The organism is Haloferula sp. (genome assembly GCF_049672945.1).
Classification (GTDB): Bacteria; Verrucomicrobiota; Verrucomicrobiia; order Verrucomicrobiales; family Akkermansiaceae; genus Haloferula.
This window is the reverse complement of sequence record NZ_JBATWY010000056.1, coordinates 1-47,120: the sequence shown is the minus strand read 5'-3', so window position 1 is coordinate 47,120 and position 47,120 is coordinate 1. Positions and strand designations below refer to the sequence as shown.

Sequence of the window (47,120 nt, the reverse complement as noted above, 5' to 3'; positions counted from 1 at the left end):
GGCTTCCGAAAAGGACGGCCGCTTGCGCCGACGAGTGTTCGCCGTCTTCGATCCCAAAGTGACCTTTTTCCTCTTCACCGCCATGCGCGGAGAAGGAAATACTTAGGATTTCTTAAGGAATCAAGATAGAAGACGGGGGTGACAGTGTTTATTTGACCACCTTTTTTCCCGCCTTTTCCCAAGCGAGAATCCCGCCCTTGAGGTCCTTGATCTCGGCAAATCCGAGTTTTTCCATGACCTTGGAAGCCTTACCGCTACGACCGCTACTCCGACAGTAGACCAGGACGGGCTTCTTCGGGTCGAGCGCCTTCACCACCTTTTCCGCAAATCCCTTCTCCAGGTAGTCCACCCGGATCGCGCCTTCGATGTGGCCGCCATTCCACTCCTCCTCCGTCCGCACATCGAGCAGTTGAATTTTCTCCGAGATCAGCTTCTCCGCCTCTTCGACCTTCACCACCGATACCTCGGCAAAAGCGAATCCCATCAGTGCCAGCCATGTGGAAATGATTTTCATGAACGTGACCCTACACTCAGCAGCCGCTCATGGCAAACGCCGTCGAGGGTCGAACTCAACGCCACTCCCCGCGCCGCTCACGTTCCCACTCGATCCGCTCATTCAAAATTGGGCATCACCCCTCGCTTGATCATCGCTTGAAGTCTTCCGTCCCAACGGGACACCCATCCCAAAGCCTGGGGTTGCGAGGCACGAGCTACCCCAGGTGGGCCATCAGAAGAATCCCTGCGCCAAAGGCGTTGCATCCCGGCCCACTCCCGATGCCCCAATCGCTCGCAGCCGTCTACCTCCATCTGGTTTTCTCCACCAAGGATCGCCGACCTTTTCCAAAGAACCCGGACCTCCGTCGCAAGACCCCGCTTTGGAGAGCTTTGCCTGGCAGGCGGGTTACGGAGTCCTCCCGGTGAGCCCGTCCAATCTCGGCACTGTCGAAGAATCCATTGCCAATCAGGAAACTCATCACCGCAAGCTCAGCTTCCAAGACGAATTTCGCATCATGCTTCGGAAGCACCGGATCGACGACGACGAGCGATACGTTTGGGACTAGCCCTTTAGGGACACAACTCCTTCGGAGTAGAAAAACCACGGCACACCCATCCCGGGGTAGCCCTGCAACCCCGGGCTTCGGGATTTTGTCCCTTTGGGACATGAGATTGCCATTCAGATCCATTCAGATTCTCTTCACCTTTAGCCAGAATTCACCGCCACTCCCCACGCTGCTCGCGCTCCCACTCAATCCGATCATTGAGGTTCCGCGCCTTGATCCTCGTATTCCGCTTCGCCCGACGCTCGGTCGTCATCTGACGTTTCTTCGCGCGGCGAGCAAGCTCCTCGATCTCGTCATCGAGCTTCAGAAAACTCTCCAGTCTCTCGACATCCAGTTCCCCATCCTCCACCGCCGCACGAATCGCACAGCCCTTGTCGGTGCCGTGCTTGCAGTCGTGGAACTTGCAGCGTGAGGCGATCTCCTCAACGTCTGAAAAGCTGTCGCGCAGGGTCTTCTCATCGGTCCACATCTGGATCTCCCGCATGCCCGGGTTGTCAATCAGCATCCCGCCACCTGTCAGGGGCACCAGCTCACGGGTCGTCGTCGTGTGCCGCCCCTTGCCGGTGACGTCGTTCACCTCACTCACCCATTGCCAGTCGTCGCCGTAGAGCTTGTTGACCAATGTCGATTTCCCGACACCACTTGAACCTACGATACACATCGTAGTTCCCGGAGTGAGATAGGACTTGAGAATCTCAAGTCCATCACCCTTCAACGCGCTGGTGATGTGGATATCCGCTTCCGGACAAAGCTCTCTCAAATCCTGCGCCGCATCTTTGCACTGCTGCTCCGGGAACGCGTCGCTCTTGTTCATCAGCACCACCGCCTTCGCGCCGCTTCGTCCGATCAAGGTGAAATAGCGCTCCATCCGGCGCGGATTGTGATCCGGTCCGGGGTCGGTCACCACCGTCACCACATCCACATTCGTCCCGATCACCTGCTCCTCGGTCGTCTTTCCCGGCATCTTCCGCGAAAAGCACGAACGCCGCGAAAGCCGCGCACGGATGACGTGATCAACGTCTTCATTTCCATATTCGATCGCCACCCAGTCCCCGACCGCCGGCAGCTCGGCATCATTCACCGCATCGTGCCAGACCTTCCCGCCGAGGACCAGATCAAGCTCCTCCAGCTCACCCTCCTCATCGATGATGAAAGCGCTGTAATTGATCGGCGTTTCGCGGATCAGGCGCGCTGGCACCCAGCCACGCGCCCGATGCGGTTCAAATTCCCGCTCGAAATCGTCATTCCATCCGAGCTCGGCCAACGTCATTCGGCCCGGAGTGTAGGTCGATGCGGGCAATCTGTCGACCCAGCACTCATTCCTCCGCCTCCCGGGCTTGCCCCGGGCGAAAAGCACCGCTAAACGTCCGGCCGACATGGCCTCGATCAACGCAAACTTCCTCAAACTCAAAGCCGGCTACCTTTTCCCTGAAATCGGTCGCCGGGTGAAAGCCTTTACCGATGCCAATCCCGACGGCGCCGCCAAGTTGATCCGCTGCGGCATCGGCGATGTCACCGAGCCGCTCCCCGAAGCCGTCCGCCAGGCGATGCACGACGGCGTCGACGAACAAGGCGACCGCGCCACTTTCAAAGGCTACGGCCCGGAACAAGGATACGAATTCCTCCGCACCGCCATCGTCGAAAACCAGTTCGCCGATCTCGGCATTTCCGCCGATGAGGTTTTTATCTCCGATGGCTCCAAGTGCGACTCCGGCAACATCCTCGATATCTTTGGCGAAGGAAACACCATCGCCGTGACCGACCCCGTCTACCCCGTCTACGTCGACACCAACGTCATGGCCGGCAACACCGGCGAAGGCGATGCCAACGGTGCCTACGAAGGCCTCGTCTACCTCCCCTGCACCGCCGAGAACGGCTTCGTCGCCGATCTTCCCAAGGAAAAGGTCGACCTCATCTACCTCTGTTTCCCGAACAACCCGACCGGCACCGTCGCCACCCGCGAACAGCTCAAGGCCTGGGTCGACTACGCCAAGGCCAACGACTCGATCATCCTCTTCGACGCCGCCTACGAAGCCTTTATCCAGGACCCGGAGATCCCGCACTCCATTTTCGAGATCGAAGGTGCCCACGACTGCTGCATTGAATTCCGATCCTTCTCGAAAAATGGTGGCTTCACCGGCGTGCGTTGCGCCTACACCGTGATCCCGAAGACCGTCACCGGCAGCACGCCCGACGGCACCCGCGTCCCGCTTCATCAACTCTGGAGCCGCCGTCATTCGACCAAGTTCAACGGCGCCTCCTACCCCGTCCAAAAGGGTGCCGCCGCCGTCTTTTCCCCGGAAGGAAAAGCCCAGGTCGCCGCCCTGATCGAAGGCTACATGGCCAACGCCAAACTCCTCCGCGAAGCCTGCCAAAACGCCGGCCTGACCGTCTTCGGCGGCGAGAACGCCCCCTACGTCTGGGTTGCTTGCCCGGCAGGCGTCAGCTCATGGGACATGTTCGACAAAATGCTCACCGAAGCGAACGTCGTCATCACCCCCGGTGCCGGCTTCGGCTCCGCCGGCGAAGGCTACTTTCGCATCTCCGCCTTCAACTCCCTCGCCAACGTCGAGGAAGTCTGCAAGCGGATCGCAGCAGCGTTCGCGTAAGGAGCTCAGACACTCCAGTCGGACGCGGAGTCTTGAGGTGGCTTCGTCAGACAAGAGTGTCTGACCTCCCTACTCCGCCGCTCGCACCCCCTGAATGATCACCTGCAGACTCGTCCGACCGCGGAAGTGGTTCCGATCGATCGTAAACGCGATGTCCCACGGCGGGTCCGGCAAAGCCACTTCGCCCCCTCCAAAGTAAACCGCATCCTGCTCGTGATAGCCCTGCCGCAAGTGCAGACGCAGATGCTGGTTCTTCATGTGCACCGGCGGACGACTTAAATTCACCTCGCGCGACATGAAAATCGGCTGCGGGTTGCTGTTCCCGAAAGGTTGCAGCAACTCGTACTCCTTGAGGAACTCCAGCGACAGATCCGAGAAGGGAATCTCCGCATCCACATACAAACGCGGCTGCCGCTGCTCCTCGTCGGTCGCCTTCAGCACAAACTCGCCAAACTCTTTCCGGAAAACATCCAGCTTGTCCTCCTCCACGGAAATGCCTGCCGCCATGTCGTGACCACCGCCCGCAAGCAGATGTTGCCGGGAAGCGTTGATTGCTTCGACCAGCGACACCCCTTCGATACTCCGACCACTGCCTTTACCGACACCGTTCTCATCGATCGCGATGATGAAAGTCGGCTTGTTAAATTGGCGCATCAGGCGTGAAGCCACAATTCCGACCACTCCGGGATGCCAGCTCCGCGAACCAAGCACGATCACCGGATCTCGCTTGGGATCAAAGGTTTCATTCAACATCGCCAAAGCTTCCTTGCGAATTTGCACTTCGTGAGCCTGACGACGGCGGTTGTAGCCCTCGAGACGCTCGGCGAGCTCGTGCGCCTTGCGCCGGCAATCGGTCAGCAGGGTCGCCAGGGCATCCTCGGGCACGTCCATCCGACCCGCGGCATTCAGACGCGGGCCCAGTCGGAATCCCACATCCATCGAGGTCGCCCGACCATTCATGCCGGCCACTTCCTGAAGCGCTTTCAGCCCCGGATTCAAAGTATTCGGCAGGCGCTTGAGTCCGTGCCTCACCAGCAGCCGGTTCTCGCCCAACATCGGAACGATGTCGGCAATTGTCGCCACCGAGACCAATTCAAGCAACTCCTTGAGATCAAAACCCTCCCGCGGCCGCGTCTTGAGCAAGGCATGCCCCAGCTTGAAGCAGACTCCAGCCGCGCAGAGATAAGCCGGGCCGCCCCCGCACTTCGGATTGACCAGCGCCACCACGTCCGGCCGTCCCTTCGGCCCGGGTTCATGGTGGTCCACTACGATCACATCGATGCCATCCTTCCTCAGCGCCGCAATCTCATCGACCGAGGCCGTGCCACAGTCCACCGCGATCAAAAGGTCCGGCTTCTCGCCTTCACTCGTCATCCGCGCGATGGCCGCGCTACTCAACCCGTAACCTTCTGAACTTCGCTTGGGAATGAACGACCGAGGCTCCAAACCATACGCCCGAAGCACCTGGCGGGTCACCGCAATCGAACTGACGCCATCCACATCGTAGTCGCCATAGATCACCACTTTCTCGCCGCGATCAGCCGCCAGAAGAATTCGATCGACCGCTTCCTTCATCTCCCCGATTTCAAAAGGATCTCCCAGGTCTTTCAGGCGCGGCCGCAAAAAAGTCTCAAGCTCATCACCCGCCGGAAGCCCCCGCTGAAGGATCAAATGCTTCAAAATCGCAGGGAAATCCCCACTTTCGCCGTTTCCGTCGGATTGGAAAGGCGCGCCGCGGAGAATCCAACGAGTCGGCAGGGATCGCATCAGTTGAGACACCCTAGTCGAGCTGATGACACCGACAAGCCCGCAACTCGCGGACCTTCTTTCCATGACCTCAAATCGCCAAAGCCCTCCCAGACACCGCGCGCGAAGCGACCACTCTCGACAAGTCCAAGGGCCATCGAGTTCGGGAAGAATCGGACCAGAATGGATAGGATAGATTGGATGAAGACCCTGAAAATCCGAAGATCATCACCTTCAGCATCGGAATTGGGTTCCAAACTTCGCCATGGTCTGAGGACAATGACTCCAAAATCCTAACCCTCTTGGTCCAAAAACACTCCGCAGCAGCCGATTTCTCCCCAGCTTGATGGCCCTGCGACAAGCATCTGAATTTCACCGTTGAGCATCTCGGCCTTCCGCACGATCATCGTCCAATGCCTGATCTCGTCCGTGTCGAACCCGTCGCCCTGCTGCCCACGCCTGCAGGCTGCGCGGTCTTCCTCGGCGATGGTAAAAAAGTCATCGTCTTCTACATCGATATCGCGATCGGCGCTTCCATCAACGCTTCCATGGCCGGCCAGACGCCACCCCGCCCCCTGACTCACGACTTGTTTCTCAGTGCAATGGAGGGCTTCGGCGCCAAGCTTTCCCGGGCGGTCATCATCGCCGTCGAAGAGGAAGTTTACTACGCCCGCCTGATTCTCGAGGCCGAGAACGAGATCATGGAGCGTAAAATCGTCGAACTCGACGCCCGCCCCTCCGACTGCATCGCCCTCGCCGTCCGCGCGAAGTGCCCGATCTACGCGGTCAAGGACCTGTGGGAAAGCCTTCAGGACATGTCCCCCGTCCTCGAAGAAATGCGGGACAAAGGAATGGAGCTCGGCGGGGAATAATCACCCATGCGAATTCTCCCAGCCACCAATTACAAAAAGGCCCCTTGCGCCTTCGGCACTCCTTCATACGGTCGACTGTTCCAAATACCATGATCACATCCCAGCTGCCCACCTACCTTTCGGAGGAAGTCCTTCTCAACCCCGAGAAACGCGACTTCCCAAAATTCGATCTCGTTCGTCTTCTTGGCAACGTCTTCGAACCCACCAGAGGTTGCCGAATCTGTATTCTTACGGATTTCGACGAGCCGGCCGAGCTCATCAAGGACTTCAATTACCTCACGGAAAGCGGATTCCCCGTTCAGAAGAAAGCACATGAAGCCTTCTACCAGACGCTTCACCAAGGCGCCATGGAAGCCCTCGGCATGAGTGGCGGTGAAATGTTCGCCTACAAAACGACCCGGGGCTCCAATCTCGATCTCGAAGATGAGGTCTGGGATACCAACGGCAAACAACTTTCGCTCGATGCGGACATCTATCCGAACTACGACATCATCCTCTGCATCTCGACCTTTTCCGCCACCGCTCCGCTGACCGCCAAATGCAAGGAATTCGGGTTCCGCGGAGCAACCATGCATGGCGTCAATGACGTCATTCTCAACTCAGGCCTGACCGTCGATTACAACGAAGTCTCTGCCGATGCCGAGCGCATCCGCCTCGCCATGACCAAGGCCGATGAGGTTGAAATCGACTTCGCCCTCGAAGACGGACGCATCCTCACCGCCTGGCTCGGACTCGACGCCCAGGAAGCGCAGAAGTCCCATGGCCTGTGCAAGGGCGAGAAACCCGACATCGCCAATCTACCCGCAGGAGAAGTCTACTTCGTCCCAAGCGACGCCCGTGGCCACTTCCCGATGAAGTATGAAGACGGCACTCTCGGCGTCCTCACCGTGGAAAATCGCAACATCATCAAGTCCGAATTGATCGAAGGCAGTCAGGCCACGATCGACACCCACAACGCGCGTCTTCAGGACGACCCGATGACCGGCACCCTTGGCGAACTCGGATTCGGCACTCAGGTGCTTCCCGTTTCCTACTCGGATATCCAGGACGAAAAAGTCCTCGGAACCTGCCACCTCGCCACCGGACGCGACGACCATCTCGGAGGCGACATCGTTCCCGACATGTTCAAGAAGCACGAGAATTCGACCCACGACGACATCCTCTTCGCGCCTCACAAGACTCCCAACTTCAACGTCAAGGAAGTCCGCATGAAGCGTGGTGACCAACAGGAAGTGATCATCGAGAATTTCCGTCCATCCCGCTACATCATGGACGCCCTCGCCTCCGCTCGGGATTGACATCCAGCCTTCACTCCAATTTTTTCGCTCAGAGAAACCCGATCAAATCCTTGATCGGGTTTCGCTTTTTCCGGTGTAATGGAGACTCATGAAACGCTACCACCACGTCGACTTCACCGACCTTCCGCCGATTGACTGCTGCTGCGGAACCACCCGCCGGGCCTTCGTCGATCAAGCGGATGCCCCTGCCTCCGCACACTATCTCGAAGTCCGTGACGAACCCACCACCCACTATCACAAGAAAACCACCGAGATCTATCTGGTCCTCGAAGGCGAAGGCCATCTTGAACTCGACGGCGAATTGGTCCCGGTGAAACCCCTTAGCGCCGTCATGATCAAGCCCGGCTGCCGCCACCGCGCCATCGGCAAGCTGAAGGTCATCAACCTCCCGATTCCCAAACACGACGACAACGACTTCTTCTACGACGCGTAGCTGCGGCGGCCCGCCGCAGGCCGTGCGCGGACCGGCCCGGTCCGCCAACCCTTCTAACCATGCCCGACAACCTCTACGAAACCGACAAGCTCGTTTCCGAATACCTGCTCTTCCACTACGGCAGCGCCGAAGAAATCCTCCCTCCCGGCGCCCCACCGGGCATGCGCGAAGCACTCGACTTCGCCGTCCGCACCCAAACTCATTTTTCCAGCACGTCCGAACGCGCCCTCGACCTCGGCTGCGCGGTCGGGCGATCGAGCTACGAAATGTCTCGTACTTGCCGCGAAGTCGTCGGCATCGATTACTCGCACGCTTTCGTCAATGCCGCTGCCGCCATCGCCAAGGGCCCGCTTGACTACACCCGCCTCGACGAGGCTCACCTCAGCACCAAGCTGAAAGCCCACCTCCCCGATGGCGTCGACCCATCAGGAGTATCTTTCGAGCAGGGCGACGCCATGCACCTGCGCGCCGACCTCGGTCAGTTCGACCGGGTCCACGCTGCCAATCTCCTCTGCCGCCTGCCCGAGCCCGAAAAGCTCCTCAAGCGCCTGCCCGTACTCGTTTCTCCCGGCGGCGAGCTCATCATCGCCACCCCCTGCACCTGGCTCGGCGAGTTCACCCCTCCGGAGAACTGGCCGAAAGCTGCCACAATTGACTGGTTGAAAGACCACCTCTCTTCAGACTTCGATCTGGTCCTCACCAAGGACGAACCCTTCCTCATCCGCGAAACCGCGAGGAAGTTCCAATGGACCAGCTCCCAACTCAGCCAATGGAAACGCCGATGAAAAGCTTCTACCTACTTCTACTTCTCTGCTCCCTGAAGGTCACCACAGCAGCGCCCGTTCTCATCAATGACCCCGCACTCGAGGATGCCTTCAGCGTCAATGTCGGAGCGCTCTCGGAACATGAGAACCACCGCAGCGGCGAATACCTCGCCAAGGCCGTCAACGATTGCCCGACTCACTGCGAAGCGCCCCCACTCGTAAGCGCCGCCCCGGAGGACCCAGCGGATGCCGTCTTCCTCATTGGTGCCGTCTACAAATGCGACAAATGCGACAAGTGGCACATCTCCGGCATTGCCACCGCCTGGTGCCTCTCCGCCGACGGCCTGATGGTCACCAACCACCACGTGCTCGAGAAAGCCAAAGGCACGGTCATGGGAGTGACCGACCGCCGCGGCAAGGCATGGCCGATCACCGAAGTCGTCGCTGCCGACCCGGCCCAGGACATCGCCATTTTCCGCGTCGATGGAGAAGGCTTCAGCCCGCTCCCCCTCGGCAAACCAGCCGATGTCGGCACGCCGGTTCGGGTCATCAGTCACCCCGCCCGCATGTTCTACACCCAGACTTTCGGGGAAGTCGCCCGCTACCACGTCGGAGCTCACAAAAAGAAAAAGATCATCAACATGATGATCACCGCCGACTACGCGAAAGGTTCATCAGGCGGCCCGGTCCTTAATCCAGACAACGAGGTCGTCGGCATCGTGTCCTCCACCAAACCGATCTACTACAGCACTGAAAAGGGCAAGCCCACCGGACCCCTTCAAATGGTCGTCAAAAACTGCATGCCCGTCTCCGCGATCCACAAGATGTTCAAGAAGGAGACCGCAGCGAAGGAAGAGCCTGCTCCCGTCAAAGCCCTGCTCGTCACCGGAGGATGCTGCCATGACTACCAATTTCAAGCCGCCTCCCTCACCTCCCACGCATTCGCAGACGCCAAGATCGATTGGACCGTGGTGCTTGAAGGCGGCGAGAAAAAGGACTTCCAAAATCCGCTCTACAACGACCCCGACTGGGCCAAGCCCTACGACGTCGTGGTCCACAACGCATGCTTCGCAAACACCACCGACGCGGATTACATCCGAAAGATCACCGCAGCGCACAAAGGAGGCACCCCGGCCGTCGTCGTCCACTGCGCGATGCATACCTACCGCGGTGCCAAGATCGATGACTGGCGTGAATTGCTCGGCGTCACCAGCCGCAAGCACGAGCACCAGAGCCGCTATCCGGTGAAGACCGTGAAGCCCGAGCACCCGATCATGAAAGGGGTTCCCGCCGACTGGGTGACACCCATGGATGAACTCTACATCATTGAGAAAACCTGGCCAAGCGCCACCGTCCTCGCCACCTCGGCCAGCGAAAAGACCGGGAAGGAATTCCCCGTCATCTGGACCAACGACTTTCACGGTGCCCGCGTCTTCGGAACCACCTACGGCCACACCAACGAGGCTTTTGAAAACAAGATCTTCCTCGACCTCCTGACCCGCGGGATCCTCTGGTCCGCCGGCACGCTCGATTAACCATTGGCCCGATCTCCTTCTCTCGGCGCGGACCAGCCAAAGAGGCCCGATCCCTGCGGATCAGCGTGCCTTTTCCAAGAGTCAGTTCGGGTATTCAAATCATCTCCGGGATTGCACCCTGAGCTTTCTGGTAAATAATACTCCCCAGATTACGACCGGATCTTCCATGAACAAACCACTCCGCATTCTCGCCACCATCGCCCTTGGCGGTGCCGCCATTCTCTTCAGCTCCTGCAGCAACGTCAGTTCGGGCGGCACCTCCGGTACCGCCTTCTCATTTGATCCACCTGCCAAAAAACCGAGTAATCCTTCCGCCGTCAAAGTCCACATCAGCACCGGCGCCGGGAAGCTCTACGTCACTGAAGGGAACGAGGTGCTGCTCGCAACACCCGTCGGCGTCGGCACCAGTGCCAATCCGACCCCAAAGGGAACTCACCGGATCACCTCGAAGACCCGCCACCGCCGCCGCCAAAGCAATCCCGGCGCCGGCTATCCCATGACTTACTGGATGTCCTTCTACAGCCCGGCCTACGGCATGCACTGGGGCTTTGTGAAACCTTACCCCTCCACCCACGGCTGCGTGCGCATGCCGCTGAAATCCGCCCGCAAGGTCTTCGACATGACACGTGTCGGCACTCCCGTGATCGTCGCCAGCTCGCAGCCATGGGACTCCACCATCGGCGCCAAACTGCCCCGCCTCGACGATAGTCCGCTTCCCAATCCTCCCGACAGCTACATGAAGAGCAGCAAGGTCTTCGCGGACCAGGAGCAGGGCAAAATGTGGAACTTCAATTAGGAATGCGCTGATTACAGAAGCGGGCCGCCGCTGCGAGTCATTTTGTCTGCTGGCAAGGCGTGACGAAGGAGTTGGTCGGGACCAACGACTGAGGAACCACGCAGTCAGAGGGCAAAAGCGCCGGAGTTCGCCCCACGCGGTGCGAGGAGGAGAAGGTGTTCAGACCCAAAAAGCCTTCGACGGCTTGCGGATTGAATCGGCGTTTGTCTGGGGTTCCGAACCTGATTCACGACCCCCTTGGGGGGATTTCATGGCCATGGATCGTTTCTCATGAAACGATGGCCACCCATGAAACCCTTGCTTGATAAGGACGAGGTCGAGCAGCTCGATGAGCAGCAACTGGAAGCCTACGCACAGACCGTTCTCGCCACGGAAAGAGATCGCAAGTTGCTTCTCGATCACGCCTCAGGCTATCGTGGCCGATGGCTCTCGGGATTCCTGTTCCTCGCAGTCTTCATCGCCGTCAGCCTGTTGGATCTCTCTCCAACGATGAGCAATACCATCCTCTGCGTGACGGTTTTCGCAGTGGTTCAGTGGCATGCCACCGGGATCAATCGCCGCATCGACGCCGTCATCAGGCTCGGACGAAAGATCGAGGACTAGCCGCAACCCCCTCACCGGGGGTCCGAACCAACCCATGGGTAACACATTGACCGGAGACATGGGTGACACTTGGTAGTTGCGGAACAGCGACCGGAAGGCGTCTTGTGTCCAGCGCACTCTCAGGTCCGGCATCGCCTCGGCCTTAAGCAGGAAGCGGCTGAAAAGATCGCTCCCCGTCAGCGGATCGCAACGCTCCCCGTCGCCCAGCGGGAAGCTGTCAGCGTGCCCCGCTCGACGGCAAACAGCCCTCCCCGCCGCTTCCGCGCCTTGACCAGTCCATTCCGCTTGAGAACCTCACCCACGGTGCTCACCGCAGGCTGCCTTTCCAGGCCGTACTTCGTCTCAAGAACCCATCTGAGCTTCTTCGGCCCCCAGCTCGGATGAAGCCGCTTATGGCTGACAATCAACCGTTCGACTTCCGCCCCGGTCCGGTTCGCCACGCACTTCGGCGCGCTGCTCCGATCCGCCAATCCCTTCGACCCTTCAGCCCGGTATCGCGCCAACCACTTGTGGCCCGTCTTTCGTGAAATCCCAAAGCTCGCACACAGCTCCTTGACTTCAAACCGCCCGCTCTCCGCAAGGCTCGCAAATCGTATTCTCTGTTCCATTGGTGACTCGGTTTCCCAGGGCATTCACCTCCCTGACGTGTCACCCATGCCTCCGGTCAATGGGTTACCGATGTGCTCGGTTCATACCATCCGCCCCACGTTCGTCATTTCCTAGTGGGTAAACCCGACCACTCCAACAGCGTTTAGGGCGTCAACTCTTCCACGATGAGGAAGAGGCTTCCGTCGCGCTCGGGATTTTCCGGAGTGAGGAGTGGGTCGGGAATCGTGACGGTGAACCGCCCGCCCTCGGCCGGCCGCTCGTCGTCCTCGGAGGAAATGGCATCGAACCCGGGCAGCAGGACAAAGCCGGAGAGACCGGTGCTATAGCGGATGGCGTACACCTGATCCGCTCGGGACTCCCAGGTCAGGATGATGTTCGGACCCTTGGGTTCAATCTCGGTGACTCTGAGGGACGAAACTCCAGCCGGCTGCTTGGTCAATCGGACGTCATCGAAGTCCACCTCATAGCTGCGGGTGTCCGGATGATCGACCGCTACCAGGCGGATCGCGAGCGGTTCGCCGAGCGCGGTGTGAGCGGGTACGGAGACGAAACGCACCTCCTTTTCCTCCCAGCCGCCGGGAGCCGGAGCTTCTCCGGTCGATTGGACCAGAAGCTCGGATCCCGGCCGCAGCTCAATTCGGAAGCCGGCTCCGGGAAGCGGATTGGTGCGCGGATACCCAACCCGCACCTTTAAGGCGTATTCCGTCGAGGGCTCGAGAACGCTGGAAAGCACTTGCTCAATACCGGCGTCGTATTGTGGTCTCGTGAGGGCATAGCCGGCGTTGTTTCCATCCGGCACCAAGCCGCTGGGGTAACCGTCGAAGCTGTCCGGATTCCAAGTGCCGGTCGCCCCGATTCGCGGTTCAACGACCCATGTATCCGGATCTTCCGGGAGGTATCTGCCCTCGGTCCAGGCCGGTTGAACTGATTCAGAGTCATCGTCAACAAGCGGCGGTTCCTCGAAGCTTCCGTTGCCAATCGGCAGATCGGTCCGAGGATCCGGAGATGGAGTGGCCTCGAGCGACACTTCGTCGAAATCGACCTCGTATCCGCTCCTGCCCAATCCATCGGAGAAAGCGGTCGCGATCAGCCGGATCTCCATAGCTTCGCCCAGCTGACCCGGAGAGGATCCGGAATGATAGACCAACTGATGCTCCGCCCATGCCCCCGCCGACGGTGAGGACCGGGACTTCGCCGCAAGCAGGATTCCTCCCGCCAGGAGTTCAAGCCGCGCGGCAGCAGTCAGGTCGGATTCGTTGTAGAAGGAGTTGCCGACGCGGACCCGCAGCTCGTAGCGGGTGTTCGGTGCCAGAGTCTCATTCATTACCTGCGCCAGACCCACATCCTCATTCCGGGTTGACAGGGCATAGCCGGTGTTTTCCCCGGCGAAGGCTCCGGCGGTAAATCCGTCCACGGCGTCCGGATTCCACACCCCGGTGTCGGAGGCCGACAGCGCTTGGTCGATCCAGACGCCGGGTTGGAGCGGGTCGTAATATCCACCGGTCCAGCCAGGTTGAGAGGTGACAAACACCCCATCGGCCAGGGCGGGCTGTTCGAAGCCGGAGTTTGCGACGCTCACGGGCTGGCCTTCCGCATGATCACCTGTGGCAGGCAAAAACAAGAGCACGGCCAACCGGGGAGTGAGAAGACGAACCATGATGCTCGCAAGCCAAGAGCGGAAACGGGCGCATGGCAAGCAGGGAAATGGGGTGGGTCCCACTGCTACCCAAGACAGTCGGCAGTCATCGGTTTGACTTCTGATTTAAAAAAGGTAAAAAAGGGGTCAGTCAAGGTTTTCATTACCAAAAAGCAGCGCTGCAAGGCTTGTGCGTATGGACAGGATGTCCACTGCCGAAGCGTTCAGGATGAACGCGCTCCGTTGACGAGGTTGGGAGGAGGCCAAACCCTGAGGGGGGCTTCGGCAGGGCGGGAACCCTTCCTTCGCATGAAGCGCGCCGGCGGACAGGCTGCCCTTTCTCCGCAGGGCGTGGACAGCAGGCTGTCCCACGGAAACAGCGGCAGCAGGGCTGCCGCAGTCCACAGCCTTCAGCCCTTAAAAGCCCTCTCCACTTCGTCCCCAATCGCCGCTATCCCCTCTCTCACCGTACGCTCGTCCATGGTGAAGGTCATGCGCAGGCACTCGTGACGGTGCGCCCAGCCATCATCTTCGAGACCGAAAAAGAAATAGTGGCCAGAAATGATCAGCACACCGCGCTTTTTCAGGCGTTCGTAAAGCTCCTTCGAAGTGATGGGCAGGCCGGGAAACCACAGCCACAGGAAAAGCGCTCCTTCACTACGGTGAATGTAGTATTCAAATTTTTTCCCAAAACTCTCCTTCACCCATTCCTGCGCCAGCCGCGACTTCTCGACGTAGAACGGCTGCACCGTTTCCCTGGCCAGACGCAGGATTTCTCCACTCTCGATCAGCGGTGTCGCGATCGCCTGACCGATATTCGGATTTGAAAGACCCACCACCGAACTCATCTCCGCCACCGCTTTGGCGATCTTCGGATGCGCCACCACGATGCCCGTCCGCGTACCGGGCAGGCCGATTTTTGAAAGACTCAGTGTCAGGATGATGTGCTCGTCCCAAACCGGATTCGCTTCCGTGAAGATGATATTCGGAAACGGCGCGCCGTAGGCGTTGTCGATGATCAAGGGAATCCCATGCTTCTTCGCCAGGGCCGACAGCTTGGCGATCTCTCCATCCGTCAGCACATTGCCGGTCGGGTTCGTCGGGCGCGAGACGCAGATCGCTGCGATGTCATCCGTGATTTTCAGTTCGTCAAAATTGACCCGGTACTTGAACTCATGCTCGCCGGTCTTCTCGATCCGCGGCGGCACGGCCCGGAACAGGTCACCGCAAGTCCCTTGATTGGCGTAGCCGATGTATTCCGGCACCAGCGGCAGCAGGATCTTCTTCCTCCGGCCATCCGCCATGTCGCCGGCCAGCAGATTGAAGAGGAAAAAGAAGGCCGTCTGACCGCCGGCCGTGACGGCAAAATGCTCATCGCCGACGTCCCAACCAAACTCATCCCGGCACATTCCGGCCAGCGCCCGAATGAAGCCGGGGTTCCCCTGGGGTGGGTCGTAGTTGGCCAGCATCCGCTCCAAGGCACCGGGCTCTTCGAGAATCTCCTCCATTCTCCGACGCCACAGGGCATTGACTTCGGGAATGTGGGCCGGCTGCCCGCCACCCAGCATCCGGATCTCGTCGCCGCCACTGGCCAAGGCATTACCAAGGTCCTCCATCAGTTCGCCAATGCCGCTGCCACAGGCCAATTCCTGGCCGAGTTTGGAAAATTCGAAGTCCATCATCACAGGTGCCGTTGACCTCCGGGGTCAGGTGCCTATGTTGAACAGCGAATCCCCAACCACGACCTCAAAAATCATTATGGCTATCAATACTGGCGACAAAGCTCCCGACTTCACCCTTGTAACCAAAGGCGCTGAGGGCCCGGAACTCGTGAAACTTTCCGACCTGGTCGGCAAATCGAATCTCGTCCTGCTCTTCGTGCCAATGGCCTTCACCGGCGTCTGCACCACCGAGTTCTGCGACATTTCCTCCGGCATCTCCGACTACGAAGCGCTCGACGCCAAGGTCATCGGAATTTCTGGCGACAATCCTTTCGCACAAGCGGCCTGGGCCGAGAAGGAAGGCATCAGCATCACGCTTCTCAGCGACTACGAACACGAGGTCGCCAAGGCCTACGGAGTTGCCTACGAGCAGTTCCTCCCCGAGGCCAACCTAATCATGGGTGGCGTGGCGAAGCGCTCCGCCTTCGTGATTGATAAGGAAGGCATCGTCCGCTACGCCGAAGTCCAGGACCACCCGAAGGACCTGCCCGATTTCGACAAGGTGAAGGAAACCCTCAAGGGCCTCGCCTGAATCCTTCAATGAAAACGCCCCGCCGGAAGGCGAGGCATTTCGGATCGCACGCCATCCCGGCGTGCGATTTTTTTGTGCGGATTACTCGGCGGCGTCCTCTTCCTCCCCCTCTTCCCCTAGTGCCTCTGGCACGGGCGGAAGGGCAGGCTCGGCGCCAAGCCCCGGAGTCGGCGCATCATCCGGCAGCGCTGGAATTTCTGGCATGACCGGTTCCGGTGCGTCAGGATCGATATCCGATGGAATCACCGGCGCATCCGACGTGGTCGGATCCACCAACGGATACCCCCCATCCACCGGAGGCCAGACCTGAACGGCAGAATCGTCCAGAGGGGCGACCCCAGCCGCACTCGCATTCTGGTCGATCACCTGCACGGAGAGAATGTAACCCACTTCACCGCTGTCGAGTTCGCCCTTCACATAGCTCCCTTCGACGGAAATCACCTTCATCGGGGTATTCGCTGGGAGCGTCTTGTCAGCAATCGTATCGCCATCGGGCTTTCTCTTAAAGAACGCCGCGTTGTTCATCGAGGTCTTAACAAAGGTACCAGGTCGGATGCCGGTGTCGACCAGCCCGACATTCGGGCCGCCTCCTCCAGCGGCATCGAGCGGGTCATAGCCACCCGTGTTGAATGAGCCTCCCCCACCGCAAGCAGCGAAAATCAGGGAAACAGCAGGGAGATACAATAAGTGCCTGTTCATGGAAACGCTAACAGCGTGCCACGCGTCCCGGTGGGGGTCAACGGCTTATCAAGCACTCGAAGACGTACTCCCGCAAGGCCTCCCGCCAATTCCTCGGCTGGCTCCCGATCAGGTCCGACAGCTTCCCCGTGGCCATCGCCGTGTGCCGTGGACGAGCGGCACGAAAAGCCGAAATCTCATCCAGTTTCTGCGTTTCGACTACCGGTCGAACTTTCAATCGACCTTCCTCAAGCAGGCATTCCACCACCTCCAGAGCCATCCCGTGCCAGCTGACCGGCTCACCTCCATTGCAGGCATGTAGGACGTCGTTCGGGAATCCCGTTTCCAGCCCCGCTCCCACCCACTCCGCCAGATCCCGGGTAAAAGTCGGCAGAGAGGTCTTGTCCGCCACCGCCATCAAGGGCTCACCGGCAAGCGCCCGCGTGATCACCTGATCAGGAAAGGCTGGCCTCTCCGGGCCAAAGACCCACGACACCCGCATCACACAGCCGCCCTCATCCAGCACCCGCCGCTCGCCCCCGAGCTTCGATTCTCCATAAACCGAAATCGGCTCCACGCGGAAATCCTCGTCATGAAGACCGGGCACGTCGCCCGCCAGCACATAGTCGGTGCTGAAATGCACCATCCCACGTCCGCTCAAACGGCAGACCTTCGCCAATTCACCCGGTGCTTCGGCATTGATGCGCCGCGCCAGCTCCGGATCATCCTCGCAGGCTTCCAGCGACGTCATCGCTGCGGGATGCAGCAGCAGGTCGAAATCCAGACGACTCAACCGTTTGCCGAGATCCGGCGCCGAGAGGTCAAAATTTCCCCGGTCCAACTCGTGGACCTCAAAAGTTTTGCCGAGCCGATCTGCCAATGCGCGTCCGACCCGGCCTTGGGTCCCGGTGATTGCCAGCCTCACACCACGCCGCTCTCGCGCAGCTCGTTTTCAACGAAACCGTTACCTCCCGCCCTGCGGATCCCTTCCAGACGGCGACGAGCACCGCGGCGGGTCTGCGGAGCATTGACCTTGTTGACGATGCCTCCAACCGTCAGTGGCACCAGCGCCACCACACCAAGGGCCGCGAGACCAATCGCAAAGCCGCGCCGGGCATTGGAATTCATGACTTCACCGAGAATCAGACCCGCCGCCGCACCAAGCAACGCCGGAGCTGCCAACGCCGTGTTCTCCGTCCAGTCACGATCATCCTCTTCAATCATCTCTCTCATGCCTCCACCCTAGCCGAAGCGAAGGATTCGACAATACCGGAAACAGGTACCCCGCCGCCGAGACTTCAGACTTTTCGCTAACAGAACATTCGCTACATTGCCGCCGACTTTCCTCAGACAATCATGGCATCCACCTACGCACTCATTCTCGCCGGCGGCTCAGGCACTCGATTCTGGCCTCTCAGCCGCAATGCCCGCCCCAAGCAACTCCTCGACCTCTTCGGCGATGACACCCTGCTCGAGCAGACCATCGCCCGCCTCGAAGGCCTCGTCCCCAGGGAAAACGTCCTGATTCTCACCAATTCCCTGCAGGAAGCCGCCGTCCGCGAGGCCGCCTCCATGCTCCCAGCAGAAAATATCTTTGCCGAACCCGCCAAACGCGACACCGCCCCCGCCGTCGCCCTTGGCATCGGCCTCGTCGCCGCACGCGATCCCGATGCCACCATGATCGTCCTGCCGGCCGACCAGCTGATCAAGGACACCGAGGCCTACCAATCGGTCATGCGGGACGCGATCAACACCGCCGAAAAATCCGACGGCCTCGTCACTATTGGTATCAAGCCCACCTGGCCCTGCCCTTCCTACGGCTACATTGAGCGCGGCAACCGCGCCTCGATCCCGGGGCTCGATTGCGAGAACCCTCCCGCCGAAGTGAAACGCTTCCGCGAAAAACCCAGCACCGATCTCGCCGAAACCTTCCTCGCCAGGGGTGGCTTCTGCTGGAACGCCGGCATGTTCGTCTGGTCACTGCCAACCGTCATTCGCGAACTCTCCACCCACGCACCCGAACTCGCCAATTTCGTCTCCGAACTGCTCCACAGCAAAGACCTGAATGCCACGGTCAACGCCCAGTTCCCGAAACTCACCCCAATCTCGATCGACTACGCCCTCATGGAGCAAGCCAGCCGCGTCTACAACATCGAGGCCACCTTTGATTGGGACGACGTCGGCTCATGGCTGTCCGTCGCCAAGTATCTCGATACCGTCGGCGACCACAACAACGTCAATTGCCCGATCACCGAAGTCGATTCAGAGAACAATATCGTCTTCAACGCGAAAAAGGGCACCCACATCGCGCTACTCGGCGTCGATGACCTCATCGTCGTCCAAACAGAAGACGCCATCCTCATCGCCAACCGCCATCAGGCCGACGCGATCAAGAAACTCGGCGACAAACTTCCCAAGGAGCTGCTCTAACGACCGCATCCTCACAAAAAATCGCGCGAAATCATGTCCCATAAGAAGCCGCCCACCGTCTCCCTCTCCCTCACCGTCAGGTGTGCCGATGTCGCGAGCGCCCTTGATTTCTACGCGAAGGCGTTCGGAGCCGTCGAGTCGTTCCGCCTCTCGGCTCCAGACGGTTCCATCGCCCATGCCGAGTTCGACATCGGCGACACCCACCTCTTCATCTCCGGCGAATCTCCTGAGTGGCTGGCACACGCCATGCCCGAAGGCACCACGGCTTCCTGCCTGTTCGCCATCGACAGCGAGGACTGCGACCGGGCCTACGCCCAAGCCATCGCCGCCGGTGCCACCTCCGTCGCCGCACCCGAAGACCATTTCTGGGGTTCTCGAGATGCCATCGTCCGCGATCCTTTCGGCTACCGCTGGTGCTTCGGTCAGAAGACTGAAGACATCACCCCGGAAGAGATCGCCAGACGCGCCAAGGAACTCTTTGGCGCTTGAACCAACTGCCTTTCACTGATCACTGCCAACTGATCACTCGGCACTTCCCATGCACCCCGCCCTCGGCATCGATCATGGCGACGCCCGCATCGGCATCGCCGCCACCGACCCCGTCGGCATCATGGCCCACCCGGTCGAAACGATCGACGTCCGCAAGACCGACGCCATTGAACGGATCGCAGCCCTCTGCGATTCGCGTGGCATCCAGACCCTCGTCGTCGGCATCCCCTACCGCCTCGATGGCTCGGAAGGCACTTCCGCCGAAAAGGTGCGCCGCTTCGCCAAAAAACTCGCCGCCCGCCTGCCTGAGCTCCCCCTCGAGTTCATCGACGAGTCCTACACCACCATTTCCGCCGCCGAAAAACTCCACGATGCCGGCCGCAACGCCAAAAAACAAAAAGCCGTCATCGACCAGGCCGCTGCTGTCGAAATTCTCAATCTGTGGCTCGAAACTCTAGCCTGAGAATTCCCGGCTTTCGGTTTTGCCAAGCCCAAGATCACGCTTAGCCATCTAGCCGAATGCTTCACCGCCTTTTCCTCCTCTTGCTGGTCCCACCGGTCTTTGCAATCCCCGCGAGCACCACGCTCACGCTGGTCGAGGGGGAACCCGGCTTCAACACGCTCACCATCAGGGTGGATCCCGACACCCCCATCTCGCTCGCTGACACGGAAACGACCATCCTCTCCGGCTCGGTCATCGCGGATTTCGATGTCGATCCCGCCACCGGCAAAACCAGTGAATTCACCCTCCGCGAAGGCAGGGCGACCACCTCGCCCTTGAACTTCAGCCGGAGCTTTCTCGGCCTAGGCTACAATGTCAGCGGAAACCAGCTCTCTGCCGCCATCGTCACTCCCGATCCTCCCGGTACTGTCGAACCCGAGACTGGTGAGTTCGATGCCTCCCAGCATAGCTTCGAAATTGATCAGGGCTCGATCACCGGAACCGCCCTTGGCAGTCCAGTAGACCTTACGCTTTCCCCCGAAGATCCCTTCATCGGTTCCGGCAGCGGCACGGGCACGATCACTCTGACTCCCGACGGAAACTCCGGGATCTTTCTGAAATTTTCGGTCGCCGTCACCCTGCCAATTGCGATCGACGACAATTTCGACGGCGGGGGTGTCAATGTCGCCATCACCGCCGCGGGCACCCTGAAAGCCACCGGCACTCTTGAAGTCCCCAAAAGCGAATACCTCGCCTGGACTCTTGCCGAAGGCATCACTGGAGCCGATGGCCAAGCCGATGCCAATGGCGACGGCGTGCCCAATGCCATTGTCTGGGCCCTCGGTCTCGGAGCTCTCGATGATGCCCGGAACTTCGTTCTCAAAACAGCAAACGGCGCTTACGAAATCCAATTGCCGCCCACCGGAACCATTGCTCCGATCACGATCCAAGGCTCGGATCTCTTCTCCGCCTGGACCCCCGTTTCAGCGAACCGTATCTCCTCCTCCCTCAACCCGATTCCTCCTGCAAGCACCGGTCTGATCACCATCAGCCGCATTGCCGACGAATTTCTTCGGCTCAAGGTCGACGAGTAAATTCGGCCGCAACCTTTTCGATCCTGACCAAGGTGACATAGCGTTACCGATCCAATCCCTTGAGGATCCTCGCCCGCGCCTCATCTGAAATATCCGCATTTCTGACAGCCGACCTCGCCGCTTCGGGGTCAGCCGCCTTCCACTGATTCGCCGCCTGCTGGACCAGTTGCTGCCTCTTCGATTCATCGCCGACGCTCACCGCCCACTGGAAGGCTGCTTCGGGATCAGAACGACTCAGATCACCCACCAGTCGTTCGACCGCGATATTCCGCTCCTTGCCTTCGGCCAGAGTGATCACAAATTCGGCCGCCCCGCCAATGTCGTAGTCCCCCCAATTGTCGACCAGCTGACTCACCGATTGGGTTCGCTGATCCCCTTCAGGCAGCCTCATCAACCATTCGCTCGCAGCGCTCGGGTCGTGCCGGGACCACGAACTGGTGATGTTGGAAGTCACATTCCCGAAATGCTTCTCGCGATCCTCTGCAGACAAACCCGCAGTCGCTTCGTCATACATCGTCACCGCGGTCTCAATATCCTGATACGCGAGATTCTGGATGAGAGAGCCAAGCGCTCCATTCTTGGAATCGCCTTCAAGATGCGATTCCACCCAATCGCGGGCACCCTGCGGATCTTGTCCCGCCCATCCACGCACCAGGGAGTCGATCGCCGCCTTTCGATCCTTCTCATTCTCGAAACTCAGCGCATACTTTGCGGCGGCTTCGGAGTCCGTCTGAACCCACTGTGAGAAGGCGCTGCTCACGGCGCTGCTCCGCTCGTTTTCGCGCAGATCAAGGCCTTCCATCCAGGCCATCGCCGCAGCGCCGTCTTCCATCGCCCAACTGCCCGCAATCGTTCCAACCTGGTGGGAACTGTTTTGATCGATGCCCATCTGTTCCAGCATGCTTGCCGCCTTCCTTGGGTCGGATTCGGCAATCTTGTTGATGATGCCGCTTGTCGCCTGATTCTTTCGCTGCCCCGCAGGAAGCCCCTCCACCCAGCGCAAGGCGGCGTCCGGATCCGTCTGCGCCCACTGAGAAGCCACATTCGAATAGTAATGGCTAAGGCTCTGACCCGAAGGCATGGACTCCAGTAACTTCGCAGCCCCCTCGATATCACTCTGAATGATCTGCCACATTCCCTGCTCAAGCGCCGTGGCACGATCATGCGAGGGCAGCGACTCGATCCAAAGCATCGCCTCTTTCGGTGCATTCTGAAACCAGCTACCAGTAATACCGGAAAGAACCCCGTTCCGCTGCGGCCCGCTTGGCAACTCATCCAGCATCTTCAAGGCGCGTTGGGGATCGCTCGCCGCCAAAACTCGGGCAATCTGGGACATCATGCCGTTCTGTTCCGCGCTGTTTTTCACTCCGAGGGCAAATTGGAGCGCCCGTTCGGGGTCTTGACTTGCCAAAGCAGCGGCGAGTCCACTCATTGCCTGCTGCCTCGCCTGAGGACCTTCCAGCGTGTCCAAACCGGCAATCGCCGCCTCCGGGTCTTCGCTGGCCCAGGACGAGAACAATTGATGATACTGGTAGCTATTTCGAGAGCTTCGATCCTTGTTGAGCCACTCCAAGGCCATGCCTGGATCCTGCACCGAGGCATTCGCAATGAACGCCTGCAGCGCCGCCTGCCTCTCAGGGCCCTCATCCAATTCACTGAGCATCACTTGGGCATCGGCCAAGCTTGTTAGACTAACTTCACCAATGATCGCCGCACATGCCTGCTGCCGAAGCCATGGCTTGTCGATGTCCTTTACTGCGGCCCAGGCTCCCTGCGGATCTGATTTCGCCCAGCGGCCGTAGAGAGCGTTCCACACTTTGTGAGTCCTTACATCCTGATGGCTCGATCCCTCAAGTTCGCTGAGCATCGCCTGGACCTCGCCTTCGCTGAGAGCATCGATCGCCTTGTAAAACTCCACACTGGGTGCTGTCCCATGGTAGGAGTTTGTCAGGTCCAAAATAGCTTGGAGACCCCTGCTCGACTGCCCGCCACCACCACTCGCCACCTTCCGTTTCGAGGCCTTCTCTCCTGATCCTTCCCGCCTTGGAATGCCTGCATGTTCCTCATGCTCCGCACCGGAGTCCTCCTTGTTTCCGCCCAAGTCATCGACGCCTCGGGTGATGAGAAATCCAAGAACGACTCCGAGAACGAGAGTCATCAGCGAGGCAGGAGGGCTTTTCATGAAGTTAACACGAAGCATGAGTCCCGCTCTCGACTTGTCGAGATCACGATTTACGAAAATGGCATCCCATTGGAGTCAATCGCTCCGAGCGAAGCGCCAAGCCCCCGGAAAGCTCGACCTACAAACCCGGCCGCGGCACCTCCGACGGCACCTGCCATGCCGGAGCGGCCTTGAACTTCGTCTTCCGCTTGTAAATGCGGTGCCGCGTCGCGATGTAGAGCGTGTCGCCGTGAAGCGCGCAGTAGTTGATACGACCATCCTCGTACTTCGGCTTCGGCAGGATCAGGTTCACCCGCCCGGGCTGATCAAAAACCTGCAACCCCGCCTCGGTCCCGACGAGAAGATGACCGGAAGCCGTCGCACATTGACCGTCCAAGGCATAGGTCCCTGAGTTCGTCGGACCATGAGCGTAATGATAGGCCTGTTGATTCGATAACGAGCCATCTTCACCAATCGTGTAAGAGTGCACAAAGGGACCCGCAAACTGGCAGACCAGCAACTGACTCTGATCCGCACTCAAGCCAATCCCGTTCGGTCCCTTGAAGCGATACGACTTCCGCTTCCCCGACTTGAGATCCACATGCCATACCTTGTCCGCCTTCGGTGCTGTAAAATAGAGCTGACCGCTCGAGGAAACCACCACGTCATTCGCCCCAGCTTCATCAAACACCACCTCAAACCCTCCGGCCTCCGTATCGTAGGCCCGCACCTGCTCACCCGCCACATAGAGCGTCTTGCCATCCGGTCCCATTGCGATGCCGTTCCCTCTATCTGTTCCGTAAAAAATACGCATCTCCTTTCCATCCGGAGTAATCCTGAAAATCTCGCCATCCGGCACGTCGGTGAAAAAAAGCGTGCCGTCTTCTGTTAGAGCAAGACCCTCGGACCAGTTGTGACCTTCGCTCACCACTTCCCAGTCCTCACCCGCGATCAACCACTCAGACGCCCGTGACCTGCTCTTTTCCGGGTGCGTCTTCACCGGCACCTTGCCGTGATCCTTCCACAGCCATCGCAGCGCCTCCGGCATGATCGCATTTCCGTGCTTCCGGTTGTGCTCGCCCTTGCCCCACCGGAAGTCCTGTTCGTAGCCCGCGAACTCCAGCGCCCGCTGCATCGCCTGATTCGCCATCCACCAGTCGCCACCATAGATGTTCAGGTCATTCTCTCCATCTTGAAGAAAGACCCGCAGCGGCTTTGGCTCGGTCTTGCGGATCAGGGTCGGATAGTCATTTCCCCCGCGGAGTCCGACGAAAGTGCCGTTCATCGAAAAGACCCGGCGAAACTGATCCGGCCGCTCCCACGCCACGGTGAAGGCCGCGATCGCTCCCGATGAAGCGCCACATATCGCACGATCATCCGGATTGTTAGAAATTTTCAATCCAAGCTCGCGCTCGACCTTCGGCATCAGCTCATCGACCAGGAAGCGCGAGTAATCCGGGCCCATGCCATCGTATTCCAGGGAACGGTTGAATCTCGGCTGCGCGCCCTTCCGCCTCGGCGGCACCACCCCAGGATCGACGAACAAGCCAATCGTCACCGGCATCTCACCGCTCCCGATCAGGTTGTCGAAGACCATCGGCACGTAGCCTTCCTTTCCGGGATTCCTGACAAAGCTCCCGCCGTCCTGAAAGACCATCAAACACGCCGGCTGCTTCCCATGATACTGCGCCGGCACATAAACCCAGTAATCGCGCTCGGTTCCCGGAAATACCTTCGAATCCGAGAACTGGTGCTTGCTCAGCGTCCCAACCGGCACATCAACCTGCATCTGCGAGGCAACATCCAGCGGGTAGCGTTCCTCCTGCCCCACAAGCGGCAACACCAACAGAATCCCAGCAAGCATGCGAATCATGCATCGCATACTTCACCTCGTGCCAAAGCCTGTCAAAGGACCTCCCGGGCATTACGCCACGAAAGACTAGCTCTCCGCGTCCGCCCTCTGCGTGCCTTCCTTCTTCAAGCCATACCGCGACACCAGGGTTTCGTGCGAGTGATTCACGAAAACCGAGCTCGTTTCGAAAGGATGCTCACCCACCACCTTCTTCACCCCACGACTGATCGCTCCCACCAATTTCGCGCTTGCCTCGGCCGCCATCACCACCGTCGAGGGATTGCCCTGATGAAGGAAAGCCGCCTCATGTTCGACCGAGGATTCCTCGCGTTCGATGTGCCGCAGCAAGGTTTCGATTTTCTCCATCTTCGCCGCGTTGGTCAATTGACCGACTCGTGCTTCCTCGAAGTTCCGTTTAAGCGCCCGCTCTTCCACCTTCAAGGCCTCAAGCCGCCGCTTCAATTCGCTCGCTGCTGGCTGGCCGATCTCATCAATCGCCAACTCCAGCTTCTCGAGCTTCTGCTCTGCTTCCTCAATCTTGGTCGCCAAGAGGACTTCGTGGGATGCGTCATTCGTGTCCATACAACTCCGTATCATAGCGTGAAGAAGGCTTTGCGCCATCCATTTCTCCAGATCGCCCAATTCCCTAGCCTCCCGGCAACTTGCCTGCTATCCCGGCGCACGCATGTTTGAGATCAAGGAAAAGCCGGAGATGGTCGAGCGCGCACTGCTGGTGCGGCTCTACTTCGACCCCCGCGAAGCCGACGAGTCCGAAGCCCTCCTCGAGGAGCTCGAAGAACTCGTCAACACCCTCGGCATCGGCATCGTCGACAAGGTCCTCGCCAAATCGCGCGCGATGCACCGCAAGTTCCTCTGCGGCACCGGCAAGGCCGCCGAGATCGTCGAACTCGCCCGCGCCCATGACTGCGACTGCATCGTCTTCGACAACCAGCTCGCCCCCTCCCAGCAGCGCGAGTGGGAAGCCGCTTCGGACCTCTGCGTGATCGACCGCGAAGAAGTCATCCTCGACATCTTCGCCAAGCGCGCAAAAACCCGCGAAGCCCGGCTTCAAGTCGAGCTCGCCCGCATGCAGTACGCGCTCCCGCGCCTCGCCCGGATGTGGGGCCACCTCGACCGCGAAGGCGGTGGGGGTTCCGGTGGCTCCGCAGCCGCCCGTGGCATGGGGGAAAAGCAGATCGAAGTCGACCGCCGCATGGCCAATGTCCGTATCGATCGAGCCAAACGCGAACTCGAGGAAGTGCGCAAGCAGCGCGCCACCCAGCGCCACGCCCGCGAGAAGCTCGAGACCCCGCACGCCGCCATCGTCGGCTACACCAATGCCGGAAAGTCAACCCTCCTCAACCGACTCTCCGGTTCCGAAGTCATGGCAAAGGACATGCTCTTCGCCACCCTCGACACCACCACCCGCAAGATCGACCTCCCCGACGGCCAGCCGCTGCTCATCACCGACACCGTTGGATTTGTAAGAAACCTCCCCCACCGCCTCGTCGAAGCCTTCAAGGCCACGCTTGAAGAAGCCGTGCTCGCCGATTTCTGCATCCATGTGCTCGATGCCTCATCGCCCGAAGTCGAACGCTTTCACGACACCACCCTCGAAGTCCTCGCAGAACTTGGCGCCGGTGAAAAGACCATCATCACCTTCCTCAACAAGATCGATCGTGTCACCGATCCCGAGCAACTCGCTTTCCTCAAACGCACCTACCCCGAGGCCCTCCACGGCTCGGCCCTGAACAAGCTCGGGATGGAGGAACTGCTCCAAGCCTGCTCACGTGTCCTCGCCGACCGCGTCCACCGTGAACGTTACCGCATTCCCCAGGCCCGCGCCGACCTCATCGGCCTGCTCCACAGCCACGCCAAAATCCTTTCCACCGACTACGAAGGGAACGACATCCTCGTCCACGCCGTGGTCCCAGCGGCAATCGCCGGAAAGCTGGAGCAATATCTCCAAGAGACCCCCGCCTAATGCGCGGCAGGCTTTGGACTGCGGTGGCTTCAAAGCGGTATCGCCGCTCGAAGACTCGCTCTGCCACCGCCCTCCAAATTTGGAGCCCGACCCTTGAATCCCGCCGGGTTTCCGCTGGCACGGTCCTCCAGTATCGATAGCGTTCACCTGCCGATGCCCGACAACGCCTTCAGCTTGAAAAGCCTCCGCAAGGTGCTAGGATTGCCCCATGCCTCCGAAAAACCAGCGCAGGGTCACGATCGAGGAAATGCTCGAACAGACCCGCCGCAACCGTCGCCGCTCGGCGATTCTCGAATCACGGAGTGGGCCGGTGCTGCCGGAAGATGCCTTGAAGGAAGTGACTTCGCCCAAAGCCTCGACGGCTATCAGGTCGAAAGCGAACTAAGCGAGATCTTCCGCGAGACCCCCGAATTCGGGCGCTCCCTCGCCCTGCGTCTCGCCGATTTTCACCAAAGCGATTCCGAGGGAAATCTGTCTCTTATCGGTGGTGGAGGAGAAGCCGTGGTTTTCGGTGATCCCGCAAACCAACAGGTCATCAAACTGCTCGGCGGCGCGGGAAAGGCTGGCTTCGGCTGGACCGTCGACATCGATGCCGAAGGCATGTGGATTCTCCGTCCTGGCGGGCTGACGGAATCATTGATCCGCTTCATGCTCGCCGAGGAAAATTTTCCCACCGGCCTCGATCTCCACGCTCTCGGTTCCGATGGCAGTTTCCTGCTTCTTCAGCAGCCCTTCATCGTCGGCACGAACCCCTCCGAAAACGACCTCGCCGACTGGATGCGTCAGCAAGGCTGGCAAGCCTACACCCCCCCGACCCGCCTCGATATGCTCGCGCAGCTCACCTGGCGGCGCGACGGGATCATCGCCACCGATGTCCGCCCGGAAAACGCCATCCTTGCTGAATCCGACGGCGAAATCTATCCCTTCGACATCATTCTCATCCGCGAGCAAGCCTGAGTAGGGACAGACGCAAGTCCCCCCTCCAAAACTTTGCGCCTTTGCGCCTTGGCGGTTCCACTTCCCTTCCCGATTATCTCGACCAGCCCTCATGAAGGAAACCCTCGCCGAGCTCGAACGCTGGGGCGCCGACGTCATCTTCGGCCGCGCCAAAGGTTTCCGCGCCGGCATGACCCGGCTCGCCATGAGTGCGCTCTCGGTGCTTTTCCTCCAAATCGTCAAAGCCCGCCTGATGGTCTTCCGCCGCCGCTGGAAACAGCAGTCCCACCTCGGCACCCAGGTCATCTCGATCGGCAACATCACTGTCGGCGGCACCGGCAAGACCCCGGTCACCGAAATGCTCTCCAGAACCCTGCGCGACCGCGGCCGCAGCGTCGCCATCCTCAGCCGTGGCTACAAAAGCCGCCGACTCAAGCAGCCCCAGAAGTGGGAAAGCCGCGACGGGCATCCCATCGACCCCGACCACATGCCGAAGGTCGTTTCAGCAGGAGACAAGCTGCTGCTCGACTCCAAGTTCGCCGGTGACGAGCCCTACATGCTCGCCCAGAATCTCAAAGGCGTCTCCGTGGTCGTCGACAAGGACCGCATCAAGGGCGGGCGCTTCGCCGTGCGCCATCTTGGAGCCGACACCCTCGTGCTCGACGACGGACTCCAGTACCTCCGCCTCGCTCACGGAACCGACATCGTGCTCGTCGACCGCACCGCACCCTACGGCACCGGCCACCTGCTCCCTCGCGGCACCCTGCGCGAGCCACCCGCCAATCTACGGCGCGCATCGTACATCCTGATCACCAAGTGCGACGGCTCACCGAACGACGCCCTGATCGAACAACTCCGGCGTCACAACCCCTACGCCCCGATCATCGAGTGCGCCCACGGGCCGCGCTATCTCGAGGAAGTCTTCACCGGCAAGCGCAAGCCGCTGGATTACCTCCAGGACAAATGGGTCGCCGCCATCTCAGGCATCGCCGTGCCGGAAAGCTTCGAGAAATCGCTCGAAAACCTCGGGGCACGTGTCGAGATCCGCCGCCATTTCCCCGACCACTACCGCTTCAACATCCGCGAGATCAATGCCTTCATGGAACGCTGCATCGAGCGCGACATGCAGCTCGTCGTGACGACCGAGAAGGATGCCGTCCGTTTCCCAAGGCCGAAGGAGATCACCGTCCCGATCTGGTTCCTGCGCATCGAGGTCGAGATCCTCAAAGGTCACGACGACTGGGAGGAAATGATCGACCGCCTCTGCCACCCCCACGCCCCCGGCGACCCGATCCTGCGCTTCCGCGACGCCTACGCCATCTGACCGTGGACTGCTGCAGCCTGCTGCCGCTGTATCGCGAGACAGCCTGCTGTCGAGGCACCGGCAGCAGCAGGGCTGCATGGCCGAACAGCGGCAGCAGGCTGCGCGCAGTCCACAAATACTCGCCAAACCCGCACCGTTTTCCCTAAAAACCTCTCATGGATCCCCTCCCAACTGACGAGCAATCCGCCAAAGGCACTCGCGATTGACCGCACGCTCCCCCTCACCGCCTCGGAGTCGCCGGAGTTTACATGATCACCGCCCGCAGTACCGACGCAGTCCACCTCCTATCCGACGACACCCTCAAAGACTGGTTTCAACAAACCCTCTTCAGTATCGCCGACGAGCTCTCTTGGAAAATAGAAGCTTGGGCGATCCTCTCAAACCACTACCACTTCATCGCCCACATCGGCGAAGGTGAAGATAACGCAAAGTCCCTAACAGCGGGACTACGAAAACTCCATAGCCTCACAACCAAAGAACTCAACATCCGGGACGGCACACCCGGTCGCAACCGACTGTGGCAAAACTTCCGTGACACCCATCTTACCTTGCAGCGCGGCTACCTCGCTCGACTGAATTACGTGCATCGCAATCCCGTGCATCACGGGATTGTCCGAGTCGCCACCGACTACCAATGGTGCAGTGCCCGCCATTTCAAAAACGCCGTAAGCCCCGCATGGCTCGCCACGGTCGCCTCATTCAAGTTCGACGAAATCGCCCAAAAAGACGGCGAGTAGTCCGTGGAAACACCGTGGACTGCTGCAGCCTGCTGCCGCTGTTTCGCGAGACAGCCTGCTGTCGAGGCACCGGCAGCAGCAGGGCTGCATGGCCGGACAGCGGCAGCAGGCTGCACGCAGTCCACAGCCATCACTTCGGCAGAAAGAAACCCTGCTGCTTCTCCGAAATCGGCAACCCGAGCTTTGCCATCACCTCCAGCATGTCCTCCCAGATCATGCGCTTGTCCTTCAAGCCGGCATTGCCGTGGAGCAGGTAAGCCGGATGATAGGTGACCCGCGCCGGAATCCCTTCAAACGCATGCCACTCATTCCGCATCTTCCCCACCGCACCTGTTAGACCGAGCAATCCCTCCGCGGCGCTTGCCCCGAGCGCGACGATGCACTTCGGCTTCACGATCCGCACTTCCTCGCGCACGAAGGCCAGGCAGCTCGCCATTTCCTCCGGCGTCGGCTTGCGGTTGTTCGTCGTCTGCTTCGGCATTGCCGGCCTGAACTTGACGATATTCGAAATGTAGACCGCCTCACGCTCGAGACCCATCGCCTTTAAAATTCCATCGAGCTTCTGACCCGCCGGACCAACGAATGGCGTTTCCTGCTTTTCCTCCTGATAGCCCGGTGCTTCGCCCACCAGCATCAACTCCGCCTCCGGATTCCCGGTCGAAAAAACCATCGTCTCGCGCAGCGTTCCCAAAGCCTTTGCCGGTGCCCAGTTGGCAGCCTGCAGTTTGAGCGACTCGATCCGCTCCGCACTCGAATCACCACTGACCGTGATCGTCGCGACGGGAGTCAGCGACTTCTCCCTCTCGGGCTCCTCGTGCAGCGACACCGAAGCCACCACCGCAGGCTTCCTGGCCGGAGCCTTCGGCCCATGCGCCCGCCGATGCAGCTCACGCAGCAGCTCCTTGGCCTGCTCATCCAAAAATACACTCTCCGTCCCGCGCGCCTCCTCGGCACGCAAGTAATCCAGCAAAGTATCCACCGGTCGACTCACAATTCCAGACTCGGACCTCAATTCTCACATTACAAATCTCAAATTCCGCGTCACACTGTCCCCATGGACCCTGAACTCCCCAGCCAACTCAAAGCCGAGCGCTGGTACTCGGCCCCACGCCTTTGGGAAAAACTTCGCCGGACCTCCAAGGTGCTCGGAAAAAACGCCGTGCTGACCATTTTGACCCTCTACCACTGCCTCCGGGACTCCGATACGCCGACCTGGGCCAAAGGCGTCATCGTCGGTGCCCTTGGCTACCTGATCTTCCCTGCCGACCTCGTGCCCGACATCATTCCCGGTGCCGGCTACGGCGACGACTGGGCCGCGATCGTCGGCGCCCTGGGAACCGTCGCCGCCTACGTCAAAGACATCCACAAGGTCAAAGCCGCCGCCCAGACCGAAAAGCTCTTTGGACGAGTGGGTCGCTGATTGCCGGGACATTTCGGTTCAGGTGTTAACGATCATTCGAAGACATCGAGCGCAACCACCTGAAAGTCGTTCAAGGTTCGACCTCGCCCTCCCGATGCTCCACCCTCCCCCCATGCTTCCCGCCCTCACCGGCTACTCGAAAGACTCCCTCACCGAGCTGATGGCCGAGTGGGGCGAGCCGAAGTTCCGTGCGACCCAGCTTCTCGATTGGATCTGGAAAAAGAAAGCCGCGTCCTTCGAAGACATGACCAACCTCCCCGCGGCCCTGCGGGAAAAGCTCACGGAAACCCACTGCCTCCACGCCCTCGAATCCACCACCGTCCAGGGCAGCGCCGATACCACCCGCAAGTTCCTCTTCAAACTCGGTGACGGCCGCTATGTCGAATCCGTCCTCATCCCCGCCAACCCCGCGCTCTACGGCGAAAAATCCGACCGCCGCACTCTCTGCGTTTCCTCCCAAGTCGGCTGTGCCTACGGCTGCAAATTCTGCGCCTCCGGCCTCGCCGGCTTTTCCCGCAACCTCGACGCCGCTGAAATCGCCGGCCAGGTCCTAATGGCCGAACGGCTCTCCGGCGAACGCGTCGACAACCTCGTCTTCATGGGCATGGGCGAACCTTTCGCGAACTTCGACAAGCTCATGGCTGCGATCGAGATCATCACCGCCGATTGGGGCCTGCATCTCGGCGCACGACACCTCACCATTTCCACTTCCGGCCTCGTCCCGCAGATCAAAAGACTCGCCGATCACCCGCAGCAGATCCGCCTCGCGATTTCCCTCCACGGCGCCACCGACGACGTCCGCGACCTGATCATGCCGGTGAACAAGAAGTGGAAGACCGCCGACCTCTTCGAAGCCCTCGACTACTGGAACTCCCGTAAAAAACAGCACCTCACCCTCGAATACATCCTCATCGAGAATGTGAACGACGACCTCGAGCAAGCGCGCATCCTCGCCACCCACGCCAAGCGTCTCACCGCCAAGGTCAACCTGATCCCCTACAACACCGTAGAAGGCCTCGAATGGGTCCGCCCCTCCGAAACCCGCTGCCGCGCCTTCCGCGACATCCTCAAGAATGCCGGCGTCTCCGCCACCCTGCGGCTCGAGAAAGGCCACGACATCGACGCCGCCTGCGGTCAACTCCGGCTCAAGCAGGAAACCGAAGAAGGCATCATCGAGGCCCCAGTGAAGAGCTGATCGCCCCCCATGGGAAGTGGGACGCCACCGTCCCCCAAAGGGAGCGCCCACTCGTCGCCAATCCCCACTCGATCCTGCCTGAACAACGCTCTCAGCTTTGCTCTGCTCCTATCTGGCCAAATCCGCCACAATCTTCTCCGCCGTCTGACTCCCCGAAATGATCGCCCCTTCGATCGAGGCGCTGCTGGTATGGTCGCCACAAATCCACACGTCGCCCATTTTGAGAACAGTCTCTTTCTTCAATTCACCCGCCTCAGGGAGCTGCTCCGGCAGCGCATGCTTGATCAGATCCGTCCGCAGATGGATCCACTCCTCGACCTGCTCGCCAAACCACGCGCCCAGCTCCTCCCTCACCTGATCAGGAAGACCGGCATCCGGATGCAAACCCAGCACCGACACCGAAATCAAAGCCCGCCCCGGGGGCGCATAGCTTGGAGCCACATCCGAGAGCACACAGACATTGTTCACCAAACCTTCACCACCCGCATTCAGCGCGATGATCGGCTCCGCGAGCGGTGATTTACTAGAACTGTAGTATAAATTCGTCACCGAGCGCCACTCGGGAGCCTGCCTCTCGAATTCAGGGATCAGCTTGCCCGTCTGGCTCGCCTGCGTCGCCACCACTACCCGCGATCCACGGACCTCCTCACCGCCGACAAGACGACATCCCTCGCCACTGACCGAAGCAACCACCGCATCAACACGGATCGTCTCCGCAGGAAGTTGCCGGGCCAGCTGCAGCGCGATCTCCCCCATCCCCTTGGCGGGAAGGGTGGCACTTCCCTGACTGAACATCTTGAAGGTGAACTCAAACATCCGACTGGAAGTCCGGAGCTCTCTCTCGAGAAAAATGCCTCCATAAAACGCACGGAAAAAGCCGTCGATCATCCCACCACTGAATCCCCGGCGTTTCAGAAAATCCTCGGTGCGCTGATCGGGTCGGCCCGCAATCTCCTCATCAGCACTCCCCAAGGCGCGGAACCTGAGCAGCGCGACCCGGAGCTTGTCCATCACCGAACCCACCGGAGCGAAGGCACTTTCAAGAAGCGCCGACGGCTTGCGGAAGACGTCCATGACCCGATGCAGCTTCTTTCCATCGAAGACCATCGCCCCCGGCTCGAAGGGGTGGAGATCGAGTTCCTCCAGGTTGAGCAAACGCCCCGCTTCCGGGTAGGCACTGAGGTAGACCTGAAATCCGCGATCCAGAAGATAGCCATCGACATGATCCGTCCGCACCCGTCCACCGACCCCATCACTCGCTTCCAGCACCCGCACCGGAATGCCAGCCCGATGGAGCTTCAAGGCACAGCTGAGACCCGCCAGCCCAGCTCCGATGATCAGCACCGGCAAGGACTCGGCTTCTTCTCCCTTCATGCGCCCGAAGGTGCCGGAGATCGGGAAGTTTTCATCCATAAAAATGGATCGCCGCCATGTAATCCTTCAAAAGCTCCCAATTCGCATGGCCGCCAGCGGCCCCATTAGATTCTCTTTGCGCTTCATCGGTCTTGGGGATTCAATCCTCCCGAGATGCGCCTTCTCCTTTTTCTGCTCCCCGTCCTGCTCTTCGCCTCCTGCTCTTCACCCTCCTGCTGGTCCGGCGGCATCGACCTCCGCCCTACGGAAACCGACTCCCTCGCCGGCGTCACCTACGACATCGGCAACCCGACCAACGTCAAAGTCTACAAAGGCCTCGCCCACCCGACCGGCGACACCGCGAAGTACGAAAAGCAGGTCGCCAAAGGCGGATGGATCGAAATCGAGGGCTTCAAGTTCTTCAAGGAGCCGCTCGATGTCTCCGACGAAACGATCAACAAGGTGCTCGACCTTTACCGCGACAAGAAATCCCACCAAGCATGGGGACCGAAAGACAAATGCGACGGTTTCCACCCCGACTACGTTCTCGTCTGGCAGGGCCACGACGGACAACGCGCCATCCAGCTCTGCTACGGATGCCACGAATGGAAGTTCTTCGGACCCGGCGGTGTCTTCCTTTCCGACATCTCCGAGAAAGCCTACTTCGGCCCGCTCACCCGCAGATGGCTGAAGAAAGACAAGGACTGAACTTCGAGGACGCCTTGCTTCATCCTCAAGCTTGGCGTCCTTGACGACTTGGCGTTTCAAATTCAAGCAGTGCCCATCCAGCCATCACCTCCCCGCGCCTGGGCCGAGATCGATCTCGAAGCCCTCCGCCACAACCTCAGAGTCTCACGGGAATCCTCCGGCGGCTCGGTCATGGCCGTGGTCAAAGCCGGTGCCTACGGGCACGGACTTGAGGAGATCGCCCGCATCCTCGCCGAGGAAAACATCGCCTTTTTCGGGGTCGCCAACGTCGGTGAAGCGAGGCGCATCGCTGACAGCGGCGTTGCCACACCCATCTATCTCCTCGGTGCAACCTGGTCCGAAGAACGGGCCGAAATCGTCGCGCGCGGCTGGACCCCCTGCATTTCATCGCTCGACGAAGCCCGCCACTTTTCCGAACTCGCTCAAGCCTCTAACAAGTGCCTCAGGGTGCATCTCGCGATTGACACCGGCATGGGCCGCGGCGGCTTCGTAGCCCGAGGCCTGCCCGAGATCCTCAGCGAACTCGAAGCCCTCCCCGGTATCGAAGTCGAAGGCATCGGCTCCCACCTGCCCTCGGCCGACGAGGACGAAGCCTTCACCTGCTCGCAGTTTGCCAGCTTTCGCGAAACCATCAACTCCCTTGGCGGCCCCGCTCGCTTCAAATGGATCCATCTCTCTAACAGCGCCGGGCTCCTTGGTTACGACAACCATCCCTGCAACCTCGTCCGTCCCGGCCTGATGCTCTACGGCATCTCGCCAATCCCCGGATTCCAGGATAAATTGCAGAATGTGATGACCCTCAAATCACGCGTCACCCTCGTCCGCACCCTGCCCGCCGGTCACGGCATCTCCTACGGCCGCGCCTTCGTCACCACACGCGAGACCCGGGTCGCCACGGTCGGCATCGGCTACGGCGACGGCTATCCGCGCCATCTTTCCGGAAACGGGGCCGAAGTCGTCATTCGCGACCAACGCTTTCCCCTCCTCGGCCGTGTCACGATGGATCAGATCATGATCGACGTCACCGGCTCCGAAGTCACCGCCGGAGATGAAGTCGAACTCTTCGGCCCCCGCATCCGCGTCGACGAAGTCGCCGCCAAAGCCGGCACGATTGCCTGGGAAATCCTTACCGGCATCACACCACGGGTCGTTCGGATCCATCTCTAACTAAAAAGACCTCGCGCACTTGGCGTCTTGGCGTTTCACCTTCTCTACAAGTCATGGACCAGCCCGTTCCCGCCACCGACGCCGACGGAAACCCCAAGACCGAACATGTCGTCGTCGAGGAACCCCTCCAGATCACTCTCGACGGCCATCCCATTTCCGTCGTCATGCGCACACCCGGCCATGATGAGGATCTGGTCCGAGGTTTCCTCATTACCGAAGGCATTCTTCCGTCTCTCAATGCCATCCGCCGGATCGATTTGGAGTCGAAAGCCAACCACGCCCTCGTCTTCCTCAGCGACGACATCAAAGTCGATCTCGGCCAACTGACTCGTCATGTTTTCAGTGCCTCTTCCTGTGGCATTTGCGGCAAGGCCAGCATTGACGCCATCATCAGTGGCTTCCCGCCACTCGAAGACCCTCCACGTTTCCCAAAAGAAGCCCTTTTAGCAGCCCCCGACATCCTGCGCACCGCCCAGGCAACCTTTGACACCACCGGCGGTCTGCATGCCGCGGCGCTCTTCGATACCACCGGAAAAATGCTCGCTGTTCGAGAAGACATCGGCCGCCATAACGCCGTCGACAAGCTCATCGGCCACGCTCTATCGAACAATATTGATCCCGCCACCGCCTTCCTGCTCGTTTCCGGCCGCGTCTCCTTCGAGATCATGCAGAAGTCCCTCGCTGCGCGTATCCCGCTCGTCGCCGCCATCAGCGCCCCCTCCTCCCTCGCCATCGATTTCGCGACCAAGGCCAAGCAAACCCTCGTCGCCTTCCTCCGCCCGCCGAAGTTCAACGTCTACGCCGGAGCACCATGGAGAAGGAGTTTGTAACTCCTTCCGCCAAAACCCAGCGCCATCCTACCCCTCATCCACCGCAAAGGACTTAAAAAGTCCTTCTCCATATTCGAACCCTACGCCGGAGCACTATGGAGAAGGAGTTTGTAACTCCTTCCGCCAAAGCCCAGCGCCATCCTACCCCTCATCCACCGCAAAGGACTTAAAAAGTCCTTCTCCATATTATCCCTTCTTCCTCACGCTGATTTCCACGCTCTTGCTTGTCGGCGTATTACTACCTTCGGCGTAGCTGCCCACAGGCACCAGGGCATTCGCCTCTGGAAAATACGCGGCGGCCATGCCTCTCGGCATGTCGTAAGGGATCGCCCGAAAGTTCGCTGCTTCCCGCTCCCCATCTTCCCAGTGACTGACGAGATCGATCGCTTCCAGGGGATCGATCTCAAGCTCACTCAAGTCCTGCGGGTTCATGAAGACGATGCGGCGACCGTTCGAAATCCCGCGATAGCGATCATTCGGGCCGTAGACCGTCGTGTTGAACTGATCGTGGCTGCGCAGCGTCTGAAGAATGAAACGCCCCGGCTTCACCATGAAGGCATCCAACTCCATCGCAGAAAAATTCGCCTTTCCTGTCGCCGTCTTCCAGACCCGTTCCTTGGCAGCATTCGGCAAATAGAATCCTCCCGGCTCCATCACCCGCTGATTGTAGTTTTCGAAGCCCGGCACCACCGCTTCGATCCAGTCGCGGATCCGGCCGTAGTCCTCCGCCAACCAACGCCAGCGTATCTTGCCCACATCACCAAGCACCGCCTCACCCAAGCGAGCGACGATCTCCGGCTCCGAGAGCATCTGATCGGACATCGGCTTCAGCTTGCCGCGCGAAGCCTGCACCACCCCCATCGAATTCTCACAAGTCACCGGGCGCCCCTGGTCATCGTCGCTACGGCCGAGGCAGGGTAGGATCAGCGCGCGCTTGCCGGTCACCAGATGGCTGCGGTTGAGTTTGGTCGAAACATGGCAGGTGAGCCGGCACTTGCGGAGCGCGGCAGAGGTCAGCTCGGTATCCGGTGTGGCTTGAACGAAATTCCCTCCCAAGCCGAAGAACACCTTCCCCTCACCCCGCTGCATCGCCAGGATCGAAGCCACCGTATCCCAGCCGTGCTTGCGCGGCGAAGTGATCCCCGCCTGCTTGTCGAGTGCCTCAAGAAAACTCTCCGGCATCATTTCCCAGACGCCTACGGTGCGGTCGCCCTGCACGTTGCTGTGGCCGCGGACCGGACAGAGTCCGGCGCCCGGACGACCAATCGCCCCGAGCATCAGATGGAGATTCACCACCTCGCGAATCGTCGCCACCGCATTGCGATGCTGGGTAAGCCCCATCGCCCAGCAGGTGATCAAGCGCTTCTTCCCCGAGGAAACAAGCTTCGCGAGAGCTTCGATCTCATCCCGCGAAACTCCCGATAGTTTTTCAATCTCCTCCCATGAGGTCTTCTCCAACAAACTACGATAATCCTCGTAGCCACGGGTATGCTGCGAAACGAAGGTCCCGTCGGCGTCCAGGCACTTGGCGATGCCGCGAAAAAGAGCCATGTCGCCATTCACGCGGACCTGAAGGTAGGTCGAAGCCAGCGGCGTCGCCTTGCCGAGCATCCCGGACACTTTTTGTGGATGGGCGAAGGCGATCAGCCCGGCCTCCTTCAAGGGATTGATCGCCACCACTTTCGCGCCCCGCTCGACGGCTTCCTCCAGCGTGGCCAACATCCGCGGATGGTTCGTGCCCGGATTCTGACCCGCGCAGATGATGACGTCGGCATCGAGGAAATCATCCAGCGTCACCGTTCCCTTGCCCACCCCGACCGCTTCGTTCAGCGCCTTGCCGCTGGATTCATGGCACATGTTCGAGCAGTCCGGCAGGTTGTTGGTGCCGTAGGCGCGGGCGAACATCTGGTAAAGGAAGGCCGCCTCGTTGCTGGCCCGACCGGAGGTGTAGAAGACCGCCTCATCCGGCGAATCCAGACCCTTGAGTTCTTCCGCCAAAATCTCGAAGGCCTTGTCCCAGGATACCGGCTCATAGTGGGACCCGCCCTCTTTGAAAAGCATCGGTTCCGCGAGTCGACCTTGCCGGTCGTGCCAGCCGTCATCCTTCGCCATTAGATCAGCGATCGAGTGCTTGGCAAAAAACTCACGTCCGATCGCCATACGCATCGCTTCCGAAGCCACCGCCTTCGCTCCGTTCTCACAAAATTCCGCCGCCGCCCGTTTACCATCGGGATCCGGCCACGCGCAGCTCGGACAATCGAAGCCCCCCTTCTGATTCAGCTCAAGCAGCGCCTTGGTGCCACGCACGACCCCATCACGAGTCATGACCTGCTTCATCGACGAGGCCACCGCTGGCGCTCCCCCCGCTTGCTCTTTCGGCGAACCAACATGCGGGTTCTCTGATGAATCATCTGACATCGGTAATAAGCCTATCGCCGCAATCCGATTAGGCCAAAGGTTCAATCGCTAATCATTGTGAAAAGCATTCACTCATCGCGCTCCGCTTCCCCAATTCGTTCGCGACGCCAAGCATCGGTGAAAACCGCTACTCCTCGACAGCCGCCTCTCTTGCCGCAGCCTCTCGCTCTTTCTTCCGCTGGGCCCTTCCTTCGAAGATGGTGGGCAATTTGAGATACTCCGCGGCCTCGATCAAGTTGCTCTGTTCCTCCGGAGTTTCCGCAAGGACTGCCGCCTGCTCAAGGTAGGGGATCGCATCCCGGGAACCCAGGTTGATCACGGCTTCAAGAGCCGCCACCCGCAACTCGGGTTCGGGGCTTCGCAGGCTGGCCATGACTTCCTGAAGAATGGCCGGGTCATCCGGGTAATGCGACTTCTCCAGGAGTTCGGCTCGCTGTTCATCGATCCACTCGATGTGTTCTTCGCTGCTTGTCGAATAGGGTGAAACCCGGGGGTTCGGCAAACCCCACGCTTGAAGAGCCGCCGCTCGCTCGGGTGAAACGCCCGACTTCGATAGACTCGGTCCGGGGCGGCTAGCCCGCTCGAGCTTCTGACTCGAATCCACTGCAGGCGCCTCCACGACTTCGGATGGCCTCGTCATCAGGAAGATCGCCAAGGCCACCAGAAGAACTGCGACAGGAATGACGAATCTTGGCTTCACGGGTGGAAACACACCAAGCCCGCGAACTGTTCGCAACTTCAGAGTCGAAAATCTGAGGACGAAAAAGGCACCGCAACGGATCCCTCCACTGCGGTGCCTTGAGAATGCTTGAAGGTCTTCTCAGACCTCGCCAAGTCAACGGTTGGCGTCGACCACGGAATTCTCCCTGCCGCTGATGTCGAGACGACCCGTCACGGTTGCCGGCCTGGTGTCAATCCGACCCGAACCTTGAAGCTGCGTTGCACTCGTTCGACTGGACTCAGAAACCCGAACCGAATTACGGCTTTCACGAGCCGTGTATTTGTAACGGTTTTTCGCGATGCCTGCGACATCGATAAAGTCGACAAGCCTTTCTGGTCCAACAATCGGCTCGACCACAAGATCTTCGTCAGGGAGCTGCACTCGCAGCGCCGTCACGAAATCGGTCTCGGAGTTCTCGCTGATTGAGGTCGAATTCTCACTGTAGTTGCCAGCGACGACTCCTTCGGAAACCACTTCGGAGGTAAGATACTCGGAAACGTTGTAGACGGGTATGTTCTGATTATTGGCGATATAAACTCCTGGCAAATAGATATCGTCTCCCTCGGGGATGAAGACAAGGCGCGCCCCAAGCGGCAGCTTGAAATTTTCCCGGTCGGCGACGTAAATCATGAGATCTCTCTGGTTGAAACGCTCGCGCGCGCCACGCACGACGACCCGGCCATTGCTTTCACGGATCGAACCAATCCTGGTGATCGTAAAGTTAAAAGTAAGCGTCGAAGTCACTTCCCCTCCGTAGTGAGGTTCTCCCACCCCCAACTGCGCAGAGGCAAGCGAAGGAAGCGAGACAGCGGCAGCCGCAAGCAGCGATAGGTAGTTTCTAGTTCTCATTTCAATTAGCTTAGTGCTTCGTTACTTTAGGATTCTTAAGTATTATGTCAAACCCTCGCCACGGTGGATTTGCGATTCCTTGAGAAATAAGGGTGGCGAGGCGATCAAACGCCCGTCTTGGACGGATTTCTCATCGATGACTGCTCATTGTGAGCTAGGGATAATCTCGACTCCATCGGCCCGACAGCCGATTCTCCCGCCATGGAATTTCTCACCGTCGCCGCGCTCAAGCAGCAGGCTGGCGAGCAGCCGCAGCGACTTGCTGTCGACGCGGAACTGCAGGGCCGCAGCGAACGCCAGACCAAGGCCGGCAAGCCCTACCTCGTCCTTTCCTTTGCCGATGCCACCGGCAGCTTCAATCTCAACGCTTGGTCGGACGCCCCGCTCTTCGACGCCGCTTCGCGCTTCACCGATGGCACCGTGCTGCGCCTCGATGCCGACTGGACCCAGAACAAATACGGGCTGAACGCCGGCAACCTCGCCTGGGAGCGACTCGATGGCGATGCGCTCGAAAGCTTCTACGCGGGCGACGCCGAAACCGCCGAACGCCAGCGGGTCGCATGGAAAACCATCAGCGACTTCTGCGCCACCATCAACGACCCCCGCCTGGCCGCCCTGACCGCCCACTTTCTTGAAGAATACGGCGCGCGTTTCCGTCGGGCCGCCGCTGCTCGGAAAAACCACCATGCCCGCCGTGGCGGCCTCGCCGAACACGTCGCCCAGATGATGCGCTCCGCCGATGCCATCTGCGGCGTCTACCCGGAACTCAATCGCGACCTGATGCTCGCCGGCGTGCTCTTTCACGACTGTGGCAAGCTTTGGGAAAACCAATACGCCGAGAAAGGCTTCGCCCAAGGCCACTCGATCTACGGCGAGATGCTCGGCCACATCCCGCTCGGCATCGAACTCGCCAACAAGCTCTGGCACGAGGTCGCCGACAGCCCTGCCGCCAAAGGATGGCTCACCGAGGAACCGCCCAGCGAACACGTCCGCATCCATCTTCTCCACCTGATCGCCGCCCACCACGGCCAGTATGAATTCGGCTCGCCGACCTTGCCGCGGACCCCGGAAGCCGTCGCGCTGCACCACATCGACAATATCGACGCCAAGCTCGAAATGATGAAGGACGCCTATCAGGAATCCGCCGAACTCGCGGATGGCATTTACGAAAAGCGCTTCCCGCTGCCCGCCAATCAAGTCGCCCCCTTGCCATCCCATCCCGGAAAGGGTGACGCCCCGCAAACCGACGCCACCCCGCCCCGCAGCGAACTCTTCTAGATCATGGAACGCTCGGCGGCGATTCTCACCCGGCTGACAAAGCTGACCGATACCAGCCTGATCGTGCACTGGTTCACCGCCGACGCCGGTCTGATCAAAACCGTCGCGAAGGGCGCGCGCCGACCGAAAAGCCCCTTCGCCGGCAAGCTCGACCTGTTCTTTTCCGCCGAAATCAACTGGACGGCTTCACGCTCCAGCGACTTGCACAGCTTGAGAGAGGTCTCTCCGGAAAACTGCCGTCCGGGCATCCGCCGCGACTACGATGCCACCCTGCTGGCAGCCTACTTTTGCCGCTTGCTCGAGAACGCCGTCGAACGGGATCATCCCGAGCCCGGACTCCACGATTTGCTTGGCCGGGCGCTGGACCACGTCGAACTGCAAGGCGCCTCGACCCGGGCTCTGCGGCATTTCGAACATGAGCTCGCACATGGCTTGGGACTTGCTCACGAGAAGCGTCACGCCGCTCCAGCCTTGCGCGAAGCACTCGGCGGACTCCCGCCATTGAGAGAGCAACTATTTGACCGACTTGAGGTTGGTAAGAATTTCCGCTTCCCTCATCCCGATTCCGAGGTTTAAGTATTTACAAATCATGGACTCCTCCACTGTCACCCTCATCCAGATTCTACGTAAGCGTGTTGATGATCTGGTCGCCCAAGGCAACTACGAAGAAGCCGTCCACGCGGCGACTGCTGCTGTCGAGAAAACTCAGCAGGCTCTTTCGGAAGACCTGGATAGCATCGACGAATTCGCCGACGCCCTTGAACTCCGCGGTGAGCTGTATCGCTCGCTCGGCCGCTATGAGGATGCCCGCGAGGACTACTCACAGGCTCTCGACCAGTTGGAAAATCGTCCTGACCGGGTCATTCAGATTGGCCGACTCTGTGCCGATCAAGGGGCCGTCTACGATGCCCTTGAGAACAACGAACGCGCGGTCGAGTATTGGGAAAAGGCACTCGAAATTTTCTCGGAAGCCGAACCAGTCCAGTTGCTGGATGTCGCCGCGATGTCGAACAATCTGGCCTACATGAAGAAGGCCGCCGGCGATATCGATGCCGCCGAGACCCACTTTCTCAAAGCGCTTGAGATCCTTCACAACGAACTCGGTGCGGAACATGAGGAAACGGCCATCGTATCCAATAACCTCGGTGCCCTCTATCTCGCTTCCGGATTCCACGAACAGGCGCGGGAAATGCACATGATGGCGCTCGAAGCCCGTCGTAAAAACTTCGGTGACGATCACCCGGACACCGCGCAGTCGCACAACAACCTGGCACTCGCCTTACTCAATACCGGCGACCGTGCCTGGGCTCGACGTCACTTCGAGAAAGCGCTCCACGCCTTCGAAGTGCTCGGAAATGAATTCCACTCGGATCTGGAGGCGGTGGCCTCAAACTACTGCGATTTTTTGCGCACCGAGGGCGAAACGGTTCTTGCAGACCGCATCGAAAGCAAGGTCGGGAGCATGATCTGACATCGACTGAACCGTCTTTCAGGAAGAAGTCCTCACCTCGATCTTCTCGCCTTCCAACCAACGGCGAATCACTTCGCGGTTGTCGGTTAGAGAGCCATGAACTCGGTAATTTGAGCGCTTGAGCACCTCGGCATCCCCTTCACTTTCATCGACCACGCTCCACGGGCTCGACCCGGAAGAATGGATGAAGCGGAACCCTTCCGGCCCACTCACGATAAAGCCGACATGGGTATCCAAGCCCACAATCCTCACCCCGGACTGGTACTGGCGGAGACTGTCGGCATAATCCTGATAGGGAGCTCCCACGCGTCGCTCAAGTTCGCTGCGAGGCAAGAAAGTGCGTAGAATGTTTTCAGATGGTTCCCGCGCCAGCTTGTAGCGATTCACGCGGAATCCCGCGTCGCGCAGGACCGTTGCCACGAAATAGCCGCAGGCGACCTTTCCCTCTCCGGGGATCTCCGAGGTGCCATTGAAGTCCCACGGCGTCCCCAGCCAGCAGAGCATAAGATCCGGTAAAGCCGCTTCGAGAAAACCCTGGGCTTCTGAGATCACCGTATCCTGAGCAGCCTTGCCTTCCGCCGCACGGTATCGCTTGCCAAGGTCCAATCGCCAGCGCTCGGCTTCCTCCTTGAGGACTCCGTAGCGGACCGGGTCGGGAGTCGGTGACTTCCGGCCGATCACCAGCAGGGGCTTTCCGATCTTCTCCCAAGTACGCAGCACATCGTCACGAAACCACCAACCAAGCGCGGCGAGGCAGACCACACACAGCAGCAGTAGACGGAAAAAAAAACGAATCATCCTGATCGGGAGGCGCCGAGATCATCTCGAAATCGGTGGTAGTGAAAGCCTTAGACGTCAAGTTTCCCAAAAAAATCCCCGAGATGCGAATCTTTCGCCTCCGAGGACTCAAGACCCATTTATCATCCTGATCGGCTAAGACACTTGTCACCGAATTGCAAGCATGGCAAAAGCAGTCGATGAATTCGGGACTCCGCCTTGCCCTCATCGGCGCCATCTTCCAACTGGCCCTTGGGATTTCTCAAGCGGCGGAAATCCCGGATGGTTCGTGGAATGGCAAGAGTTGGGAGCGTGAAAGACTGGATGCTGGGGTGAAAAATGGAGATCCCGAAGCGCTGGCCGAGTGGGCCTACTGCGCCAGAATCGGGCAACTGGGGATCCCATATGACGAAGAACTCATCTTCAGCTACGCCAAGCAGTCCTCCGATGCTGGCAACTCATACGGGATGGCGATCCTTTCCAAATGTCACTTGGCCGGGACCGGAACGGAAAAGAATACCGAACTCGGTTTCAAACTGGCCCAAGCATCTGCCGATGCCGGTCATCCGCTTGGCCTGAAGAACGTAGCGACTTGCTACCTGCAAGGCGAGGGTGTCCCGAGAGACTATGACCAAGGGAACCAAATGACTAAGAAGTCGATGGACCAAGGCTGCGTGATCGCAGCCCAGAACCGAGCACTCCAGCTCTATCAGGGAATTTGTGGCAACCCCCGTAATCGGGAGAAAGGATTGCAGATCCTTACTCAAAGCTTCCGAGACTTCCGTGATTCCAACACGGCGAGGATTATCATCAGCTTTGTGCCCGAGGATCCTACGGGGAAAAAGGTGCCTCTCGATATTCAGGATGGCCTGGTCGAATGCCTACGCACTGCCCACCAGTGTGGCGTCCCCGGCGTCACGGCGATACTAGGCCAGTATCTCTGCCTGAACGGCCGGGGAAACGAAGGCATTCCCCTCGTCATTGAAGCCTGCGAAGCACCCGATGACATCGCTCATGAAGTCGCAGTGATCTTTTCCAATGGCCTAAAGGCATCCGAGAAGGCAGGGGCCGTCGGCCATTACGCGACCTTGTTTCGCTTGTCACGCGAGGCCGCAGAACTCGGATCGGAGTCCATCAACATCCTCCGATTCGCATCGGATTCCTATCTTTACAAATGGGGTGGCACAAAACCCAATCCTGAAAAAGCCGTCCCTTATGTTCTGAAACTCGCCGAACGAGGCTACTATCAGGCTCACGGATCACTCGGACGAATCTACTTCTCCAATACCGACAGCAAGATTCGCGACAATCGCCGGGGCATCGCCCATCTCGTCTATGGATCAAGCTTCGACCCAGGCGCCCTTCACTATCTAGCCGAAGCCTTCATCATCGGCCGACCGGAAGATCACGACTTCGTCCGCGGATACGCAGCAGCGGCCGCAACCGTCGGGAGACGGCAGGGAACTCCACGCGAAAAGGCAGACCGCATCCTCAATCTCGCGCGAAAGGAATTGAATGATGAGCAAATGGAGGAAGCACAGGAACTCATCGACCAAGGTTACCCGACCGCCGAAAAATTTCGCCGGCCCGCATTCGAAACCCTGAAGGAATACGGAGACCTCCCAAAGAGCGCGAAGTTCAAGAAGGCTCCCCGGTAACTTCCGCGATCCACCTCTTCACATCGGCATTGTCGACGGCTTCGAGCTGACCGCCGGGCGGCCGCACCACAGGCACCACAACGCAGTTTTTCTTCTTATGCTTGTTGTAAATTTCGAATGCCCCCTTCGCTCCGCTGAAACGGACTTTCAGGTTCAGCTTCTCGCCCGGCCGCTTTTTCGCCACCTTCTCGACGAACTCATTGCGTGAGTGCTTTGATCGTAGCGATTCTCTTCCCAGGTGGGTAATCACGTCGCCCGGCACCAGCCCCGCCTTGTCCGCGGGTCCACCTTCGACGACCTCCAGAACCATCGGCATCGAACTCAGGTTCTTCCCATTGTGGTCCAGAAACCACCCAAGCTTCCAACCGCAGTCCACGTCGCCGATGCCCAGCTTGTGCCGACGGTACATCGCCCGAATCACCTCCTTCGTCTGCCGATCAACCTCAGGATTGGAGGAACTCCTCATCACCTCGAGTACTTGTTGAAGAACTTCCTGCAAATTCGTCTCGGCTTCATTCACAAGCGCCTGCGAGGCTTCCGTCCGCTTCGTGAAATCCTCGGAGGACAACTCGTCGATCAACGTGCTCCGCTCCTCAACAGTCATTGCCGGACTCCACCCGGACAGGGACAGACTGAGAACGAAACATGCCGCAAGGGATGATCTCATTCGCCGATCCTCCACCAACGAAGAGTTCTTCGACAAGCCATAAAGACGAGACCAAGGGATGCATTCGGAAGCTGATGGGGCAAAGCATCCCCCGTTGAACAAAAAAGCCGCGACCCTCTCGGATCGCGGCTTGGGAAATATTCCTCGGAGCGGGTGTTACCAGCCTTGGTCGTCGTAGCCACCGCTACGCTTGCCGCCTTGGCCACCGCGACGACTTCCGCCACCGCCACCGCCACGACGTTCGCCGCCACCACCACCGCCGTAGC

At 59.7% G+C, this 47,120-nt stretch carries 46 protein-coding genes; 27 read left to right on the top strand and 19 right to left on the bottom strand.

Translation table 11 applies throughout. From position 1 onward, the window contains the following. Positions 1-148 precede the first annotated feature (148 nt). Positions 149-514, bottom strand: coding sequence for a rhodanese-like domain-containing protein (locus tag WBG04_RS05115; protein ID WP_424313304.1), 366 nt, complete (start codon positions 512-514; stop codon positions 149-151). A gap of 403 nt (positions 515-917) precedes the next feature. Between WBG04_RS05115 and WBG04_RS05110 the strand changes: the two genes are divergently transcribed. Beyond that, positions 918-1,061, top strand: a complete 144-nt coding sequence (locus WBG04_RS05110; RefSeq protein WP_424313303.1) for a hypothetical protein — start codon at positions 918-920, stop codon at positions 1,059-1,061. Between the two features lie 151 nt (positions 1,062-1,212). Here the strand turns inward: WBG04_RS05110 and rsgA are convergent, their stop codons facing one another. Continuing rightward, positions 1,213-2,331: a ribosome small subunit-dependent GTPase A gene (gene rsgA, locus WBG04_RS05105; RefSeq protein ID WP_424313302.1), complete on the bottom strand. Its 1,119-nt coding sequence runs from the start codon at positions 2,329-2,331 to the stop codon at positions 1,213-1,215. Positions 2,332-2,437: 106 nt separating this feature from the next. Here rsgA and WBG04_RS05100 point away from each other — a divergent pair, with 106 nt between their 5' ends. Then, entirely contained in the window at positions 2,438-3,670 is a 1,233-nt protein-coding gene (locus WBG04_RS05100; RefSeq protein WP_424313301.1) for an LL-diaminopimelate aminotransferase, read from the top strand. A gap of 69 nt (positions 3,671-3,739) precedes the next feature. Here the strand turns inward: WBG04_RS05100 and recJ are convergent, their stop codons facing one another. After that, positions 3,740-5,437 carry a single-stranded-DNA-specific exonuclease RecJ gene (recJ, locus tag WBG04_RS05095; RefSeq protein ID WP_424313300.1) on the bottom strand — a complete coding sequence of 566 codons (1,698 nt, stop codon included), beginning with the start codon at positions 5,435-5,437 and terminating at the stop codon, positions 3,740-3,742. 392 nt (positions 5,438-5,829) lie between these two features. Between recJ and WBG04_RS05090 the strand changes: the two genes are divergently transcribed. From WBG04_RS05090 to WBG04_RS05060, 7 genes are all read left to right on the top strand, one after another. Next, entirely contained in the window at positions 5,830-6,288 is a 459-nt protein-coding gene (locus tag WBG04_RS05090; RefSeq protein WP_424313299.1) for a bifunctional nuclease family protein, read from the top strand. An 89-nt stretch (positions 6,289-6,377) separates the two neighbouring features. Next, positions 6,378-7,586: a hypothetical protein gene (locus WBG04_RS05085; protein ID WP_424313298.1), complete on the top strand. Its 1,209-nt coding sequence runs from the start codon at positions 6,378-6,380 to the stop codon at positions 7,584-7,586. A gap of 88 nt (positions 7,587-7,674) precedes the next feature. Beyond that, a complete protein-coding gene (locus WBG04_RS05080) occupies positions 7,675-8,019 on the top strand; it encodes a cupin domain-containing protein (protein ID WP_424313297.1) in 345 nt (114 codons plus the stop codon). Positions 8,020-8,078: 59 nt separating this feature from the next. Continuing rightward, positions 8,079-8,804, top strand: coding sequence for a putative 4-mercaptohistidine N1-methyltransferase (locus WBG04_RS05075; protein ID WP_424313296.1), 726 nt, complete (start codon positions 8,079-8,081; stop codon positions 8,802-8,804). Next, positions 8,801-10,318, top strand: coding sequence for a ThuA domain-containing protein (locus tag WBG04_RS05070; RefSeq protein ID WP_424313295.1), 1,518 nt, complete (start codon positions 8,801-8,803; stop codon positions 10,316-10,318). Before WBG04_RS05075 ends, WBG04_RS05070 begins: the two co-directional genes overlap by 4 nt. Before the next feature lie 166 nt (positions 10,319-10,484). Next, a complete protein-coding gene (locus tag WBG04_RS05065) occupies positions 10,485-11,114 on the top strand; it encodes a L,D-transpeptidase (protein ID WP_424313294.1) in 630 nt (209 codons plus the stop codon). A gap of 288 nt (positions 11,115-11,402) precedes the next feature. Continuing rightward, positions 11,403-11,717, top strand: a complete 315-nt coding sequence (locus WBG04_RS05060) for a hypothetical protein (protein WP_424313293.1) — start codon at positions 11,403-11,405, stop codon at positions 11,715-11,717. 176 nt (positions 11,718-11,893) lie between these two features. Here the strand turns inward: WBG04_RS05060 and WBG04_RS05055 are convergent, their stop codons facing one another. From WBG04_RS05055 to WBG04_RS05045, 3 genes are all read right to left on the bottom strand, one after another. Continuing rightward, on the bottom strand, positions 11,894-12,325 hold the full coding sequence (locus WBG04_RS05055; protein WP_424313292.1) for a helix-turn-helix domain-containing protein: 432 nt from the start codon (positions 12,323-12,325) through the stop codon (positions 11,894-11,896). A gap of 143 nt (positions 12,326-12,468) precedes the next feature. Further along, positions 12,469-13,983, bottom strand: coding sequence for a hypothetical protein (locus WBG04_RS05050; protein ID WP_424313291.1), 1,515 nt, complete (start codon positions 13,981-13,983; stop codon positions 12,469-12,471). 389 nt (positions 13,984-14,372) lie between these two features. Then, on the bottom strand, positions 14,373-15,644 hold the full coding sequence (locus WBG04_RS05045) for a valine--pyruvate transaminase (protein ID WP_424313290.1): 1,272 nt from the start codon (positions 15,642-15,644) through the stop codon (positions 14,373-14,375). A gap of 76 nt (positions 15,645-15,720) precedes the next feature. Between WBG04_RS05045 and WBG04_RS05040 the strand changes: the two genes are divergently transcribed. Beyond that, on the top strand, positions 15,721-16,215 hold the full coding sequence (locus WBG04_RS05040) for a redoxin domain-containing protein (RefSeq protein ID WP_424313289.1): 495 nt from the start codon (positions 15,721-15,723) through the stop codon (positions 16,213-16,215). Positions 16,216-16,296: 81 nt separating this feature from the next. Here the strand turns inward: WBG04_RS05040 and WBG04_RS05035 are convergent, their stop codons facing one another. From WBG04_RS05035 to WBG04_RS05025, 3 genes are read right to left on the bottom strand one after another with little or no spacing between them, the layout of a single operon-like run. Further along, positions 16,297-16,914, bottom strand: coding sequence for a hypothetical protein (locus WBG04_RS05035; RefSeq protein WP_424313288.1), 618 nt, complete (start codon positions 16,912-16,914; stop codon positions 16,297-16,299). Positions 16,915-16,951: 37 nt separating this feature from the next. Then, positions 16,952-17,818 carry an SDR family oxidoreductase gene (locus tag WBG04_RS05030; protein WP_424313287.1) on the bottom strand — a complete coding sequence of 289 codons (867 nt, stop codon included), beginning with the start codon at positions 17,816-17,818 and terminating at the stop codon, positions 16,952-16,954. Continuing rightward, positions 17,815-18,126: a hypothetical protein gene (locus WBG04_RS05025; protein ID WP_424313286.1), complete on the bottom strand. Its 312-nt coding sequence runs from the start codon at positions 18,124-18,126 to the stop codon at positions 17,815-17,817. Before WBG04_RS05025 ends, WBG04_RS05030 begins: the two co-directional genes overlap by 4 nt. A gap of 123 nt (positions 18,127-18,249) precedes the next feature. On the opposite strand from WBG04_RS05025, the gene WBG04_RS05020 reads away from it, so the two are divergent. Genes WBG04_RS05020 through WBG04_RS05005 form a run of 4 tightly spaced genes read left to right on the top strand, consistent with a single transcriptional unit; the run spans position 18,250 to position 21,348 of the window. Further along, the gene (locus WBG04_RS05020; RefSeq protein ID WP_424313285.1) at positions 18,250-19,323 is read left to right on the top strand and encodes a mannose-1-phosphate guanylyltransferase; all 1,074 of its coding nucleotides are present in this window, start codon (positions 18,250-18,252) and stop codon (positions 19,321-19,323) included. A 33-nt stretch (positions 19,324-19,356) separates the two neighbouring features. Next, entirely contained in the window at positions 19,357-19,812 is a 456-nt protein-coding gene (locus tag WBG04_RS05015; RefSeq protein ID WP_424313284.1) for a VOC family protein, read from the top strand. Between the two features lie 49 nt (positions 19,813-19,861). Then, a complete protein-coding gene (gene ruvX, locus WBG04_RS05010; protein ID WP_424313283.1) occupies positions 19,862-20,275 on the top strand; it encodes a Holliday junction resolvase RuvX in 414 nt (137 codons plus the stop codon). Positions 20,276-20,331: 56 nt separating this feature from the next. Then, on the top strand, positions 20,332-21,348 hold the full coding sequence (locus WBG04_RS05005; protein ID WP_424313282.1) for a hypothetical protein: 1,017 nt from the start codon (positions 20,332-20,334) through the stop codon (positions 21,346-21,348). A 43-nt stretch (positions 21,349-21,391) separates the two neighbouring features. Here the strand turns inward: WBG04_RS05005 and WBG04_RS05000 are convergent, their stop codons facing one another. From WBG04_RS05000 to WBG04_RS04990, 3 genes are all read right to left on the bottom strand, one after another. Then, the gene (locus tag WBG04_RS05000) at positions 21,392-23,530 is read right to left on the bottom strand and encodes a hypothetical protein (protein WP_424313281.1); all 2,139 of its coding nucleotides are present in this window, start codon (positions 23,528-23,530) and stop codon (positions 21,392-21,394) included. Between the two features lie 118 nt (positions 23,531-23,648). After that, complete coding sequence (locus tag WBG04_RS04995; protein WP_424313280.1) at positions 23,649-25,382, bottom strand: SMP-30/gluconolactonase/LRE family protein; 1,734 nt, start codon at positions 25,380-25,382, stop codon at positions 23,649-23,651. Between the two features lie 66 nt (positions 25,383-25,448). Further along, complete coding sequence (locus WBG04_RS04990) at positions 25,449-25,943, bottom strand: hypothetical protein (RefSeq protein ID WP_424313279.1); 495 nt, start codon at positions 25,941-25,943, stop codon at positions 25,449-25,451. 103 nt (positions 25,944-26,046) lie between these two features. Between WBG04_RS04990 and hflX the strand changes: the two genes are divergently transcribed. The 4 genes from hflX to WBG04_RS04970 all read left to right on the top strand — a co-directional run bounded on the left by hflX (position 26,047) and on the right by WBG04_RS04970 (position 30,342). Continuing rightward, positions 26,047-27,345 (top strand): GTPase HflX, encoded by a 1,299-nt coding sequence (gene hflX, locus WBG04_RS04985; protein WP_424313278.1) that lies wholly within the window; start codon positions 26,047-26,049, stop codon positions 27,343-27,345. 153 nt (positions 27,346-27,498) lie between these two features. Then, positions 27,499-28,302, top strand: coding sequence for a hypothetical protein (locus WBG04_RS04980; RefSeq protein WP_424313277.1), 804 nt, complete (start codon positions 27,499-27,501; stop codon positions 28,300-28,302). A 91-nt stretch (positions 28,303-28,393) separates the two neighbouring features. Then, positions 28,394-29,605 (top strand): tetraacyldisaccharide 4'-kinase, encoded by a 1,212-nt coding sequence (gene lpxK / locus WBG04_RS04975; RefSeq protein ID WP_424313276.1) that lies wholly within the window; start codon positions 28,394-28,396, stop codon positions 29,603-29,605. 248 nt (positions 29,606-29,853) lie between these two features. Beyond that, on the top strand, positions 29,854-30,342 hold the full coding sequence (locus WBG04_RS04970; RefSeq protein ID WP_424313275.1) for a transposase: 489 nt from the start codon (positions 29,854-29,856) through the stop codon (positions 30,340-30,342). A 130-nt stretch (positions 30,343-30,472) separates the two neighbouring features. On the opposite strand, the gene WBG04_RS04965 is transcribed toward WBG04_RS04970, so the two are convergent. Next, positions 30,473-31,333 carry a uracil-DNA glycosylase gene (locus WBG04_RS04965; protein ID WP_424313274.1) on the bottom strand — a complete coding sequence of 287 codons (861 nt, stop codon included), beginning with the start codon at positions 31,331-31,333 and terminating at the stop codon, positions 30,473-30,475. Between the two features lie 63 nt (positions 31,334-31,396). Between WBG04_RS04965 and WBG04_RS04960 the strand changes: the two genes are divergently transcribed. Both WBG04_RS04960 and rlmN read left to right on the top strand, forming a co-directional pair. Continuing rightward, a complete protein-coding gene (locus WBG04_RS04960; protein ID WP_424313273.1) occupies positions 31,397-31,762 on the top strand; it encodes a YkvA family protein in 366 nt (121 codons plus the stop codon). A gap of 112 nt (positions 31,763-31,874) precedes the next feature. Continuing rightward, a complete protein-coding gene (gene rlmN / locus WBG04_RS04955) occupies positions 31,875-32,957 on the top strand; it encodes a 23S rRNA (adenine(2503)-C(2))-methyltransferase RlmN (protein WP_424313272.1) in 1,083 nt (360 codons plus the stop codon). A 108-nt stretch (positions 32,958-33,065) separates the two neighbouring features. Here the strand turns inward: rlmN and WBG04_RS04950 are convergent, their stop codons facing one another. Beyond that, on the bottom strand, positions 33,066-34,370 hold the full coding sequence (locus tag WBG04_RS04950; protein WP_424313271.1) for an NAD(P)/FAD-dependent oxidoreductase: 1,305 nt from the start codon (positions 34,368-34,370) through the stop codon (positions 33,066-33,068). A gap of 114 nt (positions 34,371-34,484) precedes the next feature. Here WBG04_RS04950 and WBG04_RS04945 point away from each other — a divergent pair, with 114 nt between their 5' ends. The 3 genes from WBG04_RS04945 (at position 34,485) to fdhD (ending at position 37,015) form a co-directional block, all read left to right on the top strand. Continuing rightward, on the top strand, positions 34,485-35,018 hold the full coding sequence (locus WBG04_RS04945) for a hypothetical protein (RefSeq protein ID WP_424313270.1): 534 nt from the start codon (positions 34,485-34,487) through the stop codon (positions 35,016-35,018). A 69-nt stretch (positions 35,019-35,087) separates the two neighbouring features. Next, on the top strand, positions 35,088-36,185 hold the full coding sequence (alr, locus tag WBG04_RS04940; RefSeq protein ID WP_424313269.1) for an alanine racemase: 1,098 nt from the start codon (positions 35,088-35,090) through the stop codon (positions 36,183-36,185). A gap of 53 nt (positions 36,186-36,238) precedes the next feature. Further along, positions 36,239-37,015 (top strand): formate dehydrogenase accessory sulfurtransferase FdhD, encoded by a 777-nt coding sequence (fdhD, locus tag WBG04_RS04935; protein WP_424313268.1) that lies wholly within the window; start codon positions 36,239-36,241, stop codon positions 37,013-37,015. A gap of 186 nt (positions 37,016-37,201) precedes the next feature. On the opposite strand, the gene WBG04_RS04930 is transcribed toward fdhD, so the two are convergent. The 3 genes from WBG04_RS04930 to WBG04_RS04920 all read right to left on the bottom strand — a co-directional run bounded on the left by WBG04_RS04930 (position 37,202) and on the right by WBG04_RS04920 (position 41,003). After that, complete coding sequence (locus WBG04_RS04930; RefSeq protein ID WP_424313267.1) at positions 37,202-39,433, bottom strand: FdhF/YdeP family oxidoreductase; 2,232 nt, start codon at positions 39,431-39,433, stop codon at positions 37,202-37,204. A gap of 127 nt (positions 39,434-39,560) precedes the next feature. Continuing rightward, positions 39,561-40,133, bottom strand: a complete 573-nt coding sequence (locus WBG04_RS04925) for a HEAT repeat domain-containing protein (protein ID WP_424313266.1) — start codon at positions 40,131-40,133, stop codon at positions 39,561-39,563. A gap of 135 nt (positions 40,134-40,268) precedes the next feature. Next, positions 40,269-41,003, bottom strand: a complete 735-nt coding sequence (locus WBG04_RS04920) for a hypothetical protein (protein WP_424313265.1) — start codon at positions 41,001-41,003, stop codon at positions 40,269-40,271. Between the two features lie 201 nt (positions 41,004-41,204). Here WBG04_RS04920 and WBG04_RS04915 point away from each other — a divergent pair, with 201 nt between their 5' ends. From WBG04_RS04915 to WBG04_RS04905, 3 genes are read left to right on the top strand one after another with little or no spacing between them, the layout of a single operon-like run. Then, positions 41,205-42,281: an HD domain-containing protein gene (locus WBG04_RS04915; protein ID WP_424313264.1), complete on the top strand. Its 1,077-nt coding sequence runs from the start codon at positions 41,205-41,207 to the stop codon at positions 42,279-42,281. Between the two features lie 3 nt (positions 42,282-42,284). Further along, on the top strand, positions 42,285-42,857 hold the full coding sequence (recO, locus tag WBG04_RS04910) for a DNA repair protein RecO (RefSeq protein ID WP_424313263.1): 573 nt from the start codon (positions 42,285-42,287) through the stop codon (positions 42,855-42,857). A 13-nt stretch (positions 42,858-42,870) separates the two neighbouring features. After that, positions 42,871-43,752, top strand: a complete 882-nt coding sequence (locus tag WBG04_RS04905) for a tetratricopeptide repeat protein (RefSeq protein ID WP_424313262.1) — start codon at positions 42,871-42,873, stop codon at positions 43,750-43,752. Positions 43,753-43,770: 18 nt separating this feature from the next. Here the strand turns inward: WBG04_RS04905 and WBG04_RS04900 are convergent, their stop codons facing one another. Beyond that, positions 43,771-44,550 carry a hypothetical protein gene (locus WBG04_RS04900; RefSeq protein WP_424313261.1) on the bottom strand — a complete coding sequence of 260 codons (780 nt, stop codon included), beginning with the start codon at positions 44,548-44,550 and terminating at the stop codon, positions 43,771-43,773. Positions 44,551-44,729: 179 nt separating this feature from the next. Here WBG04_RS04900 and WBG04_RS04895 point away from each other — a divergent pair, with 179 nt between their 5' ends. Next, entirely contained in the window at positions 44,730-46,187 is a 1,458-nt protein-coding gene (locus tag WBG04_RS04895; protein WP_424313260.1) for a tetratricopeptide repeat protein, read from the top strand. On the opposite strand, the gene WBG04_RS04890 is transcribed toward WBG04_RS04895, so the two are convergent. After that, the gene (locus WBG04_RS04890) at positions 46,168-46,854 is read right to left on the bottom strand and encodes a PDZ domain-containing protein (RefSeq protein ID WP_424313259.1); all 687 of its coding nucleotides are present in this window, start codon (positions 46,852-46,854) and stop codon (positions 46,168-46,170) included. The two genes, WBG04_RS04895 and WBG04_RS04890, sit on opposite strands and share 20 nt — an antisense overlap. Positions 46,855-47,120 lie beyond the last annotated feature (266 nt).

Bases quoted from the DNA above. Each gene is read 5' to 3' on its own strand.
- WBG04_RS05115 (WP_424313304.1), bottom strand. From the start codon at position 514: ATGAAAATCATTTCCACATGGCTGGCACTGATGGGATTCGCTTTTGCC.
- rsgA (WP_424313302.1), bottom strand. From the start codon at position 2,331: ATGACGTTGGCCGAGCTCGGATGGAATGACGATTTCGAGCGGGAATTT.
- WBG04_RS05100 (WP_424313301.1), top strand. From the start codon at position 2,438: ATGGCCTCGATCAACGCAAACTTCCTCAAACTCAAAGCCGGCTACCTT.
- recJ (WP_424313300.1), bottom strand. From the start codon at position 5,437: ATGCGATCCCTGCCGACTCGTTGGATTCTCCGCGGCGCGCCTTTCCAA.
- WBG04_RS05090 (WP_424313299.1), top strand. From the start codon at position 5,830: ATGCCTGATCTCGTCCGTGTCGAACCCGTCGCCCTGCTGCCCACGCCT.
- WBG04_RS05085 (WP_424313298.1), top strand. From the start codon at position 6,378: ATGATCACATCCCAGCTGCCCACCTACCTTTCGGAGGAAGTCCTTCTC.
- WBG04_RS05080 (WP_424313297.1), top strand. From the start codon at position 7,675: ATGAAACGCTACCACCACGTCGACTTCACCGACCTTCCGCCGATTGAC.
- WBG04_RS05075 (WP_424313296.1), top strand. From the start codon at position 8,079: ATGCCCGACAACCTCTACGAAACCGACAAGCTCGTTTCCGAATACCTG.
- WBG04_RS05070 (WP_424313295.1), top strand. From the start codon at position 8,801: ATGAAAAGCTTCTACCTACTTCTACTTCTCTGCTCCCTGAAGGTCACC.
- WBG04_RS05065 (WP_424313294.1), top strand. From the start codon at position 10,485: ATGAACAAACCACTCCGCATTCTCGCCACCATCGCCCTTGGCGGTGCC.
- WBG04_RS05060 (WP_424313293.1), top strand. From the start codon at position 11,403: ATGAAACCCTTGCTTGATAAGGACGAGGTCGAGCAGCTCGATGAGCAG.
- WBG04_RS05055 (WP_424313292.1), bottom strand. From the start codon at position 12,325: ATGGAACAGAGAATACGATTTGCGAGCCTTGCGGAGAGCGGGCGGTTT.
- WBG04_RS05050 (WP_424313291.1), bottom strand. From the start codon at position 13,983: ATGGTTCGTCTTCTCACTCCCCGGTTGGCCGTGCTCTTGTTTTTGCCT.
- WBG04_RS05045 (WP_424313290.1), bottom strand. From the start codon at position 15,644: ATGATGGACTTCGAATTTTCCAAACTCGGCCAGGAATTGGCCTGTGGC.
- WBG04_RS05040 (WP_424313289.1), top strand. From the start codon at position 15,721: ATGGCTATCAATACTGGCGACAAAGCTCCCGACTTCACCCTTGTAACC.
- WBG04_RS05035 (WP_424313288.1), bottom strand. From the start codon at position 16,914: ATGAACAGGCACTTATTGTATCTCCCTGCTGTTTCCCTGATTTTCGCT.
- WBG04_RS05025 (WP_424313286.1), bottom strand. From the start codon at position 18,126: ATGAGAGAGATGATTGAAGAGGATGATCGTGACTGGACGGAGAACACG.
- WBG04_RS05020 (WP_424313285.1), top strand. From the start codon at position 18,250: ATGGCATCCACCTACGCACTCATTCTCGCCGGCGGCTCAGGCACTCGA.
- WBG04_RS05015 (WP_424313284.1), top strand. From the start codon at position 19,357: ATGTCCCATAAGAAGCCGCCCACCGTCTCCCTCTCCCTCACCGTCAGG.
- ruvX (WP_424313283.1), top strand. From the start codon at position 19,862: ATGCACCCCGCCCTCGGCATCGATCATGGCGACGCCCGCATCGGCATC.
- WBG04_RS05005 (WP_424313282.1), top strand. From the start codon at position 20,332: ATGCTTCACCGCCTTTTCCTCCTCTTGCTGGTCCCACCGGTCTTTGCA.
- WBG04_RS05000 (WP_424313281.1), bottom strand. From the start codon at position 23,530: ATGAAAAGCCCTCCTGCCTCGCTGATGACTCTCGTTCTCGGAGTCGTT.
- WBG04_RS04995 (WP_424313280.1), bottom strand. From the start codon at position 25,382: ATGATTCGCATGCTTGCTGGGATTCTGTTGGTGTTGCCGCTTGTGGGG.
- WBG04_RS04990 (WP_424313279.1), bottom strand. From the start codon at position 25,943: ATGGACACGAATGACGCATCCCACGAAGTCCTCTTGGCGACCAAGATT.
- hflX (WP_424313278.1), top strand. From the start codon at position 26,047: ATGTTTGAGATCAAGGAAAAGCCGGAGATGGTCGAGCGCGCACTGCTG.
- WBG04_RS04980 (WP_424313277.1), top strand. From the start codon at position 27,499: ATGCCCGACAACGCCTTCAGCTTGAAAAGCCTCCGCAAGGTGCTAGGA.
- lpxK (WP_424313276.1), top strand. From the start codon at position 28,394: ATGAAGGAAACCCTCGCCGAGCTCGAACGCTGGGGCGCCGACGTCATC.
- WBG04_RS04970 (WP_424313275.1), top strand. From the start codon at position 29,854: ATGATCACCGCCCGCAGTACCGACGCAGTCCACCTCCTATCCGACGAC.
- WBG04_RS04960 (WP_424313273.1), top strand. From the start codon at position 31,397: ATGGACCCTGAACTCCCCAGCCAACTCAAAGCCGAGCGCTGGTACTCG.
- rlmN (WP_424313272.1), top strand. From the start codon at position 31,875: ATGCTTCCCGCCCTCACCGGCTACTCGAAAGACTCCCTCACCGAGCTG.
- WBG04_RS04950 (WP_424313271.1), bottom strand. From the start codon at position 34,370: ATGGATGAAAACTTCCCGATCTCCGGCACCTTCGGGCGCATGAAGGGA.
- WBG04_RS04945 (WP_424313270.1), top strand. From the start codon at position 34,485: ATGCGCCTTCTCCTTTTTCTGCTCCCCGTCCTGCTCTTCGCCTCCTGC.
- fdhD (WP_424313268.1), top strand. From the start codon at position 36,239: ATGGACCAGCCCGTTCCCGCCACCGACGCCGACGGAAACCCCAAGACC.
- WBG04_RS04930 (WP_424313267.1), bottom strand. From the start codon at position 39,433: ATGTCAGATGATTCATCAGAGAACCCGCATGTTGGTTCGCCGAAAGAG.
- WBG04_RS04920 (WP_424313265.1), bottom strand. From the start codon at position 41,003: ATGAGAACTAGAAACTACCTATCGCTGCTTGCGGCTGCCGCTGTCTCG.
- WBG04_RS04915 (WP_424313264.1), top strand. From the start codon at position 41,205: ATGGAATTTCTCACCGTCGCCGCGCTCAAGCAGCAGGCTGGCGAGCAG.
- recO (WP_424313263.1), top strand. From the start codon at position 42,285: ATGGAACGCTCGGCGGCGATTCTCACCCGGCTGACAAAGCTGACCGAT.
- WBG04_RS04905 (WP_424313262.1), top strand. From the start codon at position 42,871: ATGGACTCCTCCACTGTCACCCTCATCCAGATTCTACGTAAGCGTGTT.
- WBG04_RS04900 (WP_424313261.1), bottom strand. From the start codon at position 44,550: ATGATTCGTTTTTTTTTCCGTCTACTGCTGCTGTGTGTGGTCTGCCTC.
- WBG04_RS04895 (WP_424313260.1), top strand. From the start codon at position 44,730: ATGAATTCGGGACTCCGCCTTGCCCTCATCGGCGCCATCTTCCAACTG.
- WBG04_RS04890 (WP_424313259.1), bottom strand. From the start codon at position 46,854: ATGAGATCATCCCTTGCGGCATGTTTCGTTCTCAGTCTGTCCCTGTCC.